Genomic DNA, 46,582 nt, shown 5'->3' with positions numbered 1-46,582 from the left:
TACAACTTTTACGAAGGCGTGCTGTTGATGGAGCTGGTCACCGATGCGCAGGGCGACGCCGCCCCGCGCCTCAACGACGTGGCCTTCACCCCCGAACAAGCCTTGCAGCACCACCGCACCCTGATTGGCGAGGTGGTGCGCATGGTGTGTGCGGGCGTGGTGCATGGGGATTTGTCGGAGTTCAACATCTTGCTGGCCGATGAGGCGGGACAAGACGTGCCCGTCATCATCGACTTGCCGCAGGCCGTTGACGCAGCGGGCAACAACCATGCGCAGCGCATGCTGCTGCGCGATGTGGCCAATTTGCGCGACTTCTTTGGCCAATTCGCCCCCGAGTTGCTGCGCACCGACTTTGGCCCCGAGATTTGGAGCCTCTACCAACAAGGTGTGTTGGCACAAGACACTGTGCTGACAGGGCGCTTCGACCGCAGCACCGCCGACGTCGACCTGAGCGCGGTGATGCGCGAGATCGACGACGCCCGCGCCGAAGACGCCGCCCGGCGACTGCGCATGCAGCAAGCCGCCACGCCTTGAGGCACAAAGCACCGTTTGCTTGTGCCTCGATTCATTGATTCACCTGAGATCACTGTGACCCAAGACACACCCATCAACAAAGACATCCCCTTCATCCAAGAAGCCCGCGTCTGGCAAGGCGAGGGCTGGACCGCCCGCGTCATCAACAACGACGATGACGACGGCTGGGCCGTGGCCATGTTCAAAGACGGCGAAGCAGAAGCCGCCTTGGTGGGCCCCTGGACCATGGGGCGCGACAAAAAGAACCCCAAGCCGCTGGACAACAATGCGTTTCTGACTCTGGTGAAAACCGCGCACGAGTTTGTGCGTCGCCATGAGCAGCAACTGCATGCCAGCTTGCACCAAAGCCTGGAGGTGAGCAGCCCGCAGGGCCGCCTCACGGTGCGCTTTGACATCGTGCCCGACGACGAACACCCCTACGCCCTGCTGAGTGCCTATGACGAGATGGACGAGTGCTTGGCCGAAAAGCGCGTGCAAGCGTCGTTCAAGTTCAACCGCAGCAGCGCCCAGGCCTGGGTGGAGGGCGGCTTTTGAAAGCCTGGCAAGTCACCACCGGTGGTGTGTGTGGCTTGGTCTTGACCATTGGTCTGGCCCGTTTTGCCTACACGCCGTTGTTGCCCAGCTTGCAATCGCAAACCGGCTTGACGGATGCGGGAGCCGGGGCCTTGGCTGCTGCCAATTACGCGGGCTACATGAGCGGCGCCTTGGCTGCCGCTTGGATTGACGACGTGCGTTGGCGCCACCGCCTGTACAGCTCGGGTTTGTGGATGGCGTTGTTGACCACGGCGGCCATGGCCTTGTCCGCCTGGATGCCCGCTTGGGCACTGTGGCGCTACATCGGGGGGCTGTGCGGAGCCACGGGCATGTTGCTGGGATCTGGGCTGGTGCTGGGGTGGTTGATGCGCCACGGCCATCGGCCCGAGTTGGGGCTGCACTTCATGGGCATTGGCTTAGGCATTGTGGTGTCGGCGCTGGGAGCTTGGGGCTTGGCACAGGTGTGGCCCGAGTGGTGGCGTCAATGGCTGGCGTTTGCGGTGCTGGGTGTGGTGTTTTTTGTACCGGCCTGGATGTGGCGCCCGCCCGTGCCACCGGCGGTGGCCGCTGCGCAGGCCGATGAGGGTGTCAACACGGTCTCGCGCCGTTGGCTGTGGACCCTGCTGGGCAGCTACTTTGCGGCGGGCTGGGGCTTTGTCATCAGCGCCACGTTCACCGTGGCCATGGTCGAGCGCGAACCTGCGCTCGCGGGCCAAGGCCCTTGGGCCTGGGCGTTGGTGGGTTTGGCCGCCATGCCGGCGGTGTTTGTGTGGGACCGGGTGGCACGCCGCATCGGCGACACCCGTGCTTTGCTCTTGGCCCTGGGTTTACAAACCGTGTCGGTGGTGTTGCCCGCCCTCTCGGGTTCGCTGGCAGCGGCCATGGCGGGCGCGGTGGGGTACGGCGCGACCTTCATTGGCATCGTCAGCCTGACCCTGGCGCTGGTGGGGCGACGCTCCCCCCACAACCCGGGCAAAGCCATGGCACGGCTCACCCTGAGTTATGGTGCTGCACAAATGATGGCCCCGGTGGTGGCTGGCTTGATGGCTCAAAGCACGGGCACGTTTCGTGGGGCTTTGTGGCTCACGGCTGGGGTGATGGCTGTGGGCATGGCCTTGTTGGCCACCTTGCCGGATGAGGGGTGAATGCGCTCAGCGCTCTCAAGCCCCCAAGCTTTGCAACTGCACCAAGCCTTTGGGCGTTTGCAACGTGGCCACCAGGTTGGCCGGGCCTTCAGACACCGCCACGCCCTCTAAGCCGATGGCGTCGTAAGCGGCTTGCAGCTTGGCCGCACTAGGGTGCGTCACGGCCACACTTTGCAGGCTCACACCTGAGCGTGGCAGGGTGTTGCGGGGGTGCAGGCGCATCGGGTCGGTGGCCTCAGGCTTGCCCCACTGAATCAGGCTGGGCAGTGTGCCGTCGAACAAGCGCTGACCATCGGCACGCACGCTGATTTGCCAGTTCAACACCCCTTTGGACGTGCGGCGGCTGGCCGACACGGCGGGTCCACGGTCAATGCCTTGCATGCGCAGTGCCATGCGTGCGGCTTGCATGTCAGGGGTGTTGACCACCCAGTGCACCAAGCGCGGCTCGGTGTTGACGGCGGCTTGCAGGGTGGCGTCGTCCATGTCAAACCAACGCGTCGGCTGCATTTTTTTGGGCCGCACCGCGTGCGGGTTGATGGCGATGATTTCCAAATACGCGGTGGGATAAGCCGGGGTGGCCATTTTGAACAGGCGGTTGTGGGTGCCGTATTTGTCGTGTTCACCGCCAGGGCCGGGCGTGATGCCCAAAGTGGCCTCACACCATTGCACGCCCATTTCCAGGTTGGTGGCCAACACCACCAAGTGATCCATCTGTGTTTTCATGGGGCACACCTTACCATTGGGGCCTGCGCTTTCTTCGTGCCTTGGTTAAAAACATCTCTTTCATGCACCCCACATCTTCTGACGGCGAACGCCTGTCCAAACGCGTCATGCAACTGCGTGCCTGTTCCCGTCGCGAGGCCGAGCAATACATCGAAGGCGGCTGGGTCAAGGTGGACGGTGTGGTGGTGGAAGAGCCGCAGCACCGCATCAGCACCCAGCAGGTCAGCGTGGACCAAGACGCCAGTTTGCTCAACCTGACCCCCGTCACCCTGGTCCTTCACAAACCCGCCGACTGGCTGGATGGCCGAGAAGAAGACAAACCGACGCGTCACAAAGCAACCCCCAAGAACCTGCGCAGCGTGTTGACCCCAGCGCACCGCAGCGCGCAGGACCGCAGTGGGGTGCGCCTGCTCAAACCCCACTTGCGAGATTTGCAATTCAGTGTGCCGCTGGAGCAGGGCGCGAGTGGCTTGGTGGTGTTCACCCAAGACTGGCGCACCCAACGCAAGCTGATGGAAGACATGGCCACGATGGAGCACGAGTTGATGGTGGATGTGGCGGGTGAGGTGACCCCCGACATGCTGCGCCCCATCGAGCGTGCCTTGAAGGACGAGCGTCAACGCTTGCCGCAGGCCAAGATCAGCCTGAGCAGTTCGTCACCCGAGCGCAGCAAATTGCGCTTGGCGGTGAAGGGCTCGCACTTAGGGCTGGCGTCGTACCTGTGCGAATTGGCGGGTCTTGAGATTTTGGCCCTGCGACGCCTGCGGTTGGGGCGGGTCAACTTGGGTGAGTTGGAGCCGGGCGCATGGCGTTACCTGGACAGTGACGAGCGGTTTTAGAGCGCGTATCCGCGACTAATTTTTGGAGCTGTCGTTTTTATCAGAGCCTGCCACTCGGCGAGCGCCTGTGAACCGACGTTCCCAATAGGCTTGGCGCATGTCTTCCACCCGCACCTGTTGGCCCGGTTTGGGTGAGTGGATGAACTTGTTGTCGCCCACATAGATGCCCACATGGCTGAAGGTTTGGCGCATGGTGTTGAAAAACACCAAGTCCCCAGGTTCGAGGTCTTTTTTGTCGATTTTTTCGGTCACCGCCGCTTGGTCGCGGGCGCGCCGGGGCAACACCAAGCCCACACTTTGCTCGAACATGGAGCGCACAAAGCCGCTGCAGTCAAAGCCGGTGTCCGCATCGGTGCCTCCGCGCCGGTAGGGCACGCCCAAAAAGCCCATGGCATTGACCACCAATTCCGACGCTTTGTCGCCCACCGAGTTCCGCAACAAGGCCATCTGGGCCAAGACACCCCGGTCGGACAGGTAGCGCTCGATGTCGTCGGCGGCATTGTTGCTTGGCGCCGCATGGGCGCTGGCAACACAGCAAAGGACGAGGAGCACGCGTTTGAACATCCGGCCATTCTAGCCTGCGCTGTTTCAGTGCATGATTCAAGACCAGTGCCTAAGTGTTTGATTTCATTGAGGTTAATGGCCAGCCGCGATGACCAATTTCTGTCAGTACTCTTTTCTCAAAGCGTTGGCTTGTCCATCGCAAGGCCCAAGACCATGCCCGCTCTTGGGGACGCCATGGACCCACACCTGACCAAAGGCCGCGTGGCGCGAGCCATGTTGCGTGGTCAACTAGGATTTGATACGGATCATTTGCATGGCCGAGGCAATCAAACTTGAGACCTCGGTCATGTTGCCAGGAACAATCAGGGTCGCTTTAGCGTCAGAGGCGACCTTGCCATAGGCTTGAACGGCTTGTTCTGCGACTTTGAGCTGCACGGCTTGTTCGCCCCCAGGTTGACGGATGGCAGCTGCGATGCGTTCAATGGCTTGAGCTGTCGCATCAGCCACAGCCGTGATGGAAGCGGCCTCGCCCTGAGCTTTGTTGATGGCAGCTTGCTTTTCGCCCTCCGAACGCGCGATGAATGCTTCGCGCTCGCCGGTGGCGATGTTGATTTGTTCTTGCCGACGCCCTTCAGAGGCTGCAATCAGCGCGCGCTTGCCCCGCTCAGCGGTGATTTGGGCCTGCATGGCGTGCAAGATCTCCGCAGGAGGCGTGAGGTCTTTGATTTCATAACGCAGGACTTTGACGCCCCAGTTCATCGCCGCTTCGTCAATCGCGGCCACGACTTGGGCGTTGATGATGTCGCGCTCTTCAAAGGTTTTGTCGAGCTCGAGCTTGCCGATCACGCTGCGTAAACTGGTTTGCGCCAGCTGTGTCACAGCCATGATGTAGTTGGAGGAGCCATAGCTGGCAAGCCGCGGGTCAGTGACTTGAAAATACAAAATGCCATCGACTTGCAATTGCGTGTTATCTCGCGTGATGCAAACTTGGCTGGGCACGTCCAAAGGTATCTCTTTGAGGCTGTGTTTTTGGATCACATGGTCAATAAAGGGGAGCACAAAATTCAAGCCCGGTGTGAGGCTTGCGTGGTACTTGCCCAAGCGCTCCACCACCCAAGCGTTTTGCTGCGGCACGACCTTGACTGTTTTGATGATGAAAAAAACGGCAATGGCCAAAATGAGCAGGGCAATTTCCATGAACAGACCTTTCAGAGTGATTGAATTTTCTCTAAAACCAAGCGACTGCCGCTGATTTCAACGATCCGGTGCATACCGGCTTGAGCGGTTGCGTGGGGCAAAGTCAACGCCGTCCACACAGCCCCTCGATACTTGACCTGTGTTTGTCCTTGCGCATCCCATTCCTGGACCATGACCGTCTTGCCAATGTCTAGGTGCAAGTTGCTGTCGAGCAACGCGTTGCTGGCTTTTTGTCGAAGGTTGAGCACTGCGCCCCCGACGACGCCAAACAGGGCTGCCACAATGATTTGCCAAAGCACTGGGGCGCCCAAATAATGGCTGAGCGCAGCGGCTGCAGCCCCTAAAGCGAGCATCAACAAATAAAATGTGCCAGTCATCAATTCGGCCAGCACCAGGCCACCAGACAAAATCCACCACAGGGAGGCTGGGTCATTCAAAAGTGTCATCGTTACGTACTTCATAGGGGTCCTGTGTGAGGGCTCAAAAGTTACGGCTCAAAACCTTCGCGTTGCGATCCAAGACCGGGTAGGTCAAGAACACACAGCAAAAGGATGTCATGGAGGACTCTGTCTCCCACACTTGGGGGCTGCACGTGCTCTTTCATGATCTGGCGCTGTTTCAAGCTTGCATTTTTTGCCTGGCGATCCTGAACCCAGCTCCGTCCATCTGCATCTGTGGCGCCCGGGTGGTCCAGAACCCACCCATGTTGCATGGGGCCTGGGGGCAAGATAGATGGACTCATCAAAGCCATAACTGATTGCTTATTTAAGGTGTAGACGACTCAATATACTTCAAAACAATTACTTATTTATGTATTCGAATTGCTTCTTAAAACTTAGAGGACCGTACCGCTTACTTGGTCGACCCATGCACGGTTGAGGCAACAGAGCATGTGCGGCCTTCACGCTCGAATGAACTCTTCGCCGATACTTGCGGGCTTTGATAACCTCCTTTGAGAATGCCTATGCTGCTCGACGACCAAGACTCTCAACTGGTGCTGGTGGACTTCCAAGCCCGCCTCATGCCCGCCATTCACGAAGCCGAGCTGGTGTTGGCCAATGCCATGCGTTTGGCCCAAGCCGCCCATTGGATGGAGGTGCCCACCTGGGGGACCGAGCAAAACCCAGACAAACTGGGTGCAAACCCGGCTGAAATGCGTGCCCTGTGCCGCCGTACATTGCCCAAGATGAGTTTCAGCGCGTGTGCGGAAGGTTTGGTGGAGGTGTTGCGACCCGCTGCGCGCCCCGCTGGAGGCAATGCCCGAAGCCTGCCCAAGCATTTACAAAAAGCGGTCCCCCAAGACCCCAGCCGGCAAAGCATCGTCATTGCCGGCGTGGAAGCCCATGTGTGTTTGCTGCAAACAGCCCTGGAATTGTTGGAAGAAGAGTTTCAGGTTTGGGTGGTCACCGACGCCTGTGGTTCACGCACCGAGCGCAACCGCGATGCGGCCTTTGACCGCTTGGCGGGGGCAGGTGCCGAACTGGTCACCACCGAGATGGTGCTGTTTGAATGGTTGCGCACCGCTGAGGCTGATCCTTTCAAAGAGATTCAAGACCTCATCAAGTGAGCCCTCGCGGTGAAACCGCTGGCAAAGTCAGCTTGCAGCAAGTCCCGTCTCCTCATAATTATGAATTCAGATCGACGTCATACGAGGAGACACCAGCATGGTTGCGTACGCAGATTTTCACCGCCGTTCCATCGAGGATCGGGATGCGTTTTGGTCCGAACAGGCCCAACACATTGATTGGCAGACGCCACCCCAGCAAATCTGCGATTACAGCAACCCGCCTTTTGCCAAATGGTTTGTCGGCGGCACCACCAACTTGTGCCACAACGCGGTCGACCGCCACCTGAAAGACCGTGCCGACCAAGCTGCTTTGATCTTTGTGTCGACCGAGACCGATCAAGAAAAGACTTACACCTACCGCGACCTGCATGCCGAGGTGCAGCGCATGGCTGCCATCTTGATCGACCTGGGCGTGGTCAAAGGTGACCGTGTCTTGATTTACATGCCCATGATCGCCGAGGCGGCTTTTGCCATGTTGGCGTGTGCCCGCATTGGTGCCATTCACTCGGTGGTGTTTGGTGGCTTTGCCTCCCATTCATTGGCCACGCGCATCGAAGACGCGTCACCCAAGGTGATCATCAGTGCCGACGCCGGCTCACGCGGGGGCAAGGTTGTGCCCTACAAACCTTTGTTGGACGAAGCGATCCAGCTCTCGGCCCACAAGCCCGGCCACGTGATCATGGTTGACCGTCACCTGGCGCCTTTCACGGCAGTGGCCGGTCGCGACGTCGACTACGCCACCGAACGCGCCAAGCACATGAACACCCAGGTGCCCTGCGAGTGGGTGGAGTCCACCCACCCCAGCTACACGCTTTACACCTCGGGCACCACCGGCAAGCCCAAAGGCGTGCAGCGCGACACCGGCGGCTACACCGTGGCCTTGGCCGCCAGTATTCCGCACATTTACCAAGGCAAGCCGGGCGGCACCTTCTTTTGCACCAGCGACATCGGCTGGGTGGTGGGCCACAGCTACATCATTTACGGCCCCTTGATTGGTGGCATGGCCACCATCTTGTACGAAGGCTTGCCCATCCGGCCCGACGGTGGCATCTGGTGGAGCTTGGTCGAAAAGTACAAGGTCAACGTCATGTTCAGCGCGCCCACGGCCATTCGCGTGCTCAAAAAGCAAGACCCTGCGCTGCTCACCCAATACGACCTGTCCAGCTTGCAAGCGCTGTTTCTGGCAGGCGAGCCGCTGGACGAGCCCACGGCCAAATGGATTTCTGAGGGTTTGAATGGCAAAGCCATCATCGACAACTACTGGCAAACCGAAACTGGCTGGCCTATCTTGACCATTTGCAACGGGGTGGAAAAAGCCCCCAGCAAGTTTGGCTCGCCCGGCAAAGCGGTCTATGGCTACAACGTCAAGCTGGTGGACGACCAAACAGGGCTGGAGTTGACCGGTGCCAACCAAAAAGGCGTGCTGACCATCGAAGGCCCGCTGCCCCCAGGCAACTTGCAAACCATTTGGGGCGACGACAAACGCTTTGTCAGCACCTACTGGAACACGGTGCCCAACAAGCTGGTCTACAGCACCTTCGACTGGGCTGTGCGGGACGAGGATGGCTACTTCTTCATCTTGGGCCGCACCGACGACGTGATCAACGTGGCAGGCCACCGCCTGGGCACCCGTGAAATCGAAGAGAGCATTTCCAGCCACCCCAACATCGCCGAAGTTGCGGTGGTGGGGGTGGCCGATCAACTCAAGGGCCAAGTGGCCATGGCCTTTGCCATCGCCAAAGACGCTTCGGCCCTGGGCGACCCTGCCGCTCGCCTCAAGCTCGAAGGCGAGGTCATGAAGGTGGTGGACTCGCAACTCGGCGCGGTGGCGCGTCCATCGCGGGTGTTGTTTGTCACCGCCTTGCCCAAAACCCGCAGCGGCAAATTGCTGCGCCGGGCCATCCAGGCGGTCTGCGAGAAGCGGGATCCGGGCGACCTGACCACCATCGACGACCCCACCGCTTTGAAGCAGATTCAAGATCAGATCGCCTGACAAGGGGCTGAATCTCAACAAAATAAAGATCGCGACCCTCTTTTAGATCGATGGCACAATGCTAGATGTTTTCAGGCCCTTCCAGCCACTAACGCATCCGCCAATCGGTCCAGCCGTGTCGCGGAAGGTTTTTTTCAACCAGCTAATGTTCCCTGAAGGGGAACGGAGGTCAGCGCAATGAGCGAGACAAACGTCTACCAAGCCTATTCAGGCAACACCTACCTGTTCGGGGGCAATGCTCCGTACGTCGAAGAGATGTACGAGAACTATTTGGCCAACCCCGGCAGCGTCCCCGATTCCTGGCGAGAGTATTTCGATGCACTGCAGCATGTGCCCGCAGTCGATGGCTCCCATGCCAAAGACGTGCCCCACTTGCCCGTCATCAATGCTTTTGCTGAGCGTGCCAAGGCTGGCGGCACCAAGGTCGTCATGGCCAGTGCCGACGCCGAGATGGGCCGCAAGCGCACCGCTGCGCAGCAACTCATCGCCGCTTACCGCAACGTCGGTCAGCGTTGGGCAGACCTCGACCCCTTGAAGCGCACCGAGCGTCCGGCCATTCCAGACCTCGACCCTGCGTTCTACGGCTTCACCGATGCCGACCAAGAAACCGTGTTCGACACCAGCAACACCTTTTTTGGCAAGAACAACATGTCTTTGCGCGAGTTGCTCAACGCGCTGCGCGAGACCTACTGCGGCACCTTGGGCGCCGAGTACATGTACACCACCGACCAAGCTGAAAAGCGTTGGTGGCAGCAAAAGTTGGAAAGCATCCGCAGCAAGCCCAACTTCACCGCCGACAAGAAAAAACACATCCTGGACCGCCTGACCGCCGCCGAAGGCCTGGAGCGTTACTTGCACACCAAGTACGTGGGCCAGAAGCGCTTCTCGCTCGAAGGTGGTGAGAGCTTCATCGCGTCCATGGACGAGCTGATCCAATTGGCCGGCGCCAAGGGTGTCCAAGAAGTGGTGATCGGCATGGCCCACCGTGGCCGTTTGAACGTGTTGGTCAACACCATGGGCAAATTGCCCGCCGATTTGTTTGCCGAGTTTGACCACACCGCCCCCGAAGAATTGCCTGCCGGTGACGTGAAATACCACCAAGGTTTCAGTTCTGACGTGAGCACCGCGGGTGGCCCCGTGCACCTGTCGCTGGCGTTCAACCCGTCTCACTTGGAAATCGTCAACCCCGTGGTTGAAGGCTCCGTGCGTGCGCGCATGGACCGTCGTGACGATCCCAACGGCACGCAAGTGCTGCCTGTGCTCGTGCACGGTGACGCCGCTTTTGGTGGCCAAGGTGTCAACCAAGAAACTTTTGCGCTGGCGCAGACCCGTGGTTACTCCACCGGCGGCACGGTGCACATCATCATCAACAACCAAATCGGTTTCACCACCTCAGACCCACGCGACATGCGCTCGAGTGTGTTCTGTACCGACATCGTCAAGATGGTCGAAGCCCCGGTCTTGCACGTCAACTCTGACGATCCTGAAACCGTGGTGCTGGCCACCCAGCTGGCGCTGGAATACCGCATGACCTTCCGCAAGGACGTGGTGGTTGACATTGTGTGTTTCCGCAAGCTGGGTCACAACGAGCAAGACACGCCAGCACTGACTCAGCCGCTGATGTACAAAAAAATCGCGGCACACCCAGGCACCCGCAAGTTGTTTGCCGACAAATTGTCCGCACAAGGTTTGGGCGATGGTTTGGGCGATGAGATGGTCAAAACTTACCGCGCGGCTTTGGACGCTGGCAAGAACACCACCGACCCCGTGCTGACCAACTTCAAAACCAAGTTCACCGTGGACTGGGCGCCTTTCTTGGGCAAGAAGTGGACCGACGCAGGCGACACCGCCATCCCCATGGCCGAGTGGAAGCGCTTGGCCGAACGCATCACCACCATTCCTGAGTCCGTGACCCCGCACCAGTTGGTGAAGAAGGTGTACGACGACCGCGCTGCGATGGGCCGTGGTGAAGTTCCAGTGGACTGGGGCATGGGCGAGCACATGGCCTTCGCCTCCTTGGTGGCCAGCGGCTACCCGGTGCGTTTGTCCGGTGAAGACTGTGGCCGTGGCACCTTCACCCACCGCCATGCCGTGATTCACGACCAAAAGCGTGAAAAGTGGGACACCGGCACCTATGTCGCGCTGCAAAACGTGGCCGACAAACAAGCCCCGTTTGTGGTGATCGACTCGATCTTGTCCGAAGAAGCGGTGCTGGGCTTTGAATACGGCTATGCCTCCAACGACCCCAACACCATGGTGATTTGGGAAGCCCAGTTCGGCGACTTCGCCAACGGTGCCCAAGTGGTGATCGACCAGTTCATTGCCTCAGGCGAAGTCAAGTGGGGCCGCGTCAACGGCCTGACCTTGATGTTGCCCCATGGCTACGAAGGCCAAGGCCCCGAGCACAGCTCGGCCCGCTTGGAGCGCTTCATGCAATTGGCCGCCGACACCAACATGCAGATCGTGCAGCCGACCACGGCCAGCCAGATCTTCCACGTGTTGCGTCGCCAAATGGTGCGCGACTTGCGCAAACCGCTGATCATCTTCACACCCAAGTCCTTGTTGCGTAACAAAGACGCCACATCGCCTGTGTCTGAGTTCACCAAAGGCAGCTTCCAGACCGTGATTCCTGAGAACAAAGCGCTCAAGGCCGACAAGGTCAAGCGTGTCTTGGCTTGTTCGGGCAAGGTGTACTACGACTTGGTGAAAAAGCGCGAAGAGTTGGGTGCTGACGACGTGGCCATCGTGCGCGTGGAGCAGCTCTATCCCTTCCCGCACAAAGCTTTCGCTGCAGAACTCAAGAAGTACCCTAACGCTACTGAGTTGGTGTGGACGCAAGACGAGCCACAAAACCAAGGTGCTTGGTTCTTCGTGCAGCACTACATCCACGAAAACATGACTGCAGGTCAAAAACTGGGCTACTCAGGTCGCGCTGCTTCTGCTTCGCCTGCCGTGGGTTACTCACACCTCCACCAAGAGCAACAAAAAGCACTGGTTGAAGGCGCGTTTGGCAAGCTCAAGGGCTTCGTGCTGACCAAGTAAACCTCGTTCCAGAACAAAGAAATAAATCCAGAAAGAATTCATATGGCTATCGTAGAAGTCAAAGTTCCTCAGTTGTCCGAGTCCGTGGCCGAAGCCACCATGCTGCAGTGGAAAAAGAAAGTCGGCGACGCTGTTGCCGCAGATGAAATCCTGATCGACATCGAAACCGACAAAGTGGTGCTCGAAGTGCCCGCACCTGCTGCCGGTGTGTTGTCCGAAATCATCGTCGCCGATGGCGGCACCGTGGCGGCTGAGCAATTGATTGCCCGCATCGACACCGATGGCAAAGTCGCAGCCGCTGCGCCTGCCGCAGCCCCCGTTGCCGCTGCCGCCGCCCCTGTGGCTGCTGCCGCTGCGGTGTCCACCAGCAAAGCGGGGGTGGCCATGCCAGCCGCAGCCAAGCTAATGGCCGACAACCACTTGGCTGCAGGCTCGGTGGCAGGATCCGGCAAAGACGGCCGCGTCACCAAAGGTGATGTGCTGGCGGCCGTGGCTGCACCCAGTGTCATTCCTACGGGCGCACCCACCAAGGCCTTGCCACAGGTGGCAGCTCCTGTGGCCGTGAACTTGGGCGAGCGCCCAGAGCAACGCGTGCCCATGACCCGTCTGCGCGCGCGCGTGGCCGAGCGTTTGTTGCAATCGCAATCGACCAACGCCATCTTGACCACCTTCAACGAAATCAACATGGCGCCTGTCATGGAGATGCGCAAGCGCATGCAAGAGCGTTTCGAGAAAGAACACGGCGTCAAGCTGGGCTTCATGAGCTTCTTCGTCAAGGCAGCGGTGCACGCCTTGAAGAAATTCCCCGTCTTGAACGCCTCGGTCGATGGCAATGACATCGTCTACCACGGCTACTTTGACATCGGCATCGCCGTGGGTTCGCCCCGTGGCTTGGTGGTGCCCATCCTGCGCAACGCCGATCAAATGAGCTTTGCCGACATCGAGAAAAAGATTGCGGAATTTGGTGCCAAAGCCAAAGACGGCAAGCTGGGCATGGAAGAGATGACCGGTGGCACGTTCTCCATCAGCAACGGTGGCACTTTCGGCTCCATGATGTCGACCCCCATCATCAACCCACCGCAATCGGCCATTTTGGGCGTGCACGCGACCAAAGACCGCGCCATGGTGGAAAACGGCCAAGTGGTGGTACGCCCCATGAACTACTTCGCCATGTCCTACGACCACCGCATCATCGACGGCCGCGAGGCTGTGTTGGGCTTGGTCGCCATGAAAGAAGCGCTGGAAGATCCAGCCCGTCTGTTGTTTGATATCTAACAAAGGTCGTTCATGAGCAAACAATTCGACGTCGTCGTCATCGGGGCAGGCCCCGGTGGCTACATCGCAGCCATCCGTGCAGCCCAGTTGGGTTTTCAGGTGGCCTGTGTGGATGAGTGGCAAAACACAGCCGGTGGCCCAGCCCCTGGCGGCACCTGCACCAACGTGGGCTGCATTCCTTCCAAGGCTTTGCTCCAATCGAGCGAGCACTTTGACCATGCCAACCACCACTTTGAAGAGCACGGCATCAGCGCCACTGGCGTGAAGATGGACGTGGCCAAGATGATTGCCCGCAAGGACAATGTCGTGAAGCAAAACAACGACGGCATCTTGTACTTGTTCAAAAAGAACAAGGTCACCTTCTTCCACGGTCGTGGCAGCTTTGCGGCCAAGGCCGAAGGCGGCTATGAGATCAAAGTGGCAGGCAAGGCCGAAGAGTCGATCACCGGCAAACACATCATCATCGCCACCGGCTCCAGCGCACGCGCCTTGCCCGGTGTGCCGTTTGACGAAGTGAATGTGTTGTCCAACGACGGTGCTCTGCGCATCGGTGCGGTACCCAAGAAACTGGCCTTGATTGGCTCGGGCGTGATTGGCCTGGAGATGGGGTCGGTCTGGCGTCGTCTGGGTGCTGACGTCACCATCCTCGAAGGTTTGCCAACCTTCTTGGGTGCGGTGGACGAACAAATCGCCAAAGAAGCCAAAAAAGCCTTCGACAAGCAAGGCCTCAAGATTGAACTCGGCGTCAAAGTCGGTGAGATCAAGAATGGCAAAAAAGGCGTGTCGGTGGCCTACACCAACGCCAAAGGCGAAGCCATCACGCTGGATGCCGACAAACTGATCGTCTCCATCGGTCGCGTGCCCAACACCACGGGCTTGAACGGTGAAGCCGTGGGTCTGCAAGTTGACGAGCGTGGCGCCATCGTGGTCGATGCTGACTGCAAAACCAACTTGCCTGGCGTGTGGGCCGTGGGTGATGTGGTGCGTGGCCCCATGTTGGCCCACAAAGCCGAAGAAGAGGGCGTGGCAGTGGCAGAGCGCATCGCCGGTCAACACGGCCATGTCAACTTCAACACCATCCCCTGGGTCATCTACACCAGCCCTGAGATTGCATGGGTCGGCCGCACCGAGCAGCAACTCAAAGCCGATGGCGTGGCCTACAAGGCGGGAACTTTCCCGTTCTTGGCCAATGGTCGTGCCCGCGCTTTGGGCGACACCACCGGCATGGTCAAGTTCTTGGCAGACGCCAAGACCGACGAAATATTGGGCGTGCACATGGTGGGTCCGCAGGTGTCCGAGTTGATCTCTGAAGCCGTGGTGGCGATGGAATTCAAAGCCTCTGCTGAAGACATTGCGCGCATTTGCCACGCGCACCCGTCTTTGAGCGAAGCGACCAAAGAAGCCGCTTTGGCGGTCGACAAGCGCACGTTGAACTTCTGAACCTTCACGGTCGGTGTTCATCCCCGAGAGCCCGCCAGCGATGGCGGGTTTTTTTTGTGGCCTATCACTTTGAAGGACACGAACTTAACCCATGGTCCCCTGGAGATACAGCAGGCCAAGGCACAATACACCCCGTTATGTCAGTGCATGAAAACTACCAACGAGAACTCCAAGCCCGCGGCTTTCAAAGTGACCCGGCACAGTTGCGCGCCATTGATGCGCTTGAGCGCTGTGCCACGGAGTGGGCAGCTTACAAAAACAAGCGTTCGAGCACTCTGAAAAAGCTGGTCAATCGACCGCCTATTCCCCGTGGGGTCTACATGTTTGGCGGGGTGGGGCGCGGCAAAAGCTTTTTGATGGATTGCTTTTTTGACGCGGTGCCGATCCAGCGCAAGACGCGTCTGCATTTTCATGAGTTCATGCGCGAGGTACACCGCGAATTGCGTGAGTTGCAAGGCACGGCCAATCCTTTGCAGGTGCTGGGACACAAGATGTCCAAGCGCTACAAGCTGATTTGCTTTGATGAATTCCATGTGGCTGAGATCACCGACGCCATGATCTTGCACCGACTGCTCACCGCCTTGTTTGACAACGGCGTGGGTTTTGTCACCACCTCCAACTTCAAGCCCGATGACTTGTACCCGGGTGGCATGCACCGCGACCGCATCTTGCCCGCGATCGATTTGCTCAATGCCAATTTGGACGTGATCAATGTCGACAACGGCACCGATTACCGCCGTCGTGTGCTGGAGCAAGTGGACCTCTACCACACCCCCTTGAGCGCTGCTGCGGATGCGGCGATGGGGCAGACCTTTGACCGACTGGCCGAGTGCCCCGATGAAGACTCGGTCTTGCACATCGAGGCCCGTGAAATCAAGGCCCGCCGACGCGCCGGTGGCGTGGTGTGGTTCGATTTCAAGGCGCTGTGCGGCGGCCCCCGGTCGCAAAACGACTACCTGGAAATTGCCACCCAGTTCCACACCGTGCTGTTGAGTGATGTGCCCTATATGCCGGTGAACAAAGCCTCCGAGGCACGGCGTTTCACGTGGTTGGTGGACGTGTTGTACGACCGCCGGGTCAAGCTGATCATGTCGGCGGCAGTGCCGCCTGAGCAGCTCTACACCGAGGGGCCTTTGGTGCACGAGTTTCCACGCACCGTGTCTCGTTTGAACGAGATGCAGTCGGCCGAATTTTTGGCCCTGGAGCGGCGCACGGTGGACACCACGCTCACATGAAGTCCTTGTTGCTTGGTGCTCTGTGGTGGGGGCTGGCTTGCGCCGTGCAAGCCCAGTGGCCTAGCCCTGATGAACTCAAAGCCCAGAGCGCTGTGCTGGATGCGCGCCGCTTGGCCTTGGACGATCAGTACAAACAAGAAATGCGTTTGTGCTACCAAAACTTTGATGTCACCAGCTGCCGTTTGCAAGCCCGGGACAAGCAAATTCAAGCCAATGCACAACTGCGCAAAGACGAGTTGGCCCATAAAAATCTGGAGCGCCAGATCAAGAGTGCCCAGGCCCAGCAGCGTTCGCTCGAGCGAGACAGCCAAGAGCAGCAACAGCAGGCCGATCGCGAGCAAGCGGTGAAGGCCGCTCGCGAACGAGAACAAAGCCAGGCAGACAAACTCTCTGAGCATGCCGCCAAGGGCGGGCAGCGAGAGGCCTACGAACAAAAACAGCGTGAGGCGCAGGCGCACCGTGACGACCTTGAAAAAATGCGACGCGAGCGCAACGCCAAACCGGCGAAACCTTTGCCTGTGCCAGGGACTGCGCCATGACGTTTGAGAATTTGCGATCTCCCGATCGCCAGCTCATCGAGTTGCGCATGGAGCATGCCGATTTGAATGCCAGCATTGACCGCTTGAGTGGGATTGTCCCTTTGGACGAGCTGTTGTTGCGCCGTCTCAAAAAGCGCCGCTTGGCCTTGCGCGACCAGATCCATCAGATCGAACGCGACCTTGAACCCAAAGAGCCGGCCTGATGGACAACCCGTTGCGCGACATGGTGCAAGAGGCCTTTGCCCCTCTGGGCGTGTTGGCGCGCGCCACGGATCAGTTCCAACCTCGTCCCGGCCAAACCGACATGGCCTTAGCGGTCGCCGATGTGGTCGCCCATGGGGGCAGTTTGGTGGTGGAAGCCGGCACTGGGGTGGGCAAAACCTTTGCTTATTTGGTGCCCGCCTTGCTCAGTGGCGAGCGGGTGTTGTTGTCCACCGCGACCAAAGCCTTGCAAGACCAGTTGTTTGCCCGCGATTTACCGCGCTTGGTTCAAGCGCTCAACTTGCCGGTGCGCTTGGCCCTGCTCAAAGGCCGCGGCAGTTACCTCTGTACCCACCGCATGGAGATGGCGCGCCAGGGCAGCAGTTTGCCCGACCGCACCACAGCGCATTTATTGGCCAAAGTGGAGACCTGGTCCCACGCCACCCAGACGGGGGACTTGGCTGAGCTGCCTGGGCTCGACGAGCGTTCGCCTTTGATTCCGCTGATCACCTCCAACCGAGACAACTGTTTGGGCTCGCAGTGCCCCAAGTTCAAAACCTGCCATGTGAATGCGGCGCGGCGCGAGGCCTTGGGGGCCGATGTGGTGGTCATCAACCACCACTTGTTTTTTGCCGACATGGCGGTGCGTGAAACGGGCATGGCCGAGTTGTTGCCCTCGGTGCGCGTGGTCATCTTTGACGAAGCGCATCAGTTGAACGAAACCGGGGTTCAGTTTTTGGGTCACCAATTGGGCACGGCGCAATTGCTGGACTTGACGCGCGACATGTTGGCCACGGGCTTGCAACTGGCGCGCGGTTTGGCCGATTGGCAAGGCGCATCGTCCATGCTGGAGCGCGCCACCCGTGAGCTGCGCTTGGTGGCGGGCAAACGCCCGGGCGCACAAAAGTTGCGTTGGACGGGCGAGGCGCCTGAAGGGATTCACCCCGAGGCCTGGAGCTTGGCACTGCAAGACCTGGGGGCCGCCTGCGTACAAGCTTTGCGGGCTTTGGAGACGGTGAGCGAGTTGGCCCCCGATTTTGTGCGCATGTTCGAGCGCGTGGCGGCTATTGCCCAGCAAGTGGATGCCTTTTTGAAGCCCTGTGCGGCAGAGGCGGTGCGCTGGGTGGATATCTCGGCTTCACAAGTCCGCTTGATGGAGGCGCCATTGGACATTGCCCAAAGCGTGCGCGACAAGTTGATGGTCTCTCAGCCCACGCCTTCAGAGGCGCCAGACAGCCACACGGATGAACGCCCCAGAGCTTGGGTGTTCACCTCGGCGACTTTGGGTGACGATGACCGTTTGAGCTGGTTCACCGAGCCCTGTGGCTTGGAGTCGGCCAAGGTGTTGCGTGTCAGCAGTCCTTTCGATTACCCGAACCAGGCCAGCGTGTATGTGCCACGCCATGTGGTGCGCCCCAATGACCCCGCACACAGCGCCCAAGTGGCCCAACTGGCCAGCGATGCGGTGCGCCGCTTAGGGGGGCGTACGTTGGTGCTGACCACCACCTTGCGGGCCTTGCGCGCCATCGGTGAGTTGATGAAGCAGCAACTCGACGGCAGTGGCATCGAGGTGCTGGTCCAAGGCGAATGGCCCAAGCGGCACTTGATGGCGCGTTTCCGTGAAGGCGCGCAGGCAGGCGAGGGCGGCTGTGTGTTGGTGGCTTCGGCCACGTTTTGGGAAGGCTTTGATGTACCGGGCGACGCGCTGCAACTGGTGGTGATCGACAAGTTGCCGTTTCCGCCACCCAACGACCCCTTGGTCGAAGCGCGCAGCAAACGGTTGGAGTCACAAGGCCGCAGTGCCTTCAACGATTATTTTGTGCCTGAAGCGGTGGTGGCTTTGAAGCAAGGTGCAGGACGTTTGATTCGCCGTGAAACCGACCAAGGCTTGTTGGTCCTGTGTGACAACCGCTTGGTGACCACGGGGTATGGCAAGCGATTGCTGGCTGCTCTGCCAGCCATGCGCCGCCTTGACAGCGACGAGGAACTGGCTCAAGCCTTGGAGGCGCTCAAACTCAGCGCCATCACCACAGCTTCCACCACGGTTTTTTAGCGCCAGCAGCTCGCTCGGGGTAAAGATAGAGCGTGTCGGGGTAGGTGGCTTCCAGCACGCGGCGGGTGTCGTCGCGCAACTGCACCAGGCCCAATCGGTCATACGACTGGTACATGATGAACAGGGCTTCTTCGACCGCGGGCACATCGCGGTATTCGTTGACCGTGGTCTGCGCACGGTTGACGGCAGCCACATACGCACCACGCTTGAAGTAGTAGCGCGCCACATAGACGTTGGAGCGGGCCAAGGAGTTCTTGATGTAGGCCATGCGCTGGCGGGCATCGGGGCTGTACTTGGAGTCAGGGAAACGGGTGGTCAACTCACGGAAAGCTTCGAATGAGTCTTTGGCTTGCTTGGGGTCGCGTTCAGCCAAGTCTTGACTGGCGAGCGCTGAAAAAAGTCCAAGGTTGTCATTGAAGTTCACCAAACCCTTGAGGTAAAGCGCGTAGTCCAACGCGGGGCTGGCTGGGTTGAGTTTGATGAAGCGATCCAAGGTCGCGACCGCTTGCACGGGTTCGTTGGTTTTGAACTGAGCCCATGCTTTGTCAATTTGGGCTTGCAGGGCCAGTGGCGTGCCGGCCGCGCGTCCTTCGAGCTTTTCGTAGTAACCAATGGCCTTGTCGTAGGCACCCAAAGACATTTCGTCTTTGGCTTCGGCGTAGAGCTTTTCAACCGTCCAGTTGGCCGTGGCGTCTTTTTCTGCGGCGCATCCAGACAAAAGAATGGCGCCGAGCAAGCCCAAAGCCATCCACACCACCGATAATTTGAGTCGTAACACCACAGGCTACTTTCTTGAAGCAAAGACAAACCATTCTATCGGCAGTGCCGACATCCATCACCCCTACCGAGGGGGATGCTTTGCTGGACGACACGGTCGATGTGGTGGAGGGCCCCGAGGAGGAGCGGCGTGAGCTGGACATTCCCATCACGCTGCATGGCGAGCGCTTGGACCGAGCCTTGGCGATTCTGTTGCCTGAGTTTTCACGCAGTTTTTCTCAGCAACTCCTGAGCGAGGGATGTGTCAGCAGTCTCTTGCCTGAGCTGCATGACGTTCACAAGGCCTCGGCCCGCGTGCGCATGGGGCAGCGCTACCGCGTGACCTTGCGACCTACGCCGCAAAGTCAGGCGTTCAAACCCGAAGCTATGGACTTGGATGTGGTCTACCAAGACGATGATTTACGGGTCCTGCACAAGCCTGCGGGTTTGGTGGTGCATCCAGCCCCTGGCAATTGGAGTGGTACCTTGCTCAATGGTTTGTTGGCGCTCGATCCTCAAGCCGTCATGCTGCCCAGGGCAGGCATCGTGCATCGCTTAGACAAAGACACCAGTGGCTTGATGGTGGTGGCGCGCAGTCGCCGCTGCATGGACGCTTTGGTGGCCATGATTGGCGCCCGCGAGGTGCACCGCGAATACTTGGCCATCGCTTACCGCGCTTGGAATGGCGCCAAACGGCGCGAAGTCGAGGCCGCTGTGGGGCGTGACCCTCGCAACCGCTTGCGCATGGCGGTGGTCGATTTGACGCGACAAAGTGGCAAAGAAGCCCACACCACGTTGGATTGCTTGGACTCCCAAGACGAGGCCTGTTTGGTGCAGTGCACGCTGCACAGCGGGCGCACCCACCAAATTCGGGTCCACATGGCGCACATTGGCCACCCCTTGTTGGGCGACTCCTTGTATGCCGGCCCCATGGGGCTGGGGATCACCCGCCAAGCGCTGCACGCTTTTCGCTTGAGCTTTGCCCACCCCATCACCGCGAAACCCCTGGTGTTTGAGTTGGAGTTGCCGCCCGACATGGTCAGCGTCTTGGCGGCCATGGGGCTAGCGCGCCCGGCTTGAATCCAGGGCCCAAGTGCTGCGCTTACAATGCAAGGGCACGCTTGTGAAAGCGGTGAGCCCTTTGGCTCTGACTTGCGATTGCTCTCAACCCAGGTGGTACCTCACCCCTGATGCATTGCCCTTGACCGTCCCGAGATAGATTTTCGGGGCCCCTTATCAATCTTGCCCCGGAATATTGCAGACGATGAATACCGTCGATGCCAAGCGTGTCCTAGAGACCGCATTGATTTGTTCGCACCAACCCCTGCCTGTGCGTGAGCTGCGCGTGTTGTTCCAAGATGCTTTGGGCGCCGACACCATCAAAACCCTGCTCGAAGACTTGCAACAAGACTGGGCGCAGCGCGGTGTGGAATTGGTCGAAGTGGCCACCGGATGGCGTTTCCAAAGTCGCCCACAGATGCGCGAATACTTGGACCGCTTGAACCCTGAAAAGCCGCCCAAATACAGCCGTGCCGCCATGGAAACCCTGGCCATCATCGCCTACCGCCAGCCGGTCACACGCGGGGACATGGAAGACATTCGCGGTGTGACCATCAACTCCTTGGTGCTCAAACAGCTCGAAGACCGCGGCTGGGTGGAAGTGATTGGCCACCGCGAAACCGTGGGACGCCCATCGTTGTATGCCACCACGCGCCAGTTTTTGGACGATTTAGGCTTGGCCTCTTTGGATCAACTGCCCATCTACGACACGGCGCAAGCACAGGCCAACGCCTTCGCACGGCTGAGTGACGAAGAACCCGAGTCGCAAATGCGCATGGCACTGGAAGATGCTGTGAACGCACAAAACCAGCCGGTCGTGGCCGAGGCCCAGCCCTCATCGCCCGATGACGCGGCCCAGACGCTTGAGCACCCTGCCGCTGAACCCAGTCCACCGATCAATCCTGCCGTAGATGGCGAAGAAGAACCCCATGCATCCTGAAAACCACGACGACGGGGCCACCTTGCCCCACGAGCCGGTGATCGAGTTCGCCGACGTCGTGTCAGGCGAGTTTGACGTCGAAGCCACCCGCGAAGACGGGGGCCTGAGCAAACGCGTGTTGTTGCCGCAACCCGAGTCGCCCAAGCTGCACAAGGTGTTGGCGCAGTCGGGTCTGGGATCGCGCATCGAGATGGAAAAACTGATCGCCCAAGGCCATGTGGCGGTCAACAACGTGCCCGCCCACGTCGGTCAGCGGGTGCAGTTCGGCGACCAAATCAAGGTCAACGGCAAGCAGCTCAAAGTGCGCATTGCACCCCCGCCACCACGTGTGATCGCGTACCACAAGCCAGCCGGTGAAGTGGTGACCAACGATGACCCGCAAAACCGACCCACCGTGTTTCGCCGTTTGCCGCGCCTGTACCAAGGCAAATGGCAGTCGGTGGGGCGCTTGGACTTGAACACCGAAGGCTTGCTCTTGTTCACCAGCTCTGGCGAGTTGGCCAACCAGCTGATGCACCCACGCTTTGGTTTGCAGCGCGAATACGCGGTGCGCTCTTTGGGCAAGCTCAGCATGGAGCAAAAGCAGCAATTGGTGGATGGCATTCAACTCGACGATGGTCCGGCCCAGTTTGGCTCGATCGAAGAGGGCGGTGGCGAAGGCTCCAATTGTTGGTACCGAGTCACCATCTCCGAAGGCCGTAACCGCGAGGTGCGCCGCATGTTTGAAGCGGCGGGCCATGCGGTCAGCCGGTTGATCCGCATTCGTTATGGCGCCATGGTGCTGCCACGTGGCTTGAAACGCGGCGCTTTTGTCGAGTTGGGCGAGCGTGACATCCGCGCCCTGATGGAGGCTGCGGGTGCGCAGGCTCCCCTAGAGAGCGGCCCAGCCCACAACCACCGCACCGAGCGAGCCAGCAGCCGCCGTCGCGGCAACAGTGTGGGCCCCCGTCCTTCTTACCCGCGTGCCCCCGAAGAGCGCAACACAGGCCCCGAGCGCTTGGTGCGCACCGAGCGCAAACGGGGCGGCAAAACGCCTCCCATGCCGGTGCGGGAAGCCCAACCGGATCCGATGCAAACCTCGGTCGGCTACATCGGTGCCGACAGTTTTGACATGGAACGTCAGCGCAAAAAAGACGGGCAACGCGCTTTCAAAGCGGGTCTGGTGCGCGGTGGCAAGCCGGTGACGGGAGGGCGTGCGCCCGCGCTGCCTAAGCGTGGCGGACGTGGCCCACGCTGACCCTGGGCCCAGACCTCTGACCGGCCCGTGTGGGTGACTCAGAACGGTTAAAATAAGCGGCTTCGCAGTTGGCGAACCAAAGTTTTTAAAACGACTCCTTAGGAAAATAGAAAATGACGATCGAACGCACCCTCTCCATCATCAAGCCTGACGCCGTGGCCAAAAACGTGATTGGCCAGATCTACGCCCGTTTTGAGGCCGCTGGTTTGAAAGTGATCGCCGCTCGCATGGCCCATCTGTCGCGTGGCGAAGCTGAAGCTTTTTACGCGGTTCACAAAGAGCGTCCTTTCTTCAAAGACTTGGTCGACTTCATGGTCTCCGGCCCCGTCATGATCCAAGTCTTGCAAGGTGAAAACGCGATTTTGAAAAACCGTGACCTGATGGGCGCGACCGATCCCAAGAAAGCCGCTGCCGGCACCATCCGTGCTGACTTTGCAGACAGCATCGACGCCAATGCGGTCCACGGTTCCGACGCAGCTGAAACCGCTGCCGTTGAAATCGGTTTCTTCTTTGCCGGCATGAACGTTTACGGTCACTAAGAGGCAAACGAGGTGGCGGCTCTGAGCCGTTGCTTCACTGCACACCATGACGGCCAACCTGCTTGATTTTGATCTTGACGGTTTGGCCGTTTTTTGTGAGCGTTTGGGCGAGAAGCGTTTCCGCGCCACCCAGCTGTTTCGCTGGATCCACCAAAAGGGCGCCCAAGACTTTGACCAGATGAGCGATTTGGCCAAGTCTTTGCGGGAGAAGCTCAAAACCTGTGCCCACGTTGAGGCCCTCAAACCAATTTCGCAGCATGACTCCACGGATGGCACCATCAAGTGGTTGTTCGATGTGGGGGATGGCAACGCCGTCGAGACGGTGTTCATTCCGGAAGACGACCGGGGCACTTTGTGTGTCTCATCCCAAGCCGGCTGTGCGGTGGGGTGTCGGTTTTGTTCGACCGGACACCAAGGATTCAGCCGCAATTTAACTTCGGGCGAGATCATCGCTCAGCTCTGGTTTGCAGAGCACTTTTTGCGGAAAAAATTCAACACGTCCGATCGCGTGATCTCCAACGTGGTGATGATGGGCATGGGCGAGCCGCTGCAAAATTACCATGCGTTGGTGCCAGCCCTGCGCACCATGCTCGACGACCATGGCTATGGCTTGTCGCGCCGTCGTGTCACGGTGTCGACCTCGGGCGTGGTGCCCATGATCGACCGCTTGGGCGACGACTGTGCGGTGGCGCTGGCGGTCTCTTTGCACGCACCCACCGATGCTCTGCGTGACAATCTGGTCCCTCTGAATCGCAAGTACCCTTTGGATGAATTGATGGAGGCCTGTCGCCGTTACTTGGCCCATGCGCCGCGCGACTTCATCACCTTTGAATACTGCATGCTCGATGGGGTCAATGACCAACCCGAGCACGCACAGGCCCTCATTGCTTTAGTCAAACCTAAGCGTGGTGCGGGCGAGCCGGTGCCGTGCAAGTTCAACCTGATTCCCTTCAACCCATTTCCGGCATCAGGCCTGACGCGCTCAAGTGCGGCCACGGTCAAAGCCTTTGCCGAGCAACTCAGCGCTGCAGGCATCGTCACCACCGTGCGTAAAACCCGGGGCGATGACATCGATGCCGCCTGTGGTCAATTGGCCGGCGACGTGAAAGACCGCACACAGGTGGACGCACGCATGGCCAAACAGCGCGTGATTGCGCTCACGCAGGTGGCGTCATGAGCCCTTTGCGCGGGCGCTTGCCACGTGTGGGTTGGGTCTGGGCTTGCCTGGCCCTGTGCTTGGGCGTGTTGTGGGGCTGCGCCTCTTCAGACGCCAGCCGCCTTGACGCTTTGACCACCCCTGAGCCCGATGCTTTGCGTGAGCGCGCCATGCGGCGTTTGAGCTTGGCCACGGCCTATTTTGAACAAGGCCAGAACGAGGTGGCCCAGCAAGAGGTGAGGGCGGCTTTGCAAATCGATCCCCAATTCGCCGAAGCCTATAGCTTGCTTGGCTTGATCCACCAACGCGGCAATGCCACGCCATTGGCCGAACAAAGTTTTGTGCAAGCGCTGCGTTTGGCATCGGTGGGTGGCCGACCTGCCGAGTTAGCCGCTGTTCAGCACAACCATGCTTGGTTTTTGTGCCAGCAAGACCGCTTCGATGAAGCGCAAGCCCAATTCAACCTGGCTTTGTCGCAGCCGCTTTACCGCCAACAAGCCAAAACCTGGATGGTTCAAGGCCTGTGCCAGCAGCGTGCGGGCCGGGTGAGTCAGGCACGCGTGAGTTGGCAAACCTCTCTTCAGTTGGAGCCCGGCAACCCCATCACGCGTTACCAACTCTCGCTCTTGGATTGGCAAAATGCCAACCCAGCGCAGGCGCAAGCCACCTTGACACCCCTCAATGCCAGCCCTCAAGCCACCGCCGCCAGTTTGTGGCTGGGCATTCAACTCGCGCGTGCTTTGGCACAAGCTCAAGAACAGCAAGCCTTGTCTTTGCTGTTGGCGCAGCGTTTTCCCCATTCGGACGAAGCCCAAGCTTTGACCCGGCAAAAATTTTGAAGATCAATGACCCAAGAGACACCGATTTCTGTTGAAGAAACCCCCATCGCGCCCAACGAAGCCGTGATGTCCTCTAGCGCAGGCACTGTGCTGCGCGGTTACCGAGAAAAATTGGGTGTCAAGCTGGATGTCTTGGCCTCCACCTTGCGCGTGCCCGAAGCCAAACTTCAAGCGCTTGAAGATGACCGCTTGGACTTGTTGCCCGATGCGGTGTTCGCGCGCGCTTTGGCCTTGGCAGTGTGCCGCCATCTCAAGACCGATGCCACCCCAGTGCTGGCTTTGTTGCCCGGGCAAGATGTGTCCCGTTTGGCTGTGAAAGATGAACGCGGCATTGACAGCCCGCTGCATCGCCCGTCCTTTTTGCCGCAGTCCAGCTTTTTAGTTATCCAAGGCTTTTTCACTCCCATGCGCAGCGCTGCATGGGTGGTGTTGGGTTTGGCCGTCTTGTTGGCGGTGTGGCCGGATGTGCCACTGTGGACAGCTTCGCCCAAGCAAGAAGCCGCCTCGGAAGCCGCCGTGGAGGTGCCTGTTCCTGCGGTCGTGCTTCCTCCCGTGTTGGAGAGTGTGCCTCCCGCAGAGGTCAGCACCCAACAGATGGTGATCACCCCAGTTCAGTCGAGCGCAATCGCGCCTCCCGCATCCTCAGCCTCTGGAGCCAACAATGGACGTTGATTCGCAAGCCATTTCTTTCTCCCAACCCAAAGCGCGGCGCAGTCTGCAAGCGCGTGTGGCCTGGGGTGACCATGTGGTGACGGTGGGCGGCGACGCGCCTGTGCGTGTGCAGTCGATGACCAACACCGACACGGTAGATGTGATCGGCACGGCCATTCAAGTCAAAGAACTGGCCTTGGCGGGTTCGGAGATGGTGAGACTGACGGTCAACACGCCCGAGGCGGCGCAAGCCGTGCCCCATGTGCGCGAACAGCTCGACCGCATGGGCATCCAGGTGCCACTGATTGGCGACTTCCACTACAACGGCCACCGTCTGTTGACCGATTACCCCGACTGCGCCCAAGCGCTGTCCAAATACCGCATCAACCCCGGCAACGTGGGCAAAGGTGACAAACACGACAAACAGTTTGGCCAAATGATCGAAGCGGCCATGCGCTACAACAAAGCGGTGCGCATTGGTGTGAACTGGGGCAGCTTGGACCAAGAGTTGTTGGCGCAGCTGATGGACACCAATGCCCAGCGTGCGCAGCCCTTTGATGCCAAGCAGGTGATGTACGAAGCCCTCATCACCTCGGCCATCGACTCCGCCAAGTTGGCCGAATCGATGGGCATGGCGCCCGAGCAAATTTTGCTCAGTTGCAAAGTCAGTGGGGTGCAAGACCTGATCGCGGTGTACCGCGAGCTGGCCCAGCGTTGCAATTACCCGCTGCACCTGGGGCTCACCGAAGCTGGCATGGGCACGCGCGGCACTGTGGCCAGCGCAACCGCTTTGTCGATCTTGCTGCAAGAAGGCATTGGCGACACCATCCGCGTGTCGCTCACACCGCAGCCCGGTGAAGCGCGCACCCAAGAGGTGGTGATTGCCTCTGAAATTTTGCAAGCCTTGGGGCTGCGTGCCTTTGTGCCGAGCGTGACCGCTTGTCCGGGCTGTGGCCGCACCACCAGCACCACCTTCCAAGAGTTGGCCAAAGAGATCGACGACTTCTTGCGCGCCCAAATGCCGGTGTGGCGCAGCCAGTACCCTGGGGTGGAAAACCTCAAGGTGGCGGTGATGGGCTGCATCGTCAACGGACCCGGAGAGAGCAAGCATGCTGACATTGGCATCAGCTTGCCAGGCAGTGGTGAGGCCCCCGCAGCCCCCGTGTTCATTGATGGTGAAAAGGCCATGACCTTGCGTGGCGACAACATTGCCCGCGAGTTCCACCACATTGTTGAAACCTATATCGAAAAACGCTTTGGTTGAACGCCAAAGCGCCATGGAAACGCTGTGACTTCTGAGAACGACAAACCCCAATCCCCCGTTGCCAAGCCTGCCAAACCTCAGGCCTTGACCGCCGTCAAAGGCATGAACGATTTGCTGCCGCCAGCCTCTGCCCACTGGGAGTGGCTGGAAGACAAAGTGCGTGGCTTGATGGCCCGGCATGCCTACCGCAACCTGCGCACCCCGATCGTGGAGCCCACGGCCTTGTTTGTGCGTGGCTTGGGCGAGGTCACCGACATTGTGGAAAAGGAGATGTACTCCTTTGAAGACCGTCTCAACGGCGAGCAGCTCACCTTGCGCCCCGAAGCCACGGCCGGTGTGGTGCGCGCGGTGGTGGAACACAACATGCTCTACGACGGCGGCAAACGCCTTTACTACATGGGGCCGATGTTTCGCCACGAACGCCCGCAACGAGGCCGCTATCGCCAGTTCCACCAGATCGGCGCAGAAGCCTTGGGTTTTCCGGGGGCCGAGGTCGATGCTGAACTGATAGTGTTGGCTGCCACCTTGTGGCAAGAGCTGGGCTTGCAGGACGTGCGCCTGGAACTCAACAGCTTGGGCCAGCCGTCGGAACGCGCCGCCCATCGCGCTGCTTTGATCGCCCATTTGGAGCAGCACCAAGACGTGCTAGACGAAGAAGCCAAACGCCGCTTGCACAGCAACCCGCTGCGCATCTTGGACACCAAAAATCCAGCCATGCAAAACGTGGTCGAAGCTGCCCCGAAGTTGATTGACTTTTTGGGTGAAGCGTCGCTGGCCCACTTCAACGCGGTGCGTGCCATTTTGGACGCCAGCGGCGTCAGCTACCGCATCAACCCACGCTTGGTGCGGGGCATGGACTACTACAACCTCACCGTGTTTGAGTTTGTGACCGACCGTTTGGGTTCGCAAGGCACGATTTGCGGCGGCGGACGCTATGACTATTTGATGGAACAGGTGGGTGGCAAGCCCGCTCCTGCCGTGGGTTGGGCTTTGGGCGTTGAGCGCGTTCTGGAGTTGCTGAAAGAACAAGGCACCTTGCCTGACCCCGAGGGGCCTGACGTTTACGCCATCGTGCCCGATGCTTCGGCCTTGCCCTTGGTGTTTGCCACTTTGAAGTCCTTGCGCACCCATGGGTTGTCAGCCCAAATGCATGCGGGCACAGGGGAGGGCATGGGCAGCATGAAGTCGCAGTTCAAAAAGGCCGATGCCAGTGGCGCACGGTTTGCCCTGATTTTTGGTGGAGACGAATTGGCGCGCGCCGAGGTGACCCTCAAGTCATTGCGTGACGGCGAAGGTGCGCAAGTGTGTGTCCCGTTGAGCCAAGTGCCGCAAGCCTTGACACAGCGCCTCGCCGCTTCAAGCACGCCCCTACAATCTGTTTAAATTTTTAGCAAGCTCTGACCACCATGGCATCCCATCTCGACCTTGAAGAACAAGAACAAATCGATGAACTCAAGCACTTTTGGAAGCGCTGGGGCGATTGGATCACCTGGGCGAGCATTGCCGTCTTAGGCAGTTACGCGGCCTGGATGGGTTGGCAGTCGTGGTCTGCGAAACAAGCGGCCCAGTCGTCGGCCCTGTATGACACGGTGGAGCGCGCCGCACTCAGCGCCGACATGGCCTTGCTGGACCGCTCGGTGGCCGACATCGAAGATAAGTTTGCGGGAACCAGCTATGCCCAACAGGCCGCTTTGTTGGCAGCCCGCATCTACCAAGAAAAAGCACGACCTGCGGATGCGCGCAAGCAACTCACTTGGGTCATCGACCACTCTGACGATGCCGGTTACCAAGCCTTGGCAAGATTGCGTTTGTCTGCCTTACAGATCGAAGACAAAGCCTTTGATGCTGCGCGACAACAACTGGCGGCGAAAGTGCCTGCTGCTTTTGCGCCCTTGGTGGCCGACCGTTTGGGTGACATCGACATGATCGAGAAAAAAACGGCCGACGCCATTGCCCATTACCAACAAGCTTGGAAAGGCTTTGACGCCAATGCCGAGTACCGCCGTTTGGTGGCGGTCAAGTTGGCGGCGCTCGGGGCTGACCCTGAAGAATCTGCCGCAAAGGAAACCTCCAAGTGAACACCCTCCTCAGGTCTGTGATGTCTAAGCTCCTTGTGTTGGGCCTGTGCGCCGGACTGCTGGCGTGCTCTGGGCCATCGCGCCCCAAACCTGAGGACGTGTCGGTGGTTCCTGTGCTGCAAGAGGTCACCACCCGTTGGACGGCGCAAATTGGCGCCGTGGATTTTCCATTGGTGGTCGCGGTGCATGCTGACCGAGTGGCGCTGGCCAACAGCCAGGGCGTTGTCACTGTGCTTTCTGCCACAACCGGCAAAGACATTTGGCGCCTCAATTTGAACCAAACTTTGGCTGCGGGTGTTGGCAGCGATGGCCAGCAAGTGGCCGTGGTCACGCGCGACAACCAATTGGTGGTGCTCAAAGACGGTTTGGTGCAATGGCGCCAGACCATCTCAGCACAATCGTTCACTGCGCCCCTGATTGCCGGTGGGCGGGTTTTTGTGCTGACGGCCGATCGATCGGTGCTGGCCTTTGACGGCGCCAATGGCGCCAAGCTCTGGACCCAGCAACGCCCCGGTGAGCCCTTGGTGCTCAAGCAAGCGGGCGTTTTGCTGCCCTTCAAAAACACCTTGGTCGCTGGGATGTCAGGCCGCTTGACAGGTCTTGACCCCAACACGGGCGCCATCCGATGGGAGTCTGCCATTGCCACGCCACGTGGCACGAACGACATGGAGCGTTTGGTGGATTTGGTCAGCCCTGCCGACCGTGTGGGGGATGTGGTGTGCGCGCGCGCATTTCAGTCTCAAATTGGTTGTGTCAACGCGGAGCGAGGCCAAAGCGTGTGGACGCGTGCTGCTAACGGTGAGCGTGGCGTGAGTGGCAACGACACCTTGTTGATTTCGGCTTTGTCCAATGGTGTGGTGCAGGCCTGGAACCGCAGCAATGGCGAGCGCTTGTGGGAGACCGAGCGTTTGAAATACCGCGCGTTGAGCGCGCCTTTGGTCACACCACGTGGTGTGTTGGTGGCCGACAACGGCGGCTGGCTGTATCTGCTGTCCTTGGCCGACGGGGCTTTGCTCAATCGCATCAAACTCGATGGCAGTGAGTTGGCGGCTCCTGTGGTGGCCGCCGGCTCACACCATGTGTTGGTCACGCGCGAAGGTCGCGTGCTGGGCCTGCAAATCCCGTGATCACGGGTCGTTAAGGAATATGTTTTGAAACCCGTTTTGGCCCTGGTGGGCCGCCCCAACGTTGGCAAGTCCACGTTGTTCAACCGCTTGACCAAGTCGCGTGATGCGATCGTGGCCGACTATGCCGGCTTAACCCGCGATCGTCATTACGGCAACGCCAAATTTGGCAAGCTCGAATTCATTGTCATCGACACCGGAGGCTTTGAACCAGATGCCTCAGACGGCATTTACAAAGAAATGGCCCGTCAAACCCAGCAAGCGGTGGCAGAAGCCGATGTGGTGGTGTTTGTGGTGGATGCCCGTGGTGGTATTTCTGCCCAAGACCACGACATCGCCAATTACCTGCGTCGTTTGGGCAAACCTTGCTTGTTGGTGGCCAACAAAGCCGAAGGCATGCAAGAGGGCATGCAATTGGTCGAGTTTTATGAGTTGGGTCTGGGTGAGGTGTTGCCCGTCTCGGCCGCCCACGGCCAGGGCATTCGCTCCCTGGTCGAGCTGGCTTTGGCGCCCTTGAATTTGCCTGAAGACCAAGACGATGCAGATGGGGTCGATGACGGCACCATCAAACTGGCCGTGGCCGGACGTCCCAACGTGGGCAAATCGACCCTGATCAACACCTGGTTGGGTGAAGAGCGATTGGTGGCGTTTGACTTGCCTGGGACCACACGTGACGCCATCAGCGTGCCGTTTGAACGCGATGGGCAAAAATTTGAACTGATTGACACGGCTGGCTTGCGTCGCAAAGGCAAGGTGTTTGAGGCCATTGAGAAGTTTTCTGTGGTCAAAACCCTGCAAGCCATTGAATCAGCCCATGTGGTGTTGCTGCTGCTGGACGCCACCCAAGGCGTGACCGACCAAGATGCCCACATTGCAGGCTATATCTTGGAGAGTGGCCGCGCCGTGGTGTTGGGGGTGAACAAGTGGGACGCTGTGGACGCCTACCAGCGGGAAATGCTGCAACGCTCGATCGAAACCCGGTTGCCATTTCTGAAGTTTGCCGCCTTGCATTTCATCTCGGCCAAAAAGCGCCAAGGTTTGGGTCCTCTGTGGGGGGCGATTGCGCAAGCCCACAAGGCCGCGATGTGCAAGATGTCTACGCCGGTGCTGACGCGTTTGTTGTTGGAAGCCGTGCAGTTCCAAAGCCCGCAGCGTGCGGGCATGTTCAGACCCAAAATGCGCTATGCCCACCAAGGCGGTATGAACCCTCCGGTCATCGTGATTCATGGCAACTCACTCGAACATGTCACCGAGGCTTACAAACGTTTCTTGGAAGGGCGCTTTCGCAAGGCTTTTTCCCTGGAAGGGACGCCCTTGCGCATCCAGATGCGAACCTCCTCGAACCCCTACAAGGACAAGGACGATTGATCGCTTGAAGGAAATCGACGGGCCCGTGTGGTAAGGTGAGGTTTCTATCACCACCACTGAAACACGGAGAATATCGTGACGATGAACACCGACAACTCAAAGAACAAAGGCCAACTGTTGCAAGACCCCTTCCTCAACATCTTGCGCCGCGAACATGTGCCCGTCTCGATCTACTTGGTCAACGGCATCAAGTTGCAAGGCCAAATCGAGTCGTTTGATCAATACGTGGTCCTTTTGCGCAACACGGTCACTCAAATGGTCTACAAGCATGCGATTTCCACCATCGTGCCCGGTCGCGCAGTGAACTTCAATGCCGCAGACGGCACTGGCAGCTCACCAGAAGTCTGAGCCTGCTTGCTCTGACCAAGGGCTGTCGACAGCCCTTTTTTTTTTGTTTTTCTGATTCTTCTTTAGACTGACCCATTGACCGACGCTAGATCCATCACCGACGCACCCACGATTTTGGTTGGGGTTGATTTTGGTTTGCCTCACTTTGACGGCGAACTCGAAGAATTGGGTCTGTTGGCCCAAACCGCGGGTTTGCAACCCGTGGCACGCATCACCTGCAAACGCAAAGCGCCCGATGCCGCTTTGTTTGTCGGGAGTGGCAAGGCCGATGAAATCAAAGCCTTGGCCTTGTTGCACGGCGCGACCGAGATTTTGTTTGACCAGTCGCTGAGCCCCGCACAGCAACGCAACTTAGAGCGCCACATGGGGATTGCGGTGAATGACCGCACCTTGCTCATTCTGGAAATCTTTGCTCAGCGTGCGCGCAGCCACGAGGGCAAGTTGCAAGTTGAGTTGGCCAAGCTGCAATACCTGAGTACCCGCTTGGTGCGACGCTGGTCGCACTTGGAGCGACAAAGTGGCGGCATTGGCATGCGCGGCGGCCCAGGTGAGAGTCAAATCGAATTGGACCGTCGCATGATCAGCGAGTCCATCAAACGCACCCGAGAACGGTTGGAAAAAGTCAAACGCCAGCGCAGCACCCAGCGTCGGCAACGCCAGCGGCGGGACGCTTTCACCATCTCTTTGGTGGGTTATACCAACGCGGGCAAGTCGACCCTGTTCAATGCACTGGTCAAAGCCCGGGCTTACGCGGCGGACCAACTGTTTGCCACCCTCGACACCACCACCCGACAACTGTATTTGGGCGACAAGGAGGGCGGCGGACGATCGGTGTCCTTGTCAGACACCGTGGGCTTTATCCGAGATTTGCCGCACGGTTTGATCGATGCTTTTCAGGCCACCTTGCAAGAAGCCGCCGATGCCACCTTGCTGATGCACGTGGTGGATGCTTCCAACGCCAATTTCCCTGAGCAAATGGACGAAGTGCACAAGGTGTTGGCCGAAATTGGCGCCTCCGAAGTGCCCCAAGTTTTGGTCTTCAACAAACTGGATGCGGTCAGTGAAGACAAGCGTCCTTTGCAGTTGCAGGACCATTACAGTGTGGATGGTTTGGCGGTGCCCCGTTTTTTTGTCAGCGCTCGAACTGGCGAAGGAATACAGGCGCTGCGCGAATACCTGGCCCAACAGGCCGTGCAGCCATTGACCGATGATCAGCCCTCGACAGAGTTGCAGGATTGAACCGATTGGCAATTAGGCACAATCAAGACTTCAGAGTAAAAACAACGATGCGCATGAACTCCAATTCCAAAGCTGTTCGCCAGCCCTCATGGCTGGCACGCCTGCTCGGCATGTTCAACCTCAACGATGGGCGTTGGGGACGTGACGCGCAATCGGGTACCCAATCGGATGGGCAAGGGACACCCGATGACAAGCCTGCCGCGGGCCAAACACCCCCTGGCCCTCAACGGCCCAGCACAGCTGGAGGTCCGCCTGACTTGGATGAGTTGTGGCGTGACTTCAACCGCAAGCTCTCTGGCTTGTTGGGTGGCGGCAAAGGGGGCTCTGAGCCGCCTAAGGGCGCTACGCCTCCAGGCCCCGGTCTGCCCGGTGCACGCGTTGGCTTGGGCGTGGTCGCAGCCGTGTTGTTGGTGATTTGGTTTTGCACGGGCTTTTTCATTGTGCAAGAGGGTCAACAAGCCGTCATCACCCAGTTTGGGCGTTACAAATCCACCGTCGGTGCGGGTTTCAACTGGCGTTTGCCATATCCGTTTCAGCGCCATGAGCTGGTGTTCGTGACGCAAATCCGATCGGTCGATGTGGGGCGCGACACCGTGATCAAGTCGACCGGATTGCGTGAGTCGGCCATGCTGACCGAAGATGAAAATATTCTGGAAATCAAATTTGCCGTGCAATACCGCTTGACCGATGCACGCGCGTATTTGTTTGAAACCAAGAACCCCACCGACACCGTGGTGCAAGCCGCCGAAACGGCCGTGCGTGAAGTGGTGGGCAAGATGAAGATGGACTCAGCCATGTCCGAGGAGCGTGATCAAATTGGTCCGCGCATTCGCAGTTTGATGCAACAAATTTTGGACCACTACAAAGTTGGCATCGAAGTGGTGGGCATCAACTTGCAACAAGGTGGTGTGCGTCCCCCTGAGCAAGTCCAAGCGGCATTTGACGATGTGCTCAAAGCGGGTCAGGAACGTGAGCGCGCCAAAAACGAAGCTGAAGCCTATGCCAATGATGTGGTGCCGCGCGCGGTGGGTACCGCCTCGCGCTTGAAGCAAGAGGCAGATGGCTACAAGGCGCGCATCGTCGCGCAAGCGCAAGGTGATGCGCAGCGCTTCAAGTCGCTGTACGCCGAGTACCAAAAAGCACCCCAAGTCACCCGGGACCGCTTGTACATCGACACCATGCAGCAGATTTACAGCAACGTGACCAAGGTGTTGGTGGATACCAAACAAGGTTCGAATTTGCTGTACCTGCCGCTCGACAAAATCATTCAGCAAGCATCCCAAGGTGCCGCCTCTTCTGCTGCGCCTGCTGCCAATGACGCACCCAACCCTGTTGCCCCAGCAGCAGGCAATGCCAACAACCTGGATGTGCGTGCTCGCGATGGCCGCAGCCGTGACCGTGATGGCCGTTGATCAGGAAGCAAGAACATGAACAGCAAAATTGGTTTTTATATTTCTTCTGTCTTGGTTGGATTGGCTCTCATCAGCTCGATGCTGTTTGTGGTCGATCAGCGCCAGTTTGGTGTGGTGTATTCCTTAGGTCAGATCAAAGATGTGATCACCGAGCCTGGGCTCAACGTGAAGTTGCCACCACCGTTCCAAAACGTCACCTACATCGACAAACGTTTGTTGACTCTCGACAACGCGGACACCGAGCCCATGCTGACCGCTGAAAAGCAGCGGGTGGTGATCGATTGGTATGCCCGTTGGCGCATCACCGACCCCTCGGAGTACATCCGCAATGTGGGTCTGGATGAAAGCGCGGGCGCCATCCAACTGGCGCGGGTGGTACGCAATGCGTTTCAAGAAGAAATCAACAAGCGCACCGTGAAAGAACTGTTGTCCCTCAAGCGCGAAGCTTTGTTGGAGGCCGTCAAACGCGAAGTACTGGCCGCCGTCAAAGGGGCTAAGCCATGGGGTGTGGACGTGGTGGATGTGCGCATCACCCGCACCGACTATGTGGACGCCATCACCGAGTCGGTCTACCGCCGCATGGAGGCCGAGCGCAAACGCGTGGCCAACGAGTTGCGCTCAACCGGTGCCGCGGAGGGGGAGAAAATCCGCGCCGATGCGGACCGCCAACGTGAGGTCACCGTCGCCAATGCCTACCGTGATGCTCAAAAAATCAAAGGTGAGGGCGACGCCCAAGCCGCGCAAATTTACGCCGAGTCGTTTGGTCGTGATGCGCAGTTTGCACAGTTCTACCGCAGCCTCGAAGCCTACAAAACCACGTTCAGCAAAAAAAGCGATGTGATGGTGGTTGACCCCTCCACAGACTTCTTCAAAGCATTTCGCGGCAGCGGCGCCTCATCGTCGGCTCCAGCCAAGAAATAACAGGCCAGCCTCATGGACTTGAACAGCGATGTGCTGTGGACCGCGTTTGGCCTGATGCTGGTGTTCGAAGGCTTGATGCCCTTTGCGTCACCCGAGGGGTGGCGCAAGAAAATGATGCAAATCTTGGCTTTGCACAATGGGCAAATTCGATTCTTCGGTTTGGCACTGGTGTTGACCGGTGTTTTGATCTTGTGGTGGCTGGGTTGATGGGAACTGCCCCATAAGCCCGGTAAAATCTCTTTTTTAACAGCCTCCCTCATCTCATGTCTGCTTGGGTCTTGCCGGATCACATCGCCGATGTTTTGCCTTCCGAGGCCCGGCATATCGAAGAACTCCGACGTCTTTATCTCGACACGGCACGCGGCTACGGCTACGAGCTGGTCATGCCGCCTTTGTTGGAGTACCTTGAATCTTTGCTTTCTGGCACAGGCCGGGCACTTGATCTTCAAACGTTCAAACTGGTTGACCAACTTTCTGGCCGCACCTTGGGCCTTCGAGCTGACACCACCCCACAGGTTGCCCGCATTGATGCGCATTTGCTCAACCGAGCCGGTGTGGCCCGTTTGTGTTACTGCGGTCCTGTCCTTCATACCCGACCTGACCGGCCCTTTGCCACCCGTGAGCCTTTGCAATTTGGGGCTGAAATCTATGGGCACGCCGGGTTGGAAGCCGACTTAGAAGTCTTGCAGCTGGCCTTAGACAGCCTGAAAGCGGTCGCGCTGAAAGATTTTTCGGTCGACTTGAGTGATGCCCGCATCGTGCCTGCCTTGTTGGACGGTGTGACTCTGACGGTCGACGCCCGCGACGCTGTGCACGCAGCTTTGGCCAGCAAAGACGCGCCTGCCGTGCGTGCCTTGACCGCCCATTTGCCCAACCAGGTTCAGGCTGCATTGGTGGCTCTGGTGCACATGTACGGCAATGTATCGGTGCTGACGCAAGCCCAACAAGCCTTTGCTGCTTGGCCCAAGGTGCAACAAGCCTTGGCTGAGCTGCGCCAAGTGGCTGCTGATTTGGGCGATGTGCCGACCACCTTTGACTTGGCTGATCTGCGCGGCTACGCCTATTACAGCGGTGTGCGCTTTGCCATCTATGTGCCCGGTGCCAGTGACGCGCTGGTGCGCGGGGGCCGTTATGACGAGGTGGGGGCTGTGTTCGGACGCAAACGTCCGGCTGCGGGCTTCAGTCTGGACCTGAAAGAACTCGTCAGCGTGGTGCCCGCGCGTCCGTTGAAAGCCGCGATTCGTGCACCGTGGGGCACGGCCACAGGGTTGCGTGAGGCCATTTCCCATTTGCGTGCCCACGGCGATACCGTGGTGTGCGTGATGCCCGGCCATGAAAGCGAAGTCGACGAATTTGACTGTGACCGTGTGTTGGTTGATGTGAATGGCCAGTGGGCTGTTCAAGCCCTTTAATTTTTAAATTGCAATTGAACTTGATATGAGCACTAGCAAAGGACAAGCCGTGGCTGCTACCAAAGGTCGTAACGTGGTCGTCGTCGGCACCCAATGGGGCGACGAGGGCAAGGGCAAATTGGTGGACTGGCTGACCGAGACCGCCACCGGTGTGGTGCGTTTTCAAGGCGGCCACAACGCCGGGCACACCTTGGTGATCAATGGCGTGAAAACCGCCCTGCACCTGATTCCCAGCGGCATCATGCGTCCGGGGGTGAAGTGCTACATCGGCAACGGCGTGGTGCTGTCGCCCACCAAATTGTTGGAAGAAATTGCGGGCCTCGAAAAAGCGGGTGTGGAAGTGCGTTCACGCCTGCGCATCAGCGAGGCCTGTCCCTTGATCCTGCCTTACCACGCGGCCTTGGACATTGCCCGTGAAGCCGCCAAAGAAAAAGCCGGCACTGCCAAGATTGGCACCACCGGTCGCGGCATTGGCCCGGCCTACGAAGACAAAATTGCGCGCCGCGCTTTGCGCGTTCAAGACTTGAAGCACCCCGAGCGCTTTGCCACCAAACTGCGTGAGAACCTCGAGCTGCACAACCACGTGTTGACCGAAATTTTGCACGCGCCTGCGGTGGACTACGACACCACTTACAACGAAGCCATGGCCTATGCGAAAGAAATTTTGCCCATGGTGGCCGACGTCTCACGCGAGTTGAACGAAGCCCACGCACACGGCGCGAACCTGTTGTTTGAAGGCGCACAAGGCACCTTGCTGGACGTCGACCATGGCACGTACCCATTTGTGACATCGAGCAACTGCGTGGCCGGCAATGCTGCCGCCGGTGCAGGTGTGGGCCCCGGCTTGTTGCACTACATCTTGGGCATCACCAAGGCGTATTGCACGCGCGTGGGGGGTGGCCCGTTTCCGACCGAACTGGATTGGGAAACGCCCGGCAATCCCGGCTACCACATGAGCACGGTGGGCGCGGAAAAAGGCGTGACCACTGGGCGCAGCCGCCGCTGCGGCTGGTTTGATGCTGCCTTGCTCAAACGCAGTGCGCAGGTCAACGGCTTGAGCGGCTTGTGCATCACCAAATTGGATGTGCTCGACGGCTTGACCGAATTGAAGCTGTGCGTGGGCTATGCGTTGGATGGCCAGACCATTGACATCTTGCCCATGGGCGCTGACGAAATTGCACGTTGCACGCCCATCTACGAAAGCATCCCAGGCTGGACTGACAGCACCGTGGGTGTGACCGATTACGCCAAACTGCCTCCTGCCGCGCAGCATTACCTGAACCGCATTGCCGAAACCACCGGTGTGCCGATTCACATGGTGTCCACCAGCCCAGACCGTGACCACACGATTTTGCTGACCCACCCCTACATCGCTTAATTTTTGAAAGGATCCACCATGCTGACCGAAGACGGCAAACACTTGTACGTGTCTTACGACGAGTACCACAACCTGATTGAAAAACTCGCCATCAAGATCCATCAATCGGGTTGGGAGTTCGACACCATCCTGTGCTTGGCGCGCGGTGGCATGCGACCCGGCGACATTTTGTCGCGCATCTTTGACAAGCCCTTGGCCATCATGTCAACCAGTTCCTACCGCGCCGATGCCGGAACGGTCCAAGGTCATTTGGACATTGCCCGTTTCATCACCACACCCAAGGGCGAAATCGCGGGCCGCGTGTTGTTGGTCGACGATTTGGCCGATACCGGCCATACGCTCAAAGCGGTGGTGGATCAGCTCAAAAACAATTACGCCCCCATCACCGAATTGCGCACTGCGGTGATTTGGACCAAGGGCGTTTCGGCCTTCAAGCCCGACTACTCCATTGACTATCTGCCCACCAACCCGTGGATCCATCAACCGTTCGAGCCCTATGACAACATGCGCCCTGCGGCTTTGTTGGAGAAGTGGAAGGTTTGATTGGCCTCCCACTGATTTCAGTTTGAGAACTCCGCTTGAAGGCGGAGTTTTTCTTTTCTGGCTGGTTACTATTGCCACATGACCCGCAGCACCGACCTCATCCACCATCCCTACCAGCCACCGGCTGAGTTTGATGCCCCTCAAGTGGGGGTGTTCAAAGCGTCAACGGTGATTTTTCCTGACGTCGCCGCCATGCGCACGCGTGAGTGGTTGAACAAGTCAAGCTACACCTACGGTTTGCACGGCACGCCCACGACGTTCACCTTGGAAGAGCGTTTGGCCACCTTAGAGGGTGGCACGCACTGCATCTTGACGCCCAGTGGCTTGGCTGCAATTGCCCATGTTGATTTGGCTTTGCTCAAAGCGGGCGACGAGGTGCTGATTCCCGACAACGCCTATGGTCCTAACAAGGCATTGGCTGAGGGGGAATTGGCGCGTTTTGGCATCAGCCATCAGTTGTATGACGCCATGAATCCCGACGACCTGGCGGCACGCATCACACCGCGCACGCGCTTGGTGTGGCTGGAGGCGGCAGGCTCGGTGTCGATGGAGTTTCCAGACCTGGTTGCGCTGGTGCAGTTGTGCAAAGCACGTGGGGTGATGTGCGCGCTTGACAACACCTGGGGCGCGGGTTTGGCCTTCAATGCTTTCGATCTCACGCCAGGGCAGGGCGATGCACCGCTGGGCGTGGACCTGACCATCCACGCCTTGACCAAATACCCCAGTGGCGGCGGTGACGTGCTCATGGGCAGCATCGTCACCCGCAGCGATGCACTGGCCAAAACCCTCAAACTCAGCCACATGCGCTTGGGCACAGGTGTCGGCGCCAACGATGCCGAACTGTTGTTGCGCTCTTTGCCCACCTTGGCTTTGAGATATCGGGTCCAAGACCAGGCTGCGAGACAGTTGGCCTCCTGGTGCCAACACCAAACCGCCTTTGCCCAGGTGTTGCACCCGGCTTTGCCCGGTGCACCAGGGCACGAGCATTGGGAACGTTTGTGTGTCACCACGAAAGAGCCTCAAGGCTTGGCCGCTGGGATATTCAGCGTGGTGGTGGATTCCCGCTTTGATGCCCATCGGGTCGATGCCTTTTGCGACGCGCTGCGCTGGTTCAAAATTGGTTACAGCTGGGGCGGACCGATGAGCTTGGTGGTGCCTTACCACTTGGGTGCTGTGCGTCAACTTGCCAACGCCCACCTCCATCCAGGGCGGGTGGTGCGTTTTTGCATTGGCTTAGAAGCCGTGCAAGACTTGCAAGACGACTTGGCGCAAGCGCTGCGCCATCTGCAACTGTGAATTGCGCCGTCCTCAGTGTGTTTGCACTGTTTCTTGGCGCAAGATGTCGCGAGCCAAGGCCCGCATGGCTGGCATAGAGCGGTCGCTGGGTTGCACCTGCGTCGCTTGCGCAAATTGTGCAAAGTTGCGACGGGTGGACTCAGCGTAGCCCGGGTCGTAATGCAAGGTCAACAACTCGCGCACCACACGTTCAAACTTCCCCGCCATGATTTGTTCATTCCAGGCTTCGACCACCGCACGGCCTCGACGCTCAGCCAAGGCATCTAGACGTTTGCAAAAGTAGTCGGGGTCTTTGACAAAGAAGTCATAGTCCTCCATCAACAAGGCCACACGCTCGTCATCGCCCAACTGCAAGTCCAAGCAGGGACTTTCACGCATGCGCAACATCAAGACTTCGGGCACCGACACATTGCCTACTTTGCGGCTTTCCGACTCCACATAAACCGGTCGTGTGCTGTCAAAGCCTTTCAGTGCGGTCCACACCAAGGTGTCAAAGTGCTTTTGGCTGGGCTGCGGTAAGCCTGGGATATGGCCCAGCACGGAACTGCGGTGGTTGGCCAAGCCCTCCAGGTCCAGCACTTGTGCGCCTTCAGCGGACAACGCATGGAGCAAGCGTGTTTTGCCAGAGCCCGTGGGTCCACAGACCACCCGCCATTGGATGGGGGCCACCAATTCGGGGATAGACGCCAGCAATGCTGCCCGAAAGGATTTGTAGCCGCCTTCGATCAAGTGGATCTTGAAACCAATTTGACCTAACACCAGAGCCAATGAACCGCTGCGTTTGCCGCCCCGCCAGCAGTAAATCAAGGGTTGCCAGGTGCGTGGCAAAGGCAAGACCTCGCGTTGGATGTGCCGAGCAATGTTGGCGGCCACCAGCGCGGACCCATGCTTTTGCGCTTCAAAGGCATTGACTTGCTTGTACATGGTGCCAATGACGATGCGCTCTTCGTTGTTGAGCGAGGGCCAGTTGACCGCACCCGGCAAGTGGTCGAGTGCGAACTCGTCTTCACTGCGGGCGTCAATTATGGTGCTGAAGCCCCCGGGCGAACCCAAGGGTGTGGCCATGCGGGCCATGGCGTCTTGCGCCGAAATGAATTGAACGCTCACGACTCTCTCTCACAACTGTTTTTTGATTTCGGGCCAGACATTGGCCAACATCCGAGGATGCGCTTCTTCGCGAGGGTGAATGCGGTCAGCTTGAAAGAGCTGCGCGGCATCGGGTTTGTCCGCGATGCCTTGCAACAAGAAAGGAACCAAGCCTGTTCGGTGTTTTTTGGCCAGTGTGGCAAACATCGCTGAGAACTTGGCGCTGTAGTCTGGCCCGTAATTGGGCGGCACTTGCATGCCCACCAGCACCACATGTGCGTTGACCGCCCGCGAGGCCTCGATCATGGCTTCAAGGTTTTGCTGACTGCTGCTCAGGTCAAGACCGCGCAGGGCATCGTTACCGCCGAGTTCTATCACCACCAAGACCGGGCGCACTTGCGCCAAGGCAGCTGGCAAGCGAGCGCGTCCGCCCGCCGTGGTATCGCCACTGATGCTGGCATTGACCACTTGCACATCAGGACGTTCGGCCCTCAGTTTCATCGCCAACAGATTGACCCAGCCGGTGCCACGCGGAATGCCGTATTCGGCGCTGAGCGAGTCCCCCACCACCAAAATGCTGGCAACGGGAGCAGAGCCGGGAGGCGGGGCCGCTGACTTGGTCGGTGCGCGACGGTGAGGTCCGGTTGACCAAACTTCGCCCTCCATGCCTTGTCCGCTCGAGGTGATCACCTTTTGATCGGCGGTTGCCGTGCGATGGCCCCAAAGCCCCACCCAGACACAGCCCAGCGCCGCCACGTTAAAGTGTCGTCTCCACATGCCATTGCCTTTCATGACCCAGCCCCTGACTTCTCATTCCATGCCATTGATTTCTGTGTCCCATGTTTCTAAGTCGGTGCAAGACGCCACCGGCACCTTGGACATTCTCCGCGATATCCATTTCGACTTGGCTGCAAAACAGTCACTCGCCATTGTGGGCGCATCGGGCTCAGGCAAGAGCACCTTGCTGTCGATCATGGCTGGCTTGGACACCCCCAGTCGTGGCACGGTGGTATTGGCTGGTCAAGACATGTTTGCGTTAGACGAAGACGCGCGTGCTGTGCTGCGTGCGCGTCAAATTGGATTCGTGTTTCAAAGCTTTCAACTGTTGGGCCACATGACGGCGCTTGAAAACGTGATGCTGCCTCTGGAGTTGAGCGGTCGGCCTCACCCTCGCCAAGCAGCGCGCGACATGTTGGAGCGGGTGGGCCTGGGCGAGCGTCTCAACCACTACCCCAAAGTGTTGTCGGGCGGTGAACAGCAGCGCGTGGCTTTGGCGCGTGCGTTTGTGGTGCAACCCAGCTTGCTGTTGGCCGATGAACCCACCGGAAGTTTGGATCACGCCAGTGGAGAGCGCATCATGGCCTTGATGTTTGCACTCAACCAAGAGTTGGGCACTACTTTGGTCTTGGTCACCCATGACCCCAAGCTGGCTGCGCGCTGTGACCAAGCGATCACGATTGAGGCGGGTCAGATGCTTTGAGTCTGCGGGGATAATCCCCCCATGTCCTCTTCCCCCAAAGTTCTCTTCGGTTTCCATGCCGTAGGCGTACGTCTCAAAACGGCGCCGCAATCCATCATCGAGATTTACTACGAGCCCACCCGTCGTGATGCGCGGATGCGGCAATTTTTAGAGCGTGCCAATGAGGCGGGTGCTCGTTTGATCGAGGCCGATGGCCTGCGTCTGGCCAAACTGGCAGGCAGCCACGGCCACCAAGGGGTCGCCGCGCGTGTGAGCCCTTTGGCGGTGGTGCACTCATTGGACGAATTGCTGGAAAAAATTGAACCCATCGAAGCCCCTTTGATCTTGGTGCTCGACGGCGTGACCGACCCCCACAACTTAGGGGCTTGTTTGCGCGTGGCCGATGGCGCAGGCGCGCATGCGGTGATTGCCCCCAAAGACCACGCAGTGGGCATCAACGCCACTGTGGCCAAGGTGGCCAGTGGTGCAGTCGAGACCGTTCCGTACTTCATGGTGACCAATTTGGCCCGTACCTTGAACGAACTCAAGGAGCGCAATATTTGGATCCTTGGCACCAGCGATGACGCGCCCAAAACCTTGTACCAGGTGGACCTCAAAGGGCCCACCGCTTTGGTGCTGGGTGCCGAGGGAGATGGCATGCGTCAGCTCACACGCAAGACCTGTGATGAGCTCATCAGCATTCCCATGAAGGGCGCGGTCGAGAGCTTGAACGTGTCGGTCGCCAGCGGTGTCTGCCTTTACGAGGCGCGCCGCCAGCGAGGTTAACCCAGCCAAAGGGCTATCTGCACGTCACACCCAACCCAAGGCGCCAAGCAAGGCCCCCATGGCGAGCAGGACCAAGATGTGGGTTTTGGTTTTCCAAACCACCAGCATGGTCACCGCGCTGAGCAACCACAAAGGCCCATCTTTGGCCGGGTTGTCGTGGCTGCCCGTGAGCAACCAGCCGGTGGAAAACAACAGCGCAATCACGATCGGGGCCATGCCCGCTTTGAAGGATCGCACCGCAGGCAAGTCGCGGTTGTGGTGACCCCAGCGCGCGGCAAAGTAAGCCAGAGTGGTGGAGGGCAGCAGCATGCCCGTCATGGCCAGCAACATGCCCCACAGGCCCAAGGCAACCCCTGTCCACCCTGAGGCAAAACCTCCACCTGCGTTCAATCCGACGTTCCAGCCAATCAAGCCAATGAACAACACATTGGGACCCGGTGCGCCTTGCGCCAAGGCGATGGAGGAGGTGAACTGGATGTCGTTGAGCCAATGCTGCTCATCCACCACAAAGCGGTGGATGTCGGGTGCCGTGCTGATGGCGCCGCCTATTGCCAGCAATGACAGCGAGGCGAAGTGCATGAAAAAAGACCACCAATCCATCATCGACAACACGGCCGTCATGGGGCACCCCGCTCGCGCAGTTGTTGCCAAGCCCAGACACTGGCCAAGGGACCGAGTGTCAGCAGCACCCACGCCAGTGGCACCCGCAGCACGCCGACCGCAGCAAACGTCAACAGCGCCAACACCACACACGACACGCGTCCCATGGGGTTATTTCGCAGGGCTGGCATCATTTTCAGACCTGTGGCCAATATCAAGCCGGCGCAGACAGCGCCCATGCCGCGCAAGGCACCTTGCGCGGCGAGGTTGTGTTCAATGCCGGCGTACAAAATGGCGATCACCAAGATGAGCAAACTGGGCACACACAAAATACCGGCCAAGGCAGCCAGCGAGCCTTTCAAACCAAAATGACGCCCGCCAATCATCAACGAGAGGTTGAGCACATTGGGGCCTGGCAGCACTTGGGCCACGGCCCAGTCTTCGACAAACTCTTCGGTGGTGAGCCATTTTTTTCTCTCGACCATTTCGCGCTGAACCACCGACATCACGCCCCCAAACCCTTGCAGGGCAAGCAGCGTGAACGAGATGAAAAGGTCGGTTTTTGAGCGAGGCCTGGGCCGTTCTTGCATCACGTCGCTCATACCGTCATGCCGCCGGAGACTTCCAGCACAGCACCATTCACATAAGCTGCTTCATCGCTGGCCAAGAAGGCATACACATTGGCAATGTCTTGGGGCATGCCCAATCGTTTGAGCGGCACGCGTTGCACCATGTCTTCGATCACTTTCTCGGGCATGGTCGACAAAATGGGCGTCGCGATGAAGCCGGGGGCTACCGCGTTGACACGAATGCCTTTTGGACCCAGTTCACGGCTCCAGGTCTTGGTGAACCCGATCACGCCAAACTTGGTAGCCGCGTAGTTGGTTTGTCCAAAGTTGCCATAAATGCCCACCACAGAGGAGGCATTCAAAATCACGCCACGTCCCTGGGCCACCATGCTGTCGGTCACCGCTTGAGCGCAGTGGAAGACGCCGCGCAAGTTGACATCGATCACGCGGTCAAATTGCTCCAGTGTCATTTTTTGCAGGCGCGAGTCTTGGGTGATGCCTGCGTTGTTGACCAACACGTCGATGCGGCCGTGGTGGGCCAGCACCGCTTGGACCATGCCATCCACCATCGCGCGCTGGGTGACGTCCACCACATAACCACTGGCTTGGGCGCCGATGGCTTGGCATTGGGCCACTGCTGCATCGACCGCAGCTTGCTTGACGTCACACACCACGACGATGGCGCCTTCGGCTGCAAATTTGAGTGCGGTGGCTAAGCCAATGCCTTGGGCTGCGCCGGTGATGATGCTGACCTTGTTGGCCAAGCGATGCGAGGGGTTTGCGAGGGATGTCGTCATGGTCCGAGAGTGTAAACACCCGTACTTGGAGACACTGTCACACAGGAACCATGGGGTGAAAAGAACCTGACTTCAGGCCTTGTGCGCACGTTCTGCGGCTTCAATGTCTTGCGCCATTTTTTTACCCAATTCCACGCCCCATTGGTCGTAGGCATGAATGCCCCAAATGGCGGCTTGGCAAAACACCTTGTGCTCGTACAGGGCCATCAAGGCGCCCATGCTGCGGGGTGTGAGGGCATCCACCCAAATGGTGGTGCTGGGCACATTGCCTGGGTAGCTGCGGTGTGGCGCCAAGCGTTGTACGTCCTCTTCGTCCAGGCCGCTGTCGCGCAAGGCTTGCACGGTTTCTTCGGGTGTACGACCCAGTGCCAGTGCTTGGGCTTGGGCCTGCATGTTGAGCAACACCACCCGGTGGTGTTCGGCCGCCAATGGCAGCGGGCTGCGCTCGGTGCGCAAGCCAATAAAGTCCATCGGTACCAGGTGCTTGCCTTGGTGGATCAGTTGAAAGTAAGCATGTTGACCGTCAATGCCTAGTCCACCCCAAATCACCGGGGCGGTATCCACTTCGACCGGGCTGCCATCGACATGGACGCTCTTGCCGTTGGATTCCATCTCCATTTGCTGCAAAAACGAGGCGAATTTTCCAAGGGGCGAGGCATAAGGCGCAATGTTGTGTGTGCTCGCCCCCAGAAAATTCCGGTTCCACACGCCAAACAAGGCCATCAGCAAGGGCAGGTTTTGGTCCGCAGGCGCCGACATGAAATGTTCGTCCATGGCGCGTGCACCCAACAGCATGTCCTGGAAGGCAAAGGCGCCAATCGAGATCGCCAGCGGCAAACCAATGGCCGACCACACCGAGTAACTGTCGCTTATACACATCTGACGCTGCCGACGACTAGTCGAG

General features: G+C 58.9%; 46 protein-coding genes and 1 pseudogene. 36 read left to right on the top strand and 11 right to left on the bottom strand.

Annotation, left to right across the window (positions count from 1 at the left end; genetic code table 11):
• From ACKWJN_RS03875 to ACKWJN_RS03865, 3 genes are all read left to right on the top strand, one after another.
• Positions 1-534 (top strand): RIO1 family regulatory kinase/ATPase (locus ACKWJN_RS03875; RefSeq protein ID WP_408594686.1); only part of this gene is annotated, 534 nt, incomplete at its 5' end.
• A gap of 54 nt (positions 535-588) precedes the next feature.
• Positions 589-1,068 carry a hypothetical protein gene (locus ACKWJN_RS03870; RefSeq protein WP_408594684.1) on the top strand — a complete coding sequence of 160 codons (480 nt, stop codon included), beginning with the start codon at positions 589-591 and terminating at the stop codon, positions 1,066-1,068.
• Positions 1,065-2,213: a YbfB/YjiJ family MFS transporter gene (locus ACKWJN_RS03865; protein ID WP_408594682.1), complete on the top strand. Its 1,149-nt coding sequence runs from the start codon at positions 1,065-1,067 to the stop codon at positions 2,211-2,213. The genes ACKWJN_RS03870 and ACKWJN_RS03865 overlap by 4 nt, the downstream gene beginning before the upstream one ends.
• A gap of 15 nt (positions 2,214-2,228) precedes the next feature.
• On the opposite strand, the gene ACKWJN_RS03860 is transcribed toward ACKWJN_RS03865, so the two are convergent.
• Complete coding sequence (locus tag ACKWJN_RS03860; RefSeq protein ID WP_408594680.1) at positions 2,229-2,936, bottom strand: VOC family protein; 708 nt, start codon at positions 2,934-2,936, stop codon at positions 2,229-2,231.
• Positions 2,937-2,998: 62 nt separating this feature from the next.
• Between ACKWJN_RS03860 and ACKWJN_RS03855 the strand changes: the two genes are divergently transcribed.
• Positions 2,999-3,775, top strand: coding sequence for an RNA pseudouridine synthase (locus ACKWJN_RS03855; protein WP_408594679.1), 777 nt, complete (start codon positions 2,999-3,001; stop codon positions 3,773-3,775).
• Between the two features lie 15 nt (positions 3,776-3,790).
• Here the strand turns inward: ACKWJN_RS03855 and ACKWJN_RS03850 are convergent, their stop codons facing one another.
• The 3 genes from ACKWJN_RS03850 to ACKWJN_RS03840 all read right to left on the bottom strand — a co-directional run bounded on the left by ACKWJN_RS03850 (position 3,791) and on the right by ACKWJN_RS03840 (position 5,922).
• Positions 3,791-4,339 (bottom strand): C40 family peptidase, encoded by a 549-nt coding sequence (locus ACKWJN_RS03850; RefSeq protein WP_408594677.1) that lies wholly within the window; start codon positions 4,337-4,339, stop codon positions 3,791-3,793.
• 228 nt (positions 4,340-4,567) lie between these two features.
• Positions 4,568-5,476: an SPFH domain-containing protein gene (locus ACKWJN_RS03845; protein WP_408594676.1), complete on the bottom strand. Its 909-nt coding sequence runs from the start codon at positions 5,474-5,476 to the stop codon at positions 4,568-4,570.
• Between the two features lie 11 nt (positions 5,477-5,487).
• On the bottom strand, positions 5,488-5,922 hold the full coding sequence (locus ACKWJN_RS03840; RefSeq protein WP_408594674.1) for an NfeD family protein: 435 nt from the start codon (positions 5,920-5,922) through the stop codon (positions 5,488-5,490).
• A gap of 518 nt (positions 5,923-6,440) precedes the next feature.
• On the opposite strand from ACKWJN_RS03840, the gene ACKWJN_RS03835 reads away from it, so the two are divergent.
• From ACKWJN_RS03835 to ACKWJN_RS03795, 9 genes are all read left to right on the top strand, one after another.
• Positions 6,441-7,043, top strand: coding sequence for an isochorismatase family protein (locus tag ACKWJN_RS03835; protein ID WP_408594673.1), 603 nt, complete (start codon positions 6,441-6,443; stop codon positions 7,041-7,043).
• 97 nt (positions 7,044-7,140) lie between these two features.
• Positions 7,141-9,036 carry a propionate--CoA ligase gene (locus ACKWJN_RS03830; RefSeq protein ID WP_408594671.1) on the top strand — a complete coding sequence of 632 codons (1,896 nt, stop codon included), beginning with the start codon at positions 7,141-7,143 and terminating at the stop codon, positions 9,034-9,036.
• 177 nt (positions 9,037-9,213) lie between these two features.
• On the top strand, positions 9,214-12,078 hold the full coding sequence (locus ACKWJN_RS03825) for a 2-oxoglutarate dehydrogenase E1 component (protein WP_408594669.1): 2,865 nt from the start codon (positions 9,214-9,216) through the stop codon (positions 12,076-12,078).
• A gap of 42 nt (positions 12,079-12,120) precedes the next feature.
• Positions 12,121-13,353 carry a 2-oxoglutarate dehydrogenase complex dihydrolipoyllysine-residue succinyltransferase gene (odhB, locus tag ACKWJN_RS03820; protein ID WP_408594668.1) on the top strand — a complete coding sequence of 411 codons (1,233 nt, stop codon included), beginning with the start codon at positions 12,121-12,123 and terminating at the stop codon, positions 13,351-13,353.
• Between the two features lie 12 nt (positions 13,354-13,365).
• Positions 13,366-14,793 (top strand): dihydrolipoyl dehydrogenase, encoded by a 1,428-nt coding sequence (gene lpdA / locus ACKWJN_RS03815; RefSeq protein ID WP_408594666.1) that lies wholly within the window; start codon positions 13,366-13,368, stop codon positions 14,791-14,793.
• Positions 14,794-14,930: 137 nt separating this feature from the next.
• Positions 14,931-16,028, top strand: coding sequence for a cell division protein ZapE (gene zapE, locus ACKWJN_RS03810; protein WP_408594665.1), 1,098 nt, complete (start codon positions 14,931-14,933; stop codon positions 16,026-16,028).
• Positions 16,025-16,567 carry a hypothetical protein gene (locus ACKWJN_RS03805; protein ID WP_408594663.1) on the top strand — a complete coding sequence of 181 codons (543 nt, stop codon included), beginning with the start codon at positions 16,025-16,027 and terminating at the stop codon, positions 16,565-16,567. Before zapE ends, ACKWJN_RS03805 begins: the two co-directional genes overlap by 4 nt.
• Positions 16,564-16,770, top strand: a complete 207-nt coding sequence (locus ACKWJN_RS03800) for a DUF465 domain-containing protein (protein WP_408594661.1) — start codon at positions 16,564-16,566, stop codon at positions 16,768-16,770. Before ACKWJN_RS03805 ends, ACKWJN_RS03800 begins: the two co-directional genes overlap by 4 nt.
• Positions 16,770-18,821 (top strand): ATP-dependent DNA helicase, encoded by a 2,052-nt coding sequence (locus tag ACKWJN_RS03795; protein ID WP_408594659.1) that lies wholly within the window; start codon positions 16,770-16,772, stop codon positions 18,819-18,821. The genes ACKWJN_RS03800 and ACKWJN_RS03795 overlap by 1 nt, the downstream gene beginning before the upstream one ends.
• Here the strand turns inward: ACKWJN_RS03795 and ACKWJN_RS03790 are convergent.
• The gene (locus tag ACKWJN_RS03790) at positions 18,793-19,599 is read right to left on the bottom strand and encodes an outer membrane protein assembly factor BamD (RefSeq protein ID WP_408594657.1); all 807 of its coding nucleotides are present in this window, start codon (positions 19,597-19,599) and stop codon (positions 18,793-18,795) included. The genes ACKWJN_RS03795 and ACKWJN_RS03790 overlap by 29 nt on opposite strands.
• A 14-nt stretch (positions 19,600-19,613) precedes the next feature.
• Between ACKWJN_RS03790 and ACKWJN_RS03785 the strand changes: the two genes are divergently transcribed.
• The 21 genes from ACKWJN_RS03785 (at position 19,614) to ACKWJN_RS03685 (ending at position 40,381) form a co-directional block, all read left to right on the top strand.
• On the top strand, positions 19,614-20,657 hold the full coding sequence (locus tag ACKWJN_RS03785; protein ID WP_408594655.1) for an RluA family pseudouridine synthase: 1,044 nt from the start codon (positions 19,614-19,616) through the stop codon (positions 20,655-20,657).
• Positions 20,658-20,841: 184 nt separating this feature from the next.
• Entirely contained in the window at positions 20,842-21,576 is a 735-nt protein-coding gene (gene scpB, locus ACKWJN_RS03780) for an SMC-Scp complex subunit ScpB (protein WP_408594653.1), read from the top strand.
• Entirely contained in the window at positions 21,566-22,813 is a 1,248-nt protein-coding gene (locus ACKWJN_RS03775) for a pseudouridine synthase (RefSeq protein ID WP_408594651.1), read from the top strand. The genes scpB and ACKWJN_RS03775 overlap by 11 nt, the downstream gene beginning before the upstream one ends.
• Before the next feature lie 113 nt (positions 22,814-22,926).
• Positions 22,927-23,352: a nucleoside-diphosphate kinase gene (gene ndk, locus ACKWJN_RS03770; RefSeq protein WP_408594650.1), complete on the top strand. Its 426-nt coding sequence runs from the start codon at positions 22,927-22,929 to the stop codon at positions 23,350-23,352.
• A 46-nt stretch (positions 23,353-23,398) separates the two neighbouring features.
• Entirely contained in the window at positions 23,399-24,529 is a 1,131-nt protein-coding gene (rlmN, locus tag ACKWJN_RS03765; RefSeq protein ID WP_408594648.1) for a 23S rRNA (adenine(2503)-C(2))-methyltransferase RlmN, read from the top strand.
• Positions 24,526-25,347 (top strand): type IV pilus biogenesis/stability protein PilW, encoded by an 822-nt coding sequence (gene pilW / locus ACKWJN_RS03760; RefSeq protein WP_408594646.1) that lies wholly within the window; start codon positions 24,526-24,528, stop codon positions 25,345-25,347. Before rlmN ends, pilW begins: the two co-directional genes overlap by 4 nt.
• A 6-nt stretch (positions 25,348-25,353) precedes the next feature.
• Entirely contained in the window at positions 25,354-26,019 is a 666-nt protein-coding gene (locus ACKWJN_RS03755) for a helix-turn-helix domain-containing protein (protein ID WP_408594644.1), read from the top strand.
• Positions 26,009-27,262: a flavodoxin-dependent (E)-4-hydroxy-3-methylbut-2-enyl-diphosphate synthase gene (gene ispG / locus ACKWJN_RS03750; protein ID WP_408594642.1), complete on the top strand. Its 1,254-nt coding sequence runs from the start codon at positions 26,009-26,011 to the stop codon at positions 27,260-27,262. The genes ACKWJN_RS03755 and ispG overlap by 11 nt, the downstream gene beginning before the upstream one ends.
• A 102-nt stretch (positions 27,263-27,364) precedes the next feature.
• Positions 27,365-28,645 carry a histidine--tRNA ligase gene (gene hisS, locus ACKWJN_RS03745; RefSeq protein ID WP_408594693.1) on the top strand — a complete coding sequence of 427 codons (1,281 nt, stop codon included), beginning with the start codon at positions 27,365-27,367 and terminating at the stop codon, positions 28,643-28,645.
• A gap of 23 nt (positions 28,646-28,668) precedes the next feature.
• Complete coding sequence (locus ACKWJN_RS03740) at positions 28,669-29,340, top strand: YfgM family protein (protein WP_408594640.1); 672 nt, start codon at positions 28,669-28,671, stop codon at positions 29,338-29,340.
• Between the two features lie 20 nt (positions 29,341-29,360).
• Complete coding sequence (gene bamB, locus ACKWJN_RS03735) at positions 29,361-30,467, top strand: outer membrane protein assembly factor BamB (RefSeq protein WP_408594638.1); 1,107 nt, start codon at positions 29,361-29,363, stop codon at positions 30,465-30,467.
• Between the two features lie 24 nt (positions 30,468-30,491).
• Positions 30,492-31,832, top strand: coding sequence for a ribosome biogenesis GTPase Der (der, locus tag ACKWJN_RS03730; RefSeq protein WP_408594637.1), 1,341 nt, complete (start codon positions 30,492-30,494; stop codon positions 31,830-31,832).
• Positions 31,833-31,913: 81 nt separating this feature from the next.
• Positions 31,914-32,180 (top strand): RNA chaperone Hfq, encoded by a 267-nt coding sequence (gene hfq, locus ACKWJN_RS03725; protein ID WP_100148075.1) that lies wholly within the window; start codon positions 31,914-31,916, stop codon positions 32,178-32,180.
• 75 nt (positions 32,181-32,255) lie between these two features.
• Positions 32,256-33,419 carry a GTPase HflX gene (hflX, locus tag ACKWJN_RS03720; protein ID WP_408594635.1) on the top strand — a complete coding sequence of 388 codons (1,164 nt, stop codon included), beginning with the start codon at positions 32,256-32,258 and terminating at the stop codon, positions 33,417-33,419.
• A 53-nt stretch (positions 33,420-33,472) separates the two neighbouring features.
• Positions 33,473-34,831: an FtsH protease activity modulator HflK gene (gene hflK, locus ACKWJN_RS03715; protein ID WP_408594633.1), complete on the top strand. Its 1,359-nt coding sequence runs from the start codon at positions 33,473-33,475 to the stop codon at positions 34,829-34,831.
• Positions 34,832-34,846: 15 nt separating this feature from the next.
• Positions 34,847-35,752, top strand: a complete 906-nt coding sequence (gene hflC / locus ACKWJN_RS03710; RefSeq protein ID WP_408594631.1) for a protease modulator HflC — start codon at positions 34,847-34,849, stop codon at positions 35,750-35,752.
• Positions 35,753-35,764: 12 nt separating this feature from the next.
• Positions 35,765-35,959, top strand: a complete 195-nt coding sequence (locus tag ACKWJN_RS03705) for a DUF2065 domain-containing protein (protein WP_408594629.1) — start codon at positions 35,765-35,767, stop codon at positions 35,957-35,959.
• Positions 35,960-36,015: 56 nt separating this feature from the next.
• Complete coding sequence (locus tag ACKWJN_RS03700) at positions 36,016-37,164, top strand: ATP phosphoribosyltransferase regulatory subunit (RefSeq protein ID WP_408594627.1); 1,149 nt, start codon at positions 36,016-36,018, stop codon at positions 37,162-37,164.
• 49 nt (positions 37,165-37,213) lie between these two features.
• The gene (locus ACKWJN_RS03695; RefSeq protein ID WP_408594690.1) at positions 37,214-38,542 is read left to right on the top strand and encodes an adenylosuccinate synthase; all 1,329 of its coding nucleotides are present in this window, start codon (positions 37,214-37,216) and stop codon (positions 38,540-38,542) included.
• An 18-nt stretch (positions 38,543-38,560) separates the two neighbouring features.
• A complete protein-coding gene (locus ACKWJN_RS03690) occupies positions 38,561-39,085 on the top strand; it encodes a phosphoribosyltransferase (RefSeq protein ID WP_408594625.1) in 525 nt (174 codons plus the stop codon).
• 78 nt (positions 39,086-39,163) lie between these two features.
• A complete protein-coding gene (locus tag ACKWJN_RS03685) occupies positions 39,164-40,381 on the top strand; it encodes a PLP-dependent transferase (protein WP_408594623.1) in 1,218 nt (405 codons plus the stop codon).
• A 12-nt stretch (positions 40,382-40,393) separates the two neighbouring features.
• Here ACKWJN_RS03685 and mnmH read toward each other — a convergent pair whose 3' ends face one another.
• Entirely contained in the window at positions 40,394-41,488 is a 1,095-nt protein-coding gene (mnmH, locus tag ACKWJN_RS03680) for a tRNA 2-selenouridine(34) synthase MnmH (protein WP_408594621.1), read from the bottom strand.
• A gap of 9 nt (positions 41,489-41,497) precedes the next feature.
• A complete protein-coding gene (locus ACKWJN_RS03675) occupies positions 41,498-42,133 on the bottom strand; it encodes an arylesterase (protein WP_408594688.1) in 636 nt (211 codons plus the stop codon).
• Positions 42,134-42,284: 151 nt separating this feature from the next.
• Here ACKWJN_RS03675 and ACKWJN_RS03670 point away from each other — a divergent pair, with 151 nt between their 5' ends.
• The gene (locus tag ACKWJN_RS03670; protein WP_408594620.1) at positions 42,285-42,947 is read left to right on the top strand and encodes an ABC transporter ATP-binding protein; all 663 of its coding nucleotides are present in this window, start codon (positions 42,285-42,287) and stop codon (positions 42,945-42,947) included.
• A 21-nt stretch (positions 42,948-42,968) separates the two neighbouring features.
• A complete protein-coding gene (rlmB, locus tag ACKWJN_RS03665; RefSeq protein WP_408594619.1) occupies positions 42,969-43,712 on the top strand; it encodes a 23S rRNA (guanosine(2251)-2'-O)-methyltransferase RlmB in 744 nt (247 codons plus the stop codon).
• A gap of 24 nt (positions 43,713-43,736) precedes the next feature.
• On the opposite strand, the gene ACKWJN_RS03660 is transcribed toward rlmB, so the two are convergent.
• From ACKWJN_RS03660 to ACKWJN_RS03645, 4 genes and pseudogenes are all read right to left on the bottom strand, one after another.
• Complete coding sequence (locus tag ACKWJN_RS03660) at positions 43,737-44,333, bottom strand: chromate transporter (RefSeq protein ID WP_408594617.1); 597 nt, start codon at positions 44,331-44,333, stop codon at positions 43,737-43,739.
• Positions 44,330-44,902 carry a chromate transporter gene (locus ACKWJN_RS03655; protein WP_408594615.1) on the bottom strand — a complete coding sequence of 191 codons (573 nt, stop codon included), beginning with the start codon at positions 44,900-44,902 and terminating at the stop codon, positions 44,330-44,332. Before ACKWJN_RS03655 ends, ACKWJN_RS03660 begins: the two co-directional genes overlap by 4 nt.
• Positions 44,903-44,910: 8 nt before the next feature.
• The gene (gene fabG, locus ACKWJN_RS03650; protein ID WP_408594613.1) at positions 44,911-45,678 is read right to left on the bottom strand and encodes a 3-oxoacyl-ACP reductase FabG; all 768 of its coding nucleotides are present in this window, start codon (positions 45,676-45,678) and stop codon (positions 44,911-44,913) included.
• A gap of 72 nt (positions 45,679-45,750) precedes the next feature.
• Positions 45,751-46,582 (bottom strand): annotated as a pseudogene (locus ACKWJN_RS03645) (glucose-6-phosphate isomerase); the annotation flags it as partial.

Source organism: Limnohabitans sp. (genome assembly GCF_046052825.1).
In the GTDB taxonomy this organism is placed as follows: Bacteria; Pseudomonadota; Gammaproteobacteria; order Burkholderiales; family Burkholderiaceae_C; genus Limnohabitans.
The sequence above is the reverse complement of the archived record's forward strand: the minus strand, read 5'-3'. Positions and strand labels throughout refer to the sequence as shown.

Excerpts from the sequence above, each read along its gene's own strand:
- ACKWJN_RS03860 (WP_408594680.1), bottom strand. The coding sequence starts at position 2,936 with ATGAAAACACAGATGGATCACTTGGTGGTGTTGGCCACCAACCTGGAA.
- ACKWJN_RS03855 (WP_408594679.1), top strand. The coding sequence starts at position 2,999 with ATGCACCCCACATCTTCTGACGGCGAACGCCTGTCCAAACGCGTCATG.
- ACKWJN_RS03850 (WP_408594677.1), bottom strand. The coding sequence starts at position 4,339 with ATGTTCAAACGCGTGCTCCTCGTCCTTTGCTGTGTTGCCAGCGCCCAT.
- ACKWJN_RS03845 (WP_408594676.1), bottom strand. The coding sequence starts at position 5,476 with ATGGAAATTGCCCTGCTCATTTTGGCCATTGCCGTTTTTTTCATCATC.
- ACKWJN_RS03840 (WP_408594674.1), bottom strand. The coding sequence starts at position 5,922 with ATGACACTTTTGAATGACCCAGCCTCCCTGTGGTGGATTTTGTCTGGT.
- ACKWJN_RS03835 (WP_408594673.1), top strand. The coding sequence starts at position 6,441 with ATGCTGCTCGACGACCAAGACTCTCAACTGGTGCTGGTGGACTTCCAA.
- ACKWJN_RS03830 (WP_408594671.1), top strand. The coding sequence starts at position 7,141 with ATGGTTGCGTACGCAGATTTTCACCGCCGTTCCATCGAGGATCGGGAT.
- ACKWJN_RS03825 (WP_408594669.1), top strand. The coding sequence starts at position 9,214 with ATGAGCGAGACAAACGTCTACCAAGCCTATTCAGGCAACACCTACCTG.
- odhB (WP_408594668.1), top strand. The coding sequence starts at position 12,121 with ATGGCTATCGTAGAAGTCAAAGTTCCTCAGTTGTCCGAGTCCGTGGCC.
- lpdA (WP_408594666.1), top strand. The coding sequence starts at position 13,366 with ATGAGCAAACAATTCGACGTCGTCGTCATCGGGGCAGGCCCCGGTGGC.
- zapE (WP_408594665.1), top strand. The coding sequence starts at position 14,931 with ATGTCAGTGCATGAAAACTACCAACGAGAACTCCAAGCCCGCGGCTTT.
- ACKWJN_RS03805 (WP_408594663.1), top strand. The coding sequence starts at position 16,025 with ATGAAGTCCTTGTTGCTTGGTGCTCTGTGGTGGGGGCTGGCTTGCGCC.
- ACKWJN_RS03800 (WP_408594661.1), top strand. The coding sequence starts at position 16,564 with ATGACGTTTGAGAATTTGCGATCTCCCGATCGCCAGCTCATCGAGTTG.
- ACKWJN_RS03795 (WP_408594659.1), top strand. The coding sequence starts at position 16,770 with ATGGACAACCCGTTGCGCGACATGGTGCAAGAGGCCTTTGCCCCTCTG.
- scpB (WP_408594653.1), top strand. The coding sequence starts at position 20,842 with ATGAATACCGTCGATGCCAAGCGTGTCCTAGAGACCGCATTGATTTGT.
- ACKWJN_RS03775 (WP_408594651.1), top strand. The coding sequence starts at position 21,566 with ATGCATCCTGAAAACCACGACGACGGGGCCACCTTGCCCCACGAGCCG.
- ndk (WP_408594650.1), top strand. The coding sequence starts at position 22,927 with ATGACGATCGAACGCACCCTCTCCATCATCAAGCCTGACGCCGTGGCC.
- rlmN (WP_408594648.1), top strand. The coding sequence starts at position 23,399 with ATGACGGCCAACCTGCTTGATTTTGATCTTGACGGTTTGGCCGTTTTT.
- pilW (WP_408594646.1), top strand. The coding sequence starts at position 24,526 with ATGAGCCCTTTGCGCGGGCGCTTGCCACGTGTGGGTTGGGTCTGGGCT.
- ACKWJN_RS03755 (WP_408594644.1), top strand. The coding sequence starts at position 25,354 with ATGACCCAAGAGACACCGATTTCTGTTGAAGAAACCCCCATCGCGCCC.
- ispG (WP_408594642.1), top strand. The coding sequence starts at position 26,009 with ATGGACGTTGATTCGCAAGCCATTTCTTTCTCCCAACCCAAAGCGCGG.
- hisS (WP_408594693.1), top strand. The coding sequence starts at position 27,365 with ATGAACGATTTGCTGCCGCCAGCCTCTGCCCACTGGGAGTGGCTGGAA.
- ACKWJN_RS03740 (WP_408594640.1), top strand. The coding sequence starts at position 28,669 with ATGGCATCCCATCTCGACCTTGAAGAACAAGAACAAATCGATGAACTC.
- bamB (WP_408594638.1), top strand. The coding sequence starts at position 29,361 with ATGTCTAAGCTCCTTGTGTTGGGCCTGTGCGCCGGACTGCTGGCGTGC.
- hfq (WP_100148075.1), top strand. The coding sequence starts at position 31,914 with ATGAACACCGACAACTCAAAGAACAAAGGCCAACTGTTGCAAGACCCC.
- hflK (WP_408594633.1), top strand. The coding sequence starts at position 33,473 with ATGAACTCCAATTCCAAAGCTGTTCGCCAGCCCTCATGGCTGGCACGC.
- hflC (WP_408594631.1), top strand. The coding sequence starts at position 34,847 with ATGAACAGCAAAATTGGTTTTTATATTTCTTCTGTCTTGGTTGGATTG.
- ACKWJN_RS03705 (WP_408594629.1), top strand. The coding sequence starts at position 35,765 with ATGGACTTGAACAGCGATGTGCTGTGGACCGCGTTTGGCCTGATGCTG.
- ACKWJN_RS03700 (WP_408594627.1), top strand. The coding sequence starts at position 36,016 with ATGTCTGCTTGGGTCTTGCCGGATCACATCGCCGATGTTTTGCCTTCC.
- ACKWJN_RS03690 (WP_408594625.1), top strand. The coding sequence starts at position 38,561 with ATGCTGACCGAAGACGGCAAACACTTGTACGTGTCTTACGACGAGTAC.
- ACKWJN_RS03685 (WP_408594623.1), top strand. The coding sequence starts at position 39,164 with ATGACCCGCAGCACCGACCTCATCCACCATCCCTACCAGCCACCGGCT.
- ACKWJN_RS03675 (WP_408594688.1), bottom strand. The coding sequence starts at position 42,133 with ATGGAGGGCGAAGTTTGGTCAACCGGACCTCACCGTCGCGCACCGACC.
- ACKWJN_RS03670 (WP_408594620.1), top strand. The coding sequence starts at position 42,285 with ATGCCATTGATTTCTGTGTCCCATGTTTCTAAGTCGGTGCAAGACGCC.
- rlmB (WP_408594619.1), top strand. The coding sequence starts at position 42,969 with ATGTCCTCTTCCCCCAAAGTTCTCTTCGGTTTCCATGCCGTAGGCGTA.
- ACKWJN_RS03660 (WP_408594617.1), bottom strand. The coding sequence starts at position 44,333 with ATGACGGCCGTGTTGTCGATGATGGATTGGTGGTCTTTTTTCATGCAC.
- ACKWJN_RS03655 (WP_408594615.1), bottom strand. The coding sequence starts at position 44,902 with ATGCAAGAACGGCCCAGGCCTCGCTCAAAAACCGACCTTTTCATCTCG.
- fabG (WP_408594613.1), bottom strand. The coding sequence starts at position 45,678 with ATGACGACATCCCTCGCAAACCCCTCGCATCGCTTGGCCAACAAGGTC.